This is a genomic window from Mesorhizobium sp. WSM4823, assembly GCF_055811195.1.
Window position 1 is genome coordinate 113,512 of record NZ_JBVVQL010000010.1, and the last position, 54,405, is coordinate 167,916.

General features: G+C 62.5%; 61 protein-coding genes (2 of these 61 cut by a window edge). 21 read left to right on the forward strand and 40 right to left on the reverse strand.

Annotated elements, in window-relative coordinates:
- The 4 genes from AC0L26_RS22855 to AC0L26_RS22870 form a co-directional block, all read left to right on the forward strand.
- Positions 1 to 1,232: the 3' portion of a nitrite/sulfite reductase gene (locus AC0L26_RS22855; protein ID WP_473634622.1), read on the forward strand. Its footprint begins 439 nt before the window's first position; the window shows 1,232 of its 1,671 coding nt (coding positions 440-1,671); the start codon falls outside the window, past its left edge; its stop codon occupies positions 1,230 to 1,232.
- A complete protein-coding gene (locus tag AC0L26_RS22860; protein WP_473634623.1) occupies positions 1,207 to 1,971 on the forward strand; it encodes a phosphoadenylyl-sulfate reductase in 765 nt (254 codons plus the stop codon). Before AC0L26_RS22855 ends, AC0L26_RS22860 begins: the two co-directional genes overlap by 26 nt.
- Positions 1,972 to 2,142: 171 nt before the next feature.
- Complete coding sequence (locus tag AC0L26_RS22865; RefSeq protein ID WP_473634624.1) at positions 2,143 to 2,673, forward strand: DUF934 domain-containing protein; 531 nt, start codon at positions 2,143 to 2,145, stop codon at positions 2,671 to 2,673.
- A 138-nt stretch (positions 2,674 to 2,811) separates the two neighbouring features.
- The gene (locus tag AC0L26_RS22870; protein ID WP_473634625.1) at positions 2,812 to 3,432 is read left to right on the forward strand and encodes a DJ-1/PfpI family protein; all 621 of its coding nucleotides are present in this window, start codon (positions 2,812 to 2,814) and stop codon (positions 3,430 to 3,432) included.
- Between the two features lie 42 nt (positions 3,433 to 3,474).
- Here AC0L26_RS22870 and AC0L26_RS22875 read toward each other — a convergent pair whose 3' ends face one another.
- Together AC0L26_RS22875 and AC0L26_RS22880 are read right to left on the reverse strand one after the other, a co-directional pair.
- Positions 3,475 to 4,497: a fatty acid desaturase gene (locus AC0L26_RS22875; protein ID WP_473634626.1), complete on the reverse strand. Its 1,023-nt coding sequence runs from the start codon at positions 4,495 to 4,497 to the stop codon at positions 3,475 to 3,477.
- Between the two features lie 146 nt (positions 4,498 to 4,643).
- On the reverse strand, positions 4,644 to 4,880 hold the full coding sequence (locus AC0L26_RS22880) for a hypothetical protein (RefSeq protein WP_473634627.1): 237 nt from the start codon (positions 4,878 to 4,880) through the stop codon (positions 4,644 to 4,646).
- A 239-nt stretch (positions 4,881 to 5,119) separates the two neighbouring features.
- On the opposite strand from AC0L26_RS22880, the gene grpE reads away from it, so the two are divergent.
- Positions 5,120 to 5,755: a nucleotide exchange factor GrpE gene (gene grpE / locus AC0L26_RS22885; protein WP_473634628.1), complete on the forward strand. Its 636-nt coding sequence runs from the start codon at positions 5,120 to 5,122 to the stop codon at positions 5,753 to 5,755.
- A gap of 96 nt (positions 5,756 to 5,851) precedes the next feature.
- Here the strand turns inward: grpE and olsB are convergent, their stop codons facing one another.
- The 11 genes from olsB to sppA form a co-directional block, all read right to left on the reverse strand.
- Entirely contained in the window at positions 5,852 to 6,727 is an 876-nt protein-coding gene (olsB, locus tag AC0L26_RS22890) for a l-ornithine N(alpha)-acyltransferase (RefSeq protein WP_473634696.1), read from the reverse strand.
- 178 nt (positions 6,728 to 6,905) lie between these two features.
- Positions 6,906 to 9,194, reverse strand: coding sequence for a hybrid sensor histidine kinase/response regulator (locus tag AC0L26_RS22895; protein WP_473634629.1), 2,289 nt, complete (start codon positions 9,192 to 9,194; stop codon positions 6,906 to 6,908).
- A 109-nt stretch (positions 9,195 to 9,303) separates the two neighbouring features.
- Positions 9,304 to 10,293: an acrylyl-CoA reductase (NADPH) gene (acuI, locus tag AC0L26_RS22900; protein WP_473634630.1), complete on the reverse strand. Its 990-nt coding sequence runs from the start codon at positions 10,291 to 10,293 to the stop codon at positions 9,304 to 9,306.
- Between the two features lie 52 nt (positions 10,294 to 10,345).
- A complete protein-coding gene (lspA, locus tag AC0L26_RS22905) occupies positions 10,346 to 10,846 on the reverse strand; it encodes a signal peptidase II (protein WP_352935724.1) in 501 nt (166 codons plus the stop codon).
- Positions 10,847 to 10,854: 8 nt separating this feature from the next.
- Positions 10,855 to 11,712 (reverse strand): TrmH family RNA methyltransferase, encoded by an 858-nt coding sequence (locus AC0L26_RS22910; RefSeq protein WP_473634631.1) that lies wholly within the window; start codon positions 11,710 to 11,712, stop codon positions 10,855 to 10,857.
- Entirely contained in the window at positions 11,713 to 12,741 is a 1,029-nt protein-coding gene (locus AC0L26_RS22915; protein WP_473634632.1) for an RsmD family RNA methyltransferase, read from the reverse strand.
- An 88-nt stretch (positions 12,742 to 12,829) separates the two neighbouring features.
- Positions 12,830 to 13,315 carry a DUF1772 domain-containing protein gene (locus tag AC0L26_RS22920; RefSeq protein ID WP_473634633.1) on the reverse strand — a complete coding sequence of 162 codons (486 nt, stop codon included), beginning with the start codon at positions 13,313 to 13,315 and terminating at the stop codon, positions 12,830 to 12,832.
- A 141-nt stretch (positions 13,316 to 13,456) separates the two neighbouring features.
- Positions 13,457 to 14,422: a bifunctional Delta(1)-pyrroline-2-carboxylate/Delta(1)-piperideine-2-carboxylate reductase gene (lhpI, locus tag AC0L26_RS22925; protein WP_473634634.1), complete on the reverse strand. Its 966-nt coding sequence runs from the start codon at positions 14,420 to 14,422 to the stop codon at positions 13,457 to 13,459.
- A gap of 34 nt (positions 14,423 to 14,456) precedes the next feature.
- Entirely contained in the window at positions 14,457 to 14,789 is a 333-nt protein-coding gene (locus AC0L26_RS22930; protein WP_126104883.1) for a lipopolysaccharide assembly protein LapA domain-containing protein, read from the reverse strand.
- 80 nt (positions 14,790 to 14,869) lie between these two features.
- The gene (locus AC0L26_RS22935; RefSeq protein ID WP_023797441.1) at positions 14,870 to 15,154 is read right to left on the reverse strand and encodes an integration host factor subunit beta; all 285 of its coding nucleotides are present in this window, start codon (positions 15,152 to 15,154) and stop codon (positions 14,870 to 14,872) included.
- A 68-nt stretch (positions 15,155 to 15,222) separates the two neighbouring features.
- Positions 15,223 to 16,176: a signal peptide peptidase SppA gene (gene sppA, locus AC0L26_RS22940; protein ID WP_473634635.1), complete on the reverse strand. Its 954-nt coding sequence runs from the start codon at positions 16,174 to 16,176 to the stop codon at positions 15,223 to 15,225.
- 319 nt (positions 16,177 to 16,495) lie between these two features.
- Between sppA and lptC the strand changes: the two genes are divergently transcribed.
- The 6 genes from lptC to ptsN all read left to right on the forward strand — a co-directional run bounded on the left by lptC (position 16,496) and on the right by ptsN (position 21,795).
- Entirely contained in the window at positions 16,496 to 17,209 is a 714-nt protein-coding gene (gene lptC, locus AC0L26_RS22945) for an LPS export ABC transporter periplasmic protein LptC (RefSeq protein WP_352935415.1), read from the forward strand.
- Positions 17,196 to 17,816 (forward strand): LptA/OstA family protein, encoded by a 621-nt coding sequence (locus tag AC0L26_RS22950; RefSeq protein ID WP_473634636.1) that lies wholly within the window; start codon positions 17,196 to 17,198, stop codon positions 17,814 to 17,816. The genes lptC and AC0L26_RS22950 overlap by 14 nt, the downstream gene beginning before the upstream one ends.
- Positions 17,816 to 18,631 (forward strand): LPS export ABC transporter ATP-binding protein, encoded by an 816-nt coding sequence (lptB, locus tag AC0L26_RS22955; protein ID WP_473634637.1) that lies wholly within the window; start codon positions 17,816 to 17,818, stop codon positions 18,629 to 18,631. Before AC0L26_RS22950 ends, lptB begins: the two co-directional genes overlap by 1 nt.
- A 189-nt stretch (positions 18,632 to 18,820) precedes the next feature.
- Complete coding sequence (rpoN, locus tag AC0L26_RS22960) at positions 18,821 to 20,347, forward strand: RNA polymerase factor sigma-54 (protein ID WP_473634638.1); 1,527 nt, start codon at positions 18,821 to 18,823, stop codon at positions 20,345 to 20,347.
- 267 nt (positions 20,348 to 20,614) lie between these two features.
- Complete coding sequence (gene hpf / locus AC0L26_RS22965; RefSeq protein ID WP_473634639.1) at positions 20,615 to 21,199, forward strand: ribosome hibernation-promoting factor, HPF/YfiA family; 585 nt, start codon at positions 20,615 to 20,617, stop codon at positions 21,197 to 21,199.
- A gap of 131 nt (positions 21,200 to 21,330) precedes the next feature.
- Positions 21,331 to 21,795 carry a PTS IIA-like nitrogen regulatory protein PtsN gene (gene ptsN / locus AC0L26_RS22970; RefSeq protein ID WP_095488401.1) on the forward strand — a complete coding sequence of 155 codons (465 nt, stop codon included), beginning with the start codon at positions 21,331 to 21,333 and terminating at the stop codon, positions 21,793 to 21,795.
- A 72-nt stretch (positions 21,796 to 21,867) separates the two neighbouring features.
- Here ptsN and AC0L26_RS22975 read toward each other — a convergent pair whose 3' ends face one another.
- Both AC0L26_RS22975 and AC0L26_RS22980 read right to left on the reverse strand, forming a co-directional pair.
- Entirely contained in the window at positions 21,868 to 22,125 is a 258-nt protein-coding gene (locus AC0L26_RS22975; protein WP_258122204.1) for a BQ00720 family protein, read from the reverse strand.
- Positions 22,126 to 22,289: 164 nt separating this feature from the next.
- Positions 22,290 to 22,715: an Hsp20 family protein gene (locus AC0L26_RS22980; RefSeq protein ID WP_352935401.1), complete on the reverse strand. Its 426-nt coding sequence runs from the start codon at positions 22,713 to 22,715 to the stop codon at positions 22,290 to 22,292.
- 143 nt (positions 22,716 to 22,858) lie between these two features.
- Between AC0L26_RS22980 and AC0L26_RS22985 the strand changes: the two genes are divergently transcribed.
- Positions 22,859 to 23,800: a nucleoside hydrolase gene (locus AC0L26_RS22985; protein WP_473634640.1), complete on the forward strand. Its 942-nt coding sequence runs from the start codon at positions 22,859 to 22,861 to the stop codon at positions 23,798 to 23,800.
- Between the two features lie 153 nt (positions 23,801 to 23,953).
- Here AC0L26_RS22985 and AC0L26_RS22990 read toward each other — a convergent pair whose 3' ends face one another.
- From AC0L26_RS22990 to AC0L26_RS23010, 5 genes are all read right to left on the reverse strand, one after another.
- Positions 23,954 to 24,568: a LysE family translocator gene (locus AC0L26_RS22990; RefSeq protein WP_473634641.1), complete on the reverse strand. Its 615-nt coding sequence runs from the start codon at positions 24,566 to 24,568 to the stop codon at positions 23,954 to 23,956.
- Positions 24,569 to 24,677: 109 nt separating this feature from the next.
- Positions 24,678 to 26,126, reverse strand: a complete 1,449-nt coding sequence (locus AC0L26_RS22995) for an amidase (protein WP_473634642.1) — start codon at positions 26,124 to 26,126, stop codon at positions 24,678 to 24,680.
- Positions 26,127 to 26,135: 9 nt separating this feature from the next.
- Positions 26,136 to 27,044 carry a ribokinase gene (locus AC0L26_RS23000; protein WP_473634643.1) on the reverse strand — a complete coding sequence of 303 codons (909 nt, stop codon included), beginning with the start codon at positions 27,042 to 27,044 and terminating at the stop codon, positions 26,136 to 26,138.
- Positions 27,045 to 27,196: 152 nt separating this feature from the next.
- The gene (locus tag AC0L26_RS23005; protein ID WP_126104891.1) at positions 27,197 to 28,075 is read right to left on the reverse strand and encodes a methylated-DNA--[protein]-cysteine S-methyltransferase; all 879 of its coding nucleotides are present in this window, start codon (positions 28,073 to 28,075) and stop codon (positions 27,197 to 27,199) included.
- Positions 28,076 to 28,313: 238 nt separating this feature from the next.
- A complete protein-coding gene (locus AC0L26_RS23010) occupies positions 28,314 to 28,808 on the reverse strand; it encodes a DUF2244 domain-containing protein (protein ID WP_473634644.1) in 495 nt (164 codons plus the stop codon).
- A gap of 22 nt (positions 28,809 to 28,830) precedes the next feature.
- On the opposite strand from AC0L26_RS23010, the gene nth reads away from it, so the two are divergent.
- Complete coding sequence (gene nth, locus AC0L26_RS23015; RefSeq protein ID WP_473634645.1) at positions 28,831 to 29,628, forward strand: endonuclease III; 798 nt, start codon at positions 28,831 to 28,833, stop codon at positions 29,626 to 29,628.
- On the opposite strand, the gene AC0L26_RS23020 is transcribed toward nth, so the two are convergent.
- Positions 29,622 to 30,077, reverse strand: a complete 456-nt coding sequence (locus AC0L26_RS23020) for a DUF2214 family protein (protein WP_473634646.1) — start codon at positions 30,075 to 30,077, stop codon at positions 29,622 to 29,624. The two genes, nth and AC0L26_RS23020, sit on opposite strands and share 7 nt — an antisense overlap.
- A 227-nt stretch (positions 30,078 to 30,304) precedes the next feature.
- On the opposite strand from AC0L26_RS23020, the gene AC0L26_RS23025 reads away from it, so the two are divergent.
- On the forward strand, positions 30,305 to 30,844 hold the full coding sequence (locus tag AC0L26_RS23025; RefSeq protein WP_473634647.1) for a GNAT family N-acetyltransferase: 540 nt from the start codon (positions 30,305 to 30,307) through the stop codon (positions 30,842 to 30,844).
- Positions 30,845 to 30,885: 41 nt separating this feature from the next.
- Here AC0L26_RS23025 and AC0L26_RS23030 read toward each other — a convergent pair whose 3' ends face one another.
- Positions 30,886 to 31,665 carry an IclR family transcriptional regulator gene (locus AC0L26_RS23030; protein ID WP_473634697.1) on the reverse strand — a complete coding sequence of 260 codons (780 nt, stop codon included), beginning with the start codon at positions 31,663 to 31,665 and terminating at the stop codon, positions 30,886 to 30,888.
- A gap of 204 nt (positions 31,666 to 31,869) precedes the next feature.
- Here AC0L26_RS23030 and AC0L26_RS23035 point away from each other — a divergent pair, with 204 nt between their 5' ends.
- The 5 genes from AC0L26_RS23035 to AC0L26_RS23055 all read left to right on the forward strand — a co-directional run bounded on the left by AC0L26_RS23035 (position 31,870) and on the right by AC0L26_RS23055 (position 37,103).
- On the forward strand, positions 31,870 to 32,847 hold the full coding sequence (locus AC0L26_RS23035; protein WP_473634648.1) for a Bug family tripartite tricarboxylate transporter substrate binding protein: 978 nt from the start codon (positions 31,870 to 31,872) through the stop codon (positions 32,845 to 32,847).
- Positions 32,848 to 32,973: 126 nt separating this feature from the next.
- Entirely contained in the window at positions 32,974 to 33,510 is a 537-nt protein-coding gene (locus AC0L26_RS23040; RefSeq protein WP_473634649.1) for a tripartite tricarboxylate transporter TctB family protein, read from the forward strand.
- A 4-nt stretch (positions 33,511 to 33,514) separates the two neighbouring features.
- Positions 33,515 to 35,038: a tripartite tricarboxylate transporter permease gene (locus tag AC0L26_RS23045; protein ID WP_352935364.1), complete on the forward strand. Its 1,524-nt coding sequence runs from the start codon at positions 33,515 to 33,517 to the stop codon at positions 35,036 to 35,038.
- 15 nt (positions 35,039 to 35,053) lie between these two features.
- Positions 35,054 to 36,238: a CaiB/BaiF CoA transferase family protein gene (locus AC0L26_RS23050; protein WP_473634650.1), complete on the forward strand. Its 1,185-nt coding sequence runs from the start codon at positions 35,054 to 35,056 to the stop codon at positions 36,236 to 36,238.
- Positions 36,239 to 36,251: 13 nt separating this feature from the next.
- On the forward strand, positions 36,252 to 37,103 hold the full coding sequence (locus AC0L26_RS23055; protein WP_473634651.1) for a citryl-CoA lyase: 852 nt from the start codon (positions 36,252 to 36,254) through the stop codon (positions 37,101 to 37,103).
- Here AC0L26_RS23055 and AC0L26_RS23060 read toward each other — a convergent pair.
- Positions 37,079 to 37,588 (reverse strand): NUDIX hydrolase, encoded by a 510-nt coding sequence (locus tag AC0L26_RS23060; RefSeq protein ID WP_473634652.1) that lies wholly within the window; start codon positions 37,586 to 37,588, stop codon positions 37,079 to 37,081. The genes AC0L26_RS23055 and AC0L26_RS23060 overlap by 25 nt on opposite strands.
- Positions 37,589 to 37,740: 152 nt before the next feature.
- Positions 37,741 to 38,037: a hypothetical protein gene (locus AC0L26_RS23065; protein WP_473634653.1), complete on the reverse strand. Its 297-nt coding sequence runs from the start codon at positions 38,035 to 38,037 to the stop codon at positions 37,741 to 37,743.
- 111 nt (positions 38,038 to 38,148) lie between these two features.
- On the opposite strand from AC0L26_RS23065, the gene AC0L26_RS23070 reads away from it, so the two are divergent.
- Complete coding sequence (locus AC0L26_RS23070) at positions 38,149 to 38,328, forward strand: invasion associated locus B family protein (protein ID WP_352935349.1); 180 nt, start codon at positions 38,149 to 38,151, stop codon at positions 38,326 to 38,328.
- 22 nt (positions 38,329 to 38,350) lie between these two features.
- Here the strand turns inward: AC0L26_RS23070 and AC0L26_RS23075 are convergent, their stop codons facing one another.
- The 16 genes from AC0L26_RS23075 to AC0L26_RS23150 all read right to left on the reverse strand — a co-directional run bounded on the left by AC0L26_RS23075 (position 38,351) and on the right by AC0L26_RS23150 (position 53,138).
- Positions 38,351 to 39,043, reverse strand: a complete 693-nt coding sequence (locus tag AC0L26_RS23075; protein WP_473634654.1) for a response regulator transcription factor — start codon at positions 39,041 to 39,043, stop codon at positions 38,351 to 38,353.
- Positions 39,040 to 41,790, reverse strand: a complete 2,751-nt coding sequence (locus AC0L26_RS23080; RefSeq protein WP_473634655.1) for a DUF4118 domain-containing protein — start codon at positions 41,788 to 41,790, stop codon at positions 39,040 to 39,042. The genes AC0L26_RS23075 and AC0L26_RS23080 overlap by 4 nt, the downstream gene beginning before the upstream one ends.
- 52 nt (positions 41,791 to 41,842) lie before the next feature.
- Complete coding sequence (kdpC, locus tag AC0L26_RS23085) at positions 41,843 to 42,412, reverse strand: potassium-transporting ATPase subunit KdpC (protein ID WP_473634656.1); 570 nt, start codon at positions 42,410 to 42,412, stop codon at positions 41,843 to 41,845.
- A gap of 12 nt (positions 42,413 to 42,424) precedes the next feature.
- Positions 42,425 to 44,518, reverse strand: a complete 2,094-nt coding sequence (gene kdpB, locus AC0L26_RS23090; RefSeq protein WP_473634657.1) for a potassium-transporting ATPase subunit KdpB — start codon at positions 44,516 to 44,518, stop codon at positions 42,425 to 42,427.
- Entirely contained in the window at positions 44,515 to 44,730 is a 216-nt protein-coding gene (locus tag AC0L26_RS23095) for a hypothetical protein (protein ID WP_473634658.1), read from the reverse strand. Before AC0L26_RS23095 ends, kdpB begins: the two co-directional genes overlap by 4 nt.
- A gap of 53 nt (positions 44,731 to 44,783) precedes the next feature.
- Positions 44,784 to 46,487, reverse strand: a complete 1,704-nt coding sequence (gene kdpA, locus AC0L26_RS23100) for a potassium-transporting ATPase subunit KdpA (protein ID WP_473634659.1) — start codon at positions 46,485 to 46,487, stop codon at positions 44,784 to 44,786.
- A 34-nt stretch (positions 46,488 to 46,521) separates the two neighbouring features.
- Complete coding sequence (gene kdpF, locus AC0L26_RS23105; RefSeq protein WP_081609884.1) at positions 46,522 to 46,611, reverse strand: K(+)-transporting ATPase subunit F; 90 nt, start codon at positions 46,609 to 46,611, stop codon at positions 46,522 to 46,524.
- Positions 46,612 to 46,964: 353 nt separating this feature from the next.
- The gene (locus tag AC0L26_RS23110) at positions 46,965 to 48,455 is read right to left on the reverse strand and encodes a hypothetical protein (protein ID WP_473634660.1); all 1,491 of its coding nucleotides are present in this window, start codon (positions 48,453 to 48,455) and stop codon (positions 46,965 to 46,967) included.
- A gap of 78 nt (positions 48,456 to 48,533) precedes the next feature.
- Positions 48,534 to 49,235, reverse strand: coding sequence for a class I SAM-dependent methyltransferase (locus tag AC0L26_RS23115; protein WP_473634661.1), 702 nt, complete (start codon positions 49,233 to 49,235; stop codon positions 48,534 to 48,536).
- Positions 49,216 to 50,265 (reverse strand): glycosyltransferase family 2 protein, encoded by a 1,050-nt coding sequence (locus AC0L26_RS23120; protein WP_473634662.1) that lies wholly within the window; start codon positions 50,263 to 50,265, stop codon positions 49,216 to 49,218. Before AC0L26_RS23120 ends, AC0L26_RS23115 begins: the two co-directional genes overlap by 20 nt.
- Before the next feature lie 142 nt (positions 50,266 to 50,407).
- Positions 50,408 to 50,590 (reverse strand): hypothetical protein, encoded by a 183-nt coding sequence (locus AC0L26_RS23125; RefSeq protein ID WP_473634663.1) that lies wholly within the window; start codon positions 50,588 to 50,590, stop codon positions 50,408 to 50,410.
- Entirely contained in the window at positions 50,590 to 50,778 is a 189-nt protein-coding gene (locus tag AC0L26_RS23130; RefSeq protein WP_352935315.1) for a DUF3606 domain-containing protein, read from the reverse strand. Before AC0L26_RS23130 ends, AC0L26_RS23125 begins: the two co-directional genes overlap by 1 nt.
- A gap of 56 nt (positions 50,779 to 50,834) precedes the next feature.
- A complete protein-coding gene (locus AC0L26_RS23135; RefSeq protein WP_352935722.1) occupies positions 50,835 to 51,095 on the reverse strand; it encodes a DUF982 domain-containing protein in 261 nt (86 codons plus the stop codon).
- 155 nt (positions 51,096 to 51,250) lie between these two features.
- On the reverse strand, positions 51,251 to 51,703 hold the full coding sequence (locus AC0L26_RS23140; protein ID WP_473634664.1) for a DUF3597 domain-containing protein: 453 nt from the start codon (positions 51,701 to 51,703) through the stop codon (positions 51,251 to 51,253).
- A 322-nt stretch (positions 51,704 to 52,025) separates the two neighbouring features.
- Positions 52,026 to 52,256 (reverse strand): hypothetical protein, encoded by a 231-nt coding sequence (locus AC0L26_RS23145; protein WP_354494122.1) that lies wholly within the window; start codon positions 52,254 to 52,256, stop codon positions 52,026 to 52,028.
- A 120-nt stretch (positions 52,257 to 52,376) separates the two neighbouring features.
- The gene (locus AC0L26_RS23150) at positions 52,377 to 53,138 is read right to left on the reverse strand and encodes an NYN domain-containing protein (RefSeq protein WP_352935309.1); all 762 of its coding nucleotides are present in this window, start codon (positions 53,136 to 53,138) and stop codon (positions 52,377 to 52,379) included.
- 314 nt (positions 53,139 to 53,452) lie between these two features.
- On the opposite strand from AC0L26_RS23150, the gene cml reads away from it, so the two are divergent.
- Positions 53,453 to 54,405 carry the 5' portion of a CmlA/FloR family chloramphenicol efflux MFS transporter gene (gene cml / locus AC0L26_RS23155; RefSeq protein ID WP_473634665.1) on the forward strand. Its footprint extends 253 nt past the window's final position, so the window shows 953 of its 1,206 coding nt (coding positions 1-953); the start codon lies at positions 53,453 to 53,455; its stop codon lies off the right edge, out of view.

Consider the following 54,405-nt stretch of genomic DNA (forward strand, 5'->3'; position numbering starts at 1 on the left):
AAATCCTGCGCCAGTGGTCGTCGGTTCATCCGGAATTTTCGTTCCTGCCGAGGAAATTCAAGATCGCGGTGACCGGCGCCGAGCGCGACCGTGCTGCCATCCAGACGCATGACATCGGCCTGCATTTGAAGAAGAACGCTGCCGGCGAACTCGGTTTCGCCGTCTATGTCGGCGGCGGTCAGGGCCGTACGCCGATGATCGCCAAGAAGATCCGCGACTTCCTGCCCGAGGCGGACCTTCTGTCCTACTGCACGGCGATCCTGCGCGTTTACAACCTCTACGGCCGCCGCGACAACAAATATAAGGCGCGCATCAAGATCCTCGTCCACGAGACCGGTGTCGAGGAGATCACCCGCCAGGTCGAGGCCGAATGGCAGGAGCTGAAGGATGCGGATCTGAAGCTGCCGGAAGCCGACATCCGCGCCATCGATGCCTATTTCGCGCCGCCGGCGCTGGCCGACCGGCCGGAAGGCGACGAGGCGGTCAAGCTCGCCCGGCTCGATTCCAAGAGCTTCTCGGAATGGCTCGACCAGAACGTGGTCACCCACCGCCATCCCGATTATGCCGCCGTGACGATTTCGCTCAAGGGCATCGGCGAAGCACCGGGCGATGCCTCCGACAGCCAGATGGAAGCGGTCGCCGACCTTGCCGAAAAATATGCCTTCGACGAGCTGCGTGTCAGCCACGAGCAGAACCTGATCCTGCCGCATGTCGCGCGCGCCGACCTCAAGGCGGTCTATGACGCTCTGGTCGGCATCGGGCTGGCGACGGCCAATTCCAACCTGATATCAGACATCATCTCCTGCCCAGGCCTTGATTATTGCGCGCTGGCCACGGCGCGCTCGATTCCGGTGGCACAGGAAATCTCGCTTCGTTTCGCTTCGCTTGAGCGGCAGCGCGAGATCGGCGAGTTGAAGCTGAAGATTTCCGGCTGCATCAACGCCTGCGGCCATCACCATGTCGGCCATATCGGCATTCTCGGGGTCGAGAAGAAGGGCGCCGAACTGTATCAGGTCACGCTCGGCGGCTCGGCCGACGAGAACACCTCGGTCGGCGAGATCATCGGCCGCGGCTTCTCGTCGGCAGAGATCACCGACGCCATCGAGCAGATCGTCGAGACCTATCTCGGCCTCCGGCTCGACAGAAACGAAAAATTCATCGACGCCTACCGCCGAGTCGGTCCCGCGCCGTTCAAGGAGGCGCTCTATGCTGGCGAAGCCAAGGCCGCTTGATCGTATCGTCGACGTCGAGGCCGGCATCGCCGCCGAAGCGGCGGGGCTCGATGCGCTCTATGGTCATCTGAAGCCGCTGGAGATCATCGAGCGGTCGGCCCGGGAATTCTTTCACGGTGAAATCGCCGCGGTTTCGTCCTTTGGCGCGGATTCTGCCGTGCTGCTGCACATGATCGCCAAGATCGACCGGACGCTGCCGGTCATCTTCCTCGACACCGGCAAGCACTTCGAGGAGACGCTCGGCTATCGCGATGCGCTCGTTGCCGACTTCGGGCTGACCGATATAAGGGTGATCACGCCCGAAGAAGCGGCGCTCGAACGGATCGATCCGACCGGCAACCTGAACGAGACCGATACCGACGCCTGCTGCGATGTCCGCAAGGTCGAGCCGCTGGCGCGCGGCGTCGAGCCGTTCCGCGCCTGGTTCACCGGCCGCAAGCGTTTTCAGGCGACGACGCGGGCAGCGCTTCCGGTGTTCGAGGCGGTCGGTTCGCGCATCCGCATCAATCCGCTGGCGCATTGGACGACCGCCGACCAGGCCAACTATATGCGCGCGCATGCGCTGCGCGAAAATCCGCTGGTCGCTTATGGCTATCTGTCGATAGGCTGCTTCCCGTGCACGCAGCCGGTGCAGCCGGGCGAGGACGCGCGCAGCGGCCGCTGGGCGGGGCACGCCAAGACCGAGTGCGGCATCCATCTGTCGGGGCTGGAAAAGTCGCTGACCGACGCATCACTGTAGGGTATGTTGATATTCAGGTGAGGCCGGCCTTCAAATGGCGGCTTCCCGCGCTTCCGGTGCTCACGTACAGAAAGTACGCTCCGCTCCGGTTCTCGGAAGCCACCATTTTCGGCTCGGCCTGACCTGAATCTCAACACACCCTCCGGTTCTCTGAGTTTTAGGATTTTTTTGATGACCGCACAGACACCGGAGACCCGCCTCTGGACCCCGCAAGGCTTCCGCGAAGACGAGTGGACCCATGCTGAGAGTGCCGATGCACTGTCCGGCAACGGCCGTTTCATCCTGCCGCTGCAGCCGTTTCTCGACCTCGACCCGGCGGTGCGCCGGTCGGCTAAGGAACGCCTCGGCGTGCTGCTGCAGCCCGGCGACCAGCTCGAAAAGATCGCGGACCTGCTCGACCAGACATCGCTGGTGGCGTTGGCTTTCCCGGCTTTCAGTGACGGCCGTTCCTTCTCCAAGGGAGAATTGCTGCGCAGCCGCTACCATTTCGAAGGCGCGGTCCGCGCCACCGGGCAGGTTCTCGTCGACCAGCTACCGCATATGCTGCGCCTCGGCTTCGATGAGTTCGAAGTGTCGCATCCGGTGCTTTTGAAGCGGCTCGAGGCAGGCCGTACCGGCGGTCTGCCGCTGTACTATCAGCCGACCGAGAAGCCGGAGGCCAAAGGTCCCAAATATTCCTGGCGGCGCGTGCGCGCCGACTGATCGCGATCGCCGAGCAGATCGCGGGACCTGGTCGGACCACCTTGCAAGTTCAGTCTTTTATTTTCGGTGTCCTGCTCTTAGGATAGGCTCATTATTTCGTGCTCCGAAATAAATATAGCACCAAGGGAGGAATCGGGAATGGCTGGTAAGAAGATATTGATGCTCGTTGGCGAGTTCAGCGAGGAATACGAGATTTTCGTCTTTGAACAGGCCATGCATGCGGTCGGCCACACGGTCCATGTCGTGTGTCCCGACAAGAAGGCGGGCGATATACTGAAGACGTCGCTGCACGATTTCGAAGGTCATCAGACCTATACGGAAAAGCTTGGCCACGATTACATTCTCAACAAGACCTTTGCCGAGGTGAACCCGGCTGAATACGACGCCGTCTATGCGGCGGGTGGGCGCGGACCGGAATATATCCGCATCGACAAGCGCGTGCAGGCGTTGGTGCGGCATTTCCATGAAACCGGCAAGCCGATCTTCACCATCTGCCATGGCGCACAGATCCTGATGGCGGTTGATGGCGTGCTACGTGGCAGGGAAGTCGCGGCGCTGCAGTATTGCGAGCCGGAAGTCACGCTCGCCGGCGGCACCTACATCGATGTCGCGCCGACCGGCGCCCACGTCGACGGCAATCTGGTGTCGGCCAAGGGCTGGCCAGGCCTCGCCGCGTTCATGCGCGAATGCCTGAAAGTGCTCGGCACCGAAATCCGCCACGGCGAGATCCTGATGCGCGACGAACGCAAGGCGGCTTAAGCAAGGCTTGGGAGCCGCCGCACCTGTGGTGCGGCGGTGCGTTTAGGCAGTCATCCGCGCTTCGCGAAACGAAACCAGCTTGCTGCGGCTCTCATCCCACAGCGCCAGCTTGACGCAGCGCAGGCTGTCGAGAAGCGTGACGCGACCGATTTCGCGCAGTTCCGGATAGTCCCTCAGGACCTCCTGCAGCCGGTAGCATGGCACCTTGGCGGAGAGGTGATGCACGTGATGGACGCCGATATTGCCGGTGAACCAGTTCAGCACCGGCGGCAGGTCATAATAGGACGAGCCGTGCAGGGCCGCGTGCTGGAATTCCCACTCGGAGTCCTTTGCCCACTCGGTCTCTTCGAACTGGTGCTGGACGTAGAACAGCCAGATGCCGGCGGAACCGGCGAGGATGACGATGGGCAAATGGACAACCAGGAACGCTTCGAGGCCGACGGACCAGATAAGGCCGGCGGCGGCGACCGCGATGGCCACGTTGGTGGCCATCGACGACACCCAGGGCGTGAGTCCACCTCGCATCATGCCGACCGGCAGTCTCTGCTCAAAGATGAAAAGCCAAATGGGGCCGAGGCCGAACATGACGAGCGGATGACGGTAGAGACGATAGGCAAGGCGGCCACGCCAGGACATTTGCCGATATTCGGCAACAGTCAACGTCCTGATGTCGCCCGTGCCGCGCTCATCGAGATTGCCGGCGCTGGCGTGATGGGTTGCGTGGGCACGCCGCCAGCAATCGTAGGGGGTCAAGGTCAGGATGCCCAGCCCGCGGCCTATCCAGTCGTCGGCCGTGCGGTTGGCGAAGAATGAGCCGTGGCCGCAATCATGCTGGATCATGAAGATCCGCACCAGAAAGCCGGCGGTTGGAAGGATGAGGATCAGCCCCCACCAATGGCCATGGGCATAGGCAGCCGAGGACAGCGCCCACAGCGTGGCAAAGGGGATGAGGGTGATGGCAAGTTCGACGGCGCTGCGCCGCCTGTCGGGTGTTTTGTAGCGCGCCAGGATCTTCAACCAGGCACGTTTGCTGTTCGCCACAGCTTCGGGGGAAATCATGTTCATCAGGAAGCATAGACGGACCATTCCGTCGCCGCAAGGCAACGATCACGCCAAGTTACTGCGCGTAATTGTCGCGCGACGCGCTAGCCGCAAAGTGGAAAGTCATGCTTGGGTTCCGGTGGCACGCAACGACAGGCGAGTGTGTTGGCCTACCGCCTGCGGCCACGGGCGGCTATGCTGCTTTCGATGCCTTCGAGGCGATCGAGCAATTCCTTGAAACGATCGGGAATGTCGTTCTGCGTCCGGAACGCCGGCAGCGCGCGCAGAAAGCGCTTCGTTGCCTCGGCGCCGAACTGGCGCCTGATGCCGGCCGCGAGCCTTTCACGTCTTTCGTCATTGTTGCGGGCGCCATTTTTGTTACGGTCGCCGTTGTTGCGGGTTGTCATTTCAAAATCCTGTGTCGGCTTCGAAACTCTTCCGGCAGACGAATGGTTCCCCCATCGCAGCATCTTGGCAAGCAAAGCCGGCGATTAAAGTAAAATTTGAATTAATATCGAAAGGTCTTCATGATGCGCCGTCGAAGCGCGAGTCCTCCTCCTCAGTATCGCTTGCCCCTTGATTTTTGGCCGCCAAACCTCGATATCGGGCACAAAATCCACACCATTCGAAATGACGGGAAATGGCGATGAGCGACCAGGCAAAAGACGAACGCGCGCCCGATGAAGCCGAAACGACCGAAGCTGCCACCGAACACACGCAAGGCAGCGTCGACGGCGACTATGAGGCGCTTGTGCGGCTGCTGAAGGAAAACGACGAGTTGAAGGACCGCGCGCTCCGCGTCGCAGCCGAAATGGAGAATCTGCGCCGTCGTACCGCCCGCGACGTGCACGATGCGCGTGCCTATGCGGTTGCCAATTTCGCCCGTGACATGCTGTCGGTATCGGACAATCTGCGCCGCGCGCTGGATGCGATCCCGGCCGAAGCCAAGGCGTCGGGCGATGCCGGTTTCAAGGCGCTGATCGAGGGCGTCGAACTCACCGAGCGCGCCATGCTATCGGCGCTGGAGCGGCACGGAGTGAAGAAGCTCGAACCGGAAGGCGAGAAATTCGACCCGAATTTCCACCAGGCGATGTTCGAGGTGCCCAATCCGGAAGTACCGGCCAACACGGTGGTCCAGGTCGTGCAGCCGGGCTATTCGATCGGCGAGCGGGTGCTACGGCCGGCTATGGTCGGCGTTGCCAAAGGCGGCCCCAAACATGCGGCGAGCGAAGCTCCGGTCGAGCCAGGGCCGGTGAATGAGCAAGCTGAGAAGGATGCGTAAATTGGTGAATGGTTAGTAGTGAGTAGTTGGCAAAAGTAGTGTCCAGCAGCCAAACGGCTTCGTGCTACCGGCCATTCACTATTCACCATTCACCATTCACGCGGCGAAACGCTGGGCTTCCCCGCCATAGTAGTTGACGTAGCGGGCACCGATCTCCTTGACCGGCATCACGACGAACACATCGACGGTGGAGAATTCGCGGTCGATGACGCAGCCGTCGCCGATGCGCGCTCCGACGCGCAGATAGCCTTTGACCAGCGGCGGCATCGCCGCGATCGCGGCCTTGGGATTGACCGCCTCGATCGGCATCAAATCCATGGAACAGTAGCGCCCGGCGACTGCGCGCACATCCCAGGCCGAGTTCGTCCGGCAGTGATGGGCGAGATAGGTCAGCGCCTCGGCGTGCGCCGCCGGCACGGTGCCCGGGAACGAGGCGCAGCCGGTCATCACGCCGATGCCGTAATGGTTGATATAGGCCCAAATGCCTTGCCAGAGCGCCTCGATGGTGCGCTTCGAGCGGTATTCCGGCAAGACGCAGGAGCGGCCGAGCTCGAGGAAACGCTGGCCGGGATGGCGGGCGATGAGCTTGGTCAACTCGAATTCGCCCTCGGAATAGAAGCCACCGGCGGCGGTTGCGATTTCCTGCCGGAGCAGGCGGTAAGTGCCGACAATGCGGCGGTGCTCGGGACCGGACAGAGAGGTGTCGAAGACCAGCAAATGATCACAAAGCGGATCAAAATGGTCGGCGTCGCGGCGGTCCTGCACCTGGAACAGGTTCTTCCTGGCGCCAAGCTCGTCATAGAAAACCCGGTAGCGCACTTCCTGCGCGGCGGCGACCTCGGCCTCGTTGCGGGCGAGCCGCACTTCAAGGTTGCCGATGCGGCCGAGCGCTTCGCCTTTTATGACGGCATCGACGTTCCGCCCAACGAGCAATGCGCTGCTGGCGTTCGGCCGAGTGTCACATTCCGGCATAACTGTATGCACGAGTGATTCTCCTTCGAGCCATCCCTCTTGGCACGGGGATACGGTGTAGGTGCAACAGGATTGTGACAGTACCGTGATACGGCGTTGCCGGCAATACTTCGTCGGCTGGGTAATCCCTCAACCGGCTATGTTACGCCGGGAAAGCTTAGAAGGGCAGCCCGGCGGATCACGCAGCAACCTGGCCTTCGACCGCATGGACAAGCGCGTCGGGATCGAGCGGCTTGGTGACGAAGCCGCTGGCGCCATGGGCAAGCACGGCATGGCGGGTCTTTTCCTGACTGTCCGCCGACAGCACCATGATGGGAACCGGCGGCACGGCGGTTTCCTCCTCGTGCCGGCGGATGGCGGCGATAGCGTCCAGCCCGTCCATCACAGGCATGTGCAGGTCCATCAGCACCACGTCGAAGCGGTGCTTGTGGCCGCTGCCGGTGACGGCCTCGACGGCGGCCTTGCCGTTGGCGACCACCTTCACGCGATGCCCGGCCTTCAGCAGCGTGGCACGGGCCAGCATGGCGTTGATGTCGTTGTCCTCGGCGATCAGCACGGACAGGCCCTGCTGGCGGCTGCCAATGGCACGGACGGATGGCGCGTCGCGCTTTTCCGGCTGTGGCTGGGCGAGGGTGGGTACGCTACTGCTCAAAAGCACGCGCAGCAACGTCTCGCCACGCACCGGCCTTGCCAGGAAGGTGGTATAGCCGCTGGCGCGGAATTCGCCCAGCATACCGCGGTCGGTCGGTGCGATCAGCGTGATCGCTTCGCAGTCGGCAAAGCCGCTCTGGCGAAGGCGCTTGAGCAGCCTGCCGTCGCTCTCTTCCATGGCCGCGTCGACCAGAAGCACGTCACAGCCTTGGGCGAAGGGTTCTGCCTGGGCGGCGGTCGCGGCCAGATCGACCATGCCGCCATTGGCGCGGATGGTGCGGGCGATGGCGTCGGCCTCGATGGCGTTTTTCGACAGGATCACGGCGCGCCGGCTCGACAGGGCATTCCGGCGGTTCTGCGATGCTTCGGTGGCCGATGTTGCAGGGATTTCGAAGACGAATTCGGAACCGTGACCGAGCCGGCTCGATACCGAAATCGTGCCGCCCATGGCGATCACCAGACGTTTGGAGATGGCAAGACCAAGACCAGCGCCGCCATGCGCGCGGGTCGACGAGCCATCGACCTGTTCGAATTCCTCGAAAATGCGTTCCAGGTCGTCCTCGCTCAGGCCGGGACCCGTATCGGTGACGCTGAAGCATATGCGGTCAGTGGTTTCGGTGCGGGCGCGAGCGACGTTCAGCAAAACGCCGCCGCTGTCGGTGAACTTGATGGCGTTGCCGATCAGGTTGAGCAGAACCTGCCGGACCCTTCCCGGATCGGCTGATATCATCTGCGGCACGTCGGGCTCGACATGGCAGCCAATGCCGATGTTTTTGGCGAAGGCGCGCGCCGCCAAGAGCTCGATGATGTTGTCGGCGATCTCGCGCACCGACATTGGCTGCGGTTCGGGATCGAAGCGGCCGGCCTCGATCTTGGAATAGTCGAGCAGATCCTCGATCAGCGCCAGCAGCGCGCTGGCCGATGTCGACACGGCGCCGACATAGGTCCGTTGTTCAGGCGAGAGGTTGGTGTCCGCCAGCAGTCTGGCCATGCCCATGATGCCGTTCATCGGCGTGCGGATCTCGTGACTGACGGTGGCGAGGAAGCGCGATTTGGCTTGGCTTGCGTATTCGGCTCGCTCACGGGCGGTGATCAGCGACGATTCGGCGTGCTTGCGGGCGGTGATGTCGCGGGCGATGGCGCGATGCGAGGCGGCGCCGCTCTCCTTGTCACGCACGGACAGTTCGATCCATGAGAACCAGCGCGGCCCGTTCGGCGTGCTAATGGCGACATCGGTTGAGCTCAGGCATTCATGGTCGGAGAAAGCGGCGTCCGGAACGATGCCAACGTCGATGCCGAGTTCGGCCAGGGTCCTGCCGGCAAGATCGCGCTGGTCGCTGCCGACAAGATCGGCAAAAACCTTGTTGGCATAGACGATGTGGCCGTCACGATCGCGGTGGACGATGAGATCGCCAAGGGCGTCGATCAGCCCGCGAAAGCGCTCCTCGCTCTCCTGCATCTCCCACATGCGGTCGGCCAGGGTCTCGACCTCGGCGTGGCTGCGAGCGGTGGTCTCGCCAAGGAGGGCAACCGCGCGGCGCTCCGTGCGCCTGGCATTCAAATGCACGACAAGGCCGGCCATGCCAGTCGCCAAAAGGCCGACGGTGATGAAGATCGGCGCTCCGGTCAGATGCGACAGGCCTGCCAGCACGACGATGGCGACGAGCGTCAGGAACGGCAGGCCATCACGATTGGCGGCGGGCAGTTCGGGCGCCAGTGGCGGCGCTGCGATATGCTGGCGCCTTGGCGCCTCGGGGCGAATCCCGTCAACGTTTTCAGCGCTCTCCGTTTGCCTGATGCCGGGTTCCGTGACCATGCGGATTCCTTGGCAGACAGAGATTATGGAAAATTGCGGCAGTTCGTTCGAATTTTAGCAGTCGCGCGGTTTTGACGTCCTTTCGTGCAAAAACTGCAGACAACAGAACTCACATGTCCACCACCACGCGGCCACGGATCTTGCCGTCGACGATGTCGTGCGCGGCGTCGATGATGCCGTCGAAGCCAATGGTCGTGGACAGGCTGGCGAGCTTCTGGAGGTCGAGGTCCGTGCCGATGCGGCGCCACGCCTCCATGCGGACCGCTTTTGGCGCCGTCACCGAATCGATGCCGAGCAGACAAACGCCGCGCAGGATGAACGGGGCGACGCTCGCCGGCAGATCCATGCCGCCGGCCAGGCCGCAGGCGGCGACGGCGCCGCCATAGGAGGTCATCGAAAGGACGTTGGCCAGCGTGTGACTGCCGACCGCGTCGACGCCGCCGGCCCAGCGTTCCTTGGCAAGCGGCTTTGCCGGCCGGGCAAGCTCGTCGCGCGAAATCACTTCCGCCGCACCGAGGTCGATTAGATAGGGGCTTTCAGAGCTGCGGCCGGTCGAGGCGATGACGTGATAGCCGAGGCTGGACAGGATCGAGACCGCGACCGAGCCGACGCCGCCGGCCGCGCCCGTCACCACCACCGGGCCGCGATCGGGCACGATGCCGTGCCGTTCCAGCGCGATGACGCAAAGCATGGCGGTGTAGCCGGCGGTGCCGATCGCCATGGCATCATGGGGGCTGATGCCCTGAGGCAGCGGCACCAGCCAGTCGCCCTTGATACGGGCGCGCTCGGCATAGGCGCCAAAATGCGTCTCGCCGACGCCCCAGCCGTTCAATATGACCTTGTCCCCCTTGCGCCAGTCGACATGGGAAGACGAGATGACGGTGCCGGCGAAATCGATGCCCGGCACCAGCGGCCAGCGGCGGATCACCGGGGCCTTGCCTGATATGGCGAGGCCGTCCTTGTAGTTCACCGTCGTTGCCTCGACGGCGACGGTGACATCGCCTTCCATCAGGTCGGCTTCGGTGAGGTCGGTCACTGCGACCGACTGTTTCTTCTCGGCGTCGCGCGAAACGAGGATGGCTTTGAAGGTTTCCGGCATGTCTTCTCCTCGGGCTTTTCGAATGGGCACTGTATGGCGGCGGAAGGCCAGGTCAATCGCCGGAGGGCTCGGGCTCCCGCCGCCAACCGATGAGTTCGTCGAAGACGACCAGCACCGCGCCGATCGCGATGAAGGCGTCGGCGAGGTTGAAGATGGCGAAGGACCATACCGGGGTGTGGAACAGGATGTAGTCGATCACGTGACCATAGGTAGCGCGATCGAACAGATTGCCGAGCGCGCCGCCGACGATCAGCGCAAAGCCGATGCGGGTCAGCACGTGGCCGGGCGGAGTGCGGGCCGCGAGATAGAGCACGAAAGCGACGACGAAAGTGGCGATGACCACCAGGCCGGTGTCGCCGAAGGACGAAAACATCGAGAAGGCAATGCCGGTATTGTAGGTGCGATACAATGCCAGGAACGGCACAAGATCGACCTTTTCCTGAAAGGCGAGGCCGGTCTCGACCAGGTATTTGACCCACTGGTCGAGCGCTACCGCGGCGGCGACCAGCAGGACGTAGGGGAACCATGATTTTGCCGTTTGGGATTTCACCATTTGGGATGTCACGGTTTGGCGTCCTCCGGGGCAAGTTTCAGCGCGCTACGCCGGATCTCGAACAGCATAATGCCGGTGGCCACCGCGAGATTAAGCGAATCGGCCCGCCCGGCTTGTGGAATCCGCAGTAACCTGTCGCAGCTTTCGGCAAGGCTGTCTGGCAGGCCCTGCTGTTCGTTGCCCATCATCAGCAGCACCGGGCCTTTGGAAAAGTCGACCGAACGGTAGTCGACCGCGCCCTTCAGGTGCGTGCCGGCGACGAGACCGGGAAAGCTTTTTCGCCAGGCAAGAAAGGTTTCCGGCGTCGCCTTGGCGACCGGCACGGCGAAGATCGAGCCCATGGTGGCGCGCACGGTCTCGACGGAAAAAGGATCGGTGGTGTCGCCGACCAGGATGACGCCCTTGGCGCCGACGGCATCGACGGTGCGGATGACGGTTCCGAGATTGCCGGGGTCGCGCACACGATCGAGCGCCACCCAGACGTCGCCGTCGTGAGCGCGGATGTCTTTCAGCGGCAGGATCTTCTGTGAGAAGACGCCGACCACCATTTGCGGGTTGTCGCGGCGGGTGATGGCGACGAGCACTTTCTCCGAAACTTCGAGCACGGTGCCGCCGGCGGCGACGGTGCGCGCCGCGACTTTTTCGACCGCCGCATTGCCGCGCCCAGCCTTGGCGAAGACCAGCGTCCGGATCGACCAGCCGAGGTCGAGTGCGTCGATGACCAGCTTCAGCCCCTCGGCCAAGAAGGCGTTCTGCTGGTCGCGGAATTTCTTCAGCGCCAGTGCCTTGATGTCCTTGATCAACGGATTGGCGAGGCTAGTGACTTCCTTCACTTGCCCTGGGGCGCCCGCCTGCCGCTCACTCATTCAGGCCACCCAGCGCGAGAACAGCGACGTGGACAACGCCCGGCCGGCGGATTTCTCGCGGATGATCAGTTCGCCGGATTCGACCGTGCCGCCCATGCCTGCGAAGGTGTCGCGCATCAAGGCATGGATGGCGAAGAAGGAAGCGCGGATCGAATAGGCCGTCAGCACAACAGCAAGCGGCTTCGGCGTCAGGATCGAGCGGCAGAGGTCGGTCAGATCAGGCAGGTCCTCGAACAATTGCCAGACCTCGCCCTTTGGGCCGCGGCCATAGGCCGGCGGATCGAACAGGATAATGTCGTAGCGGTTGCCGCGGCGCTCCTCGCGCTCGGCGAATTTCATGGCGTCGTCGACGATCCAGCGGATCGGCTTGCTGCCGAGCCCTGCCAGCTCCTGGTTCTCCCTGGCCCAGCCGATCGCCTTCTTGGACGCATCGACATGGGTTACCTCGGCGCCGGCACGGGCCGCCACCAGCGATGCAAGGCCGGTATAGCCGAACAGATTCAGCACCTTGACCGGCCGCTTCGCTGCCGAGATCAGCCCGGCCATGTGGTCCCAGTGCGAGGCCTGCTCGGGGAAGACGCCGACATGGCGAAACGAGGTGAAGCGGCCGAGATAATCGATGCCCTCATGCTTCATCGGCCAGGTCTCGCCGAGCGGCGTCCTCGGGAAACGCCAGCGGCCGATGCCTTCCTCGTCGGTATCGCCGGTGAAAATGGCGTCGGCGCGATCCCAATCTTTGGCCGGCAACGCCTTTTGCCAGATCGCCTGGCCTTCGGGCCGAACGATGCGATAGGGCCCGTACTGCTCGAGCTTTTGCCCGGCGCCGCTGTCGAGCAGCGCGTAGTCGGCGTTGGGCGACACTTCGAGAATTACCGGAAGATGTTCGGCGGGCAGGGCGCCGTCGCGGCGGGAAAGAACGCGCGGCACGGCCTTAGGCTCCGATGCTGTGCCGGTTGCGCGCGGTTCCGCTCCGCCCTTTGCGAACTGATGCGGGCGGCTGTCGCGGCGTTTGTCGCGAAAAGGTTTCAAAGAGGAGCGTCTCCGGGGCGACTTGGCCCGCTTCTGCCACAGCACATTCACCGGCGCAACAAACGCGGTCGCTGGCGATTCCGAACGGTCAGCCGCGCTTGATGCAAAGCAGGGCGACAACCAGCAATACAAAACCAACGGCCTTGAAGCCGGCGACGATCATATGGCCGGTTTCCCAGCGCAGCCGGATCGCCTCGAAATTTTCCGGGATCGGTCCCGGCACCCAGGTGGCCAAAACATCGTTCGCAGGCTTGACCAGAGCTGACCACATCGCAAGAGCCGCCGCAAAGAGCACGGCAGCGGCCAATGCGAACCAGAACGCCGGGCGGTCATTGCGCAGCATCCATGCAAGGACCCCCGGACAACCGATCGCTGCCACATCAAGCGGCGCGCCAATCACGGCAAACAACTGGAACTGGGCGTTGAACACGGTCGCCTCACGCCAGAGAGAAGGCGGCCATTTCGTTAGCCGGGGAACCGATTCCAGGACATGGGCGAAGGATGGTCCAAGGCTGAGCGCGGCGACGACGGCGGCCAGGATCGACCAGAACAGCAGGAACCCGCGTATCTCCATAACGTCCGAACAACGGCGTGATGCGGGAGATGTTCCCGTCCGGATGGCAGTAGGGGAGTAGGGGAGTAGGGCAGTAGTAAGTGAATAGTGAAACCATGACTAGCACGAAGCCGTACAGGGTTGGTATGGCTCCCTACTGCCCTACTGCTGAAGCGCCTTGTACACTGCAATGCCGGCGGCGAGGTCTTCGAGGGCCGCACCGACCGACTTGAATAGGGTAATCTCACTAGGAGTTTGCCGGCCTTTCTTCTCACCGCGCGCCAATTCATGCAGGTCGGCGACGATGGCTTGCGCCTTCAGCACGCCCGAGGCCAGCGGCTGGACGATGTCGCCCGCCTCCTTGGTGGCGCCTGCCCGGGTATCGACATAGACGCGGGCGCGCGCAATCGCATCGTCGTCGCTTTCGCGCATATCAGGCGTGAAGCCGCCGACCAGATCGACATGGGTTCCCGGCTTCAACAGCGCGCCCTTGATCAGCGGCGTGGTCGTGATTGTCGCCGACGAAACGATGTCGGCCAAGCCGAGTTCGGCGTCGAGATCGCTCGCGGCGGTGGCGGCAAAACCCTCGGCGCGCAATTTCGCCGCAACCTTTTCGGCATTGGCCGGCGTGCGGTTCCAGATGCGGATCGTGGTGATCGGCCGCACCGCCGAATGCGCCTTGGCGAGGAACGGCGACAGCGTGCCGGCGCCGACCACCAGCAGCCGTGAAGCGTCCTCGCGGGCCAGATAGGAGGTGGCCAGCGCAGAGGCGCAGGCCGTACGCCACTGCGTCAGCCGCTGGCCGTCGATCATGGCCTCGGGCTCGCCGGTGGCGCCATCGAGCAGGAGGTAGAGCCCCATCACCGCGGGTTTGCCTGCGGCGTTGTTGTCGGGCGACACCGTGACGACCTTGACGCCGATATGGCCGCCCGCCGACGTGCCGGCCGCATTGAAGTCGGTCCAGGCCGGCATCAACAGCAGGGTCGACGCCGCGCCATCGGGCCGTTCGACCGTGTGGTGATGTCTGACCGGTTGTACCGCACCATCGCGAAAGGCCGCGCGCAGCGTCTCGACCAGTCCGGGAAAGGTCAGCGCGTGATCAACCTCGGCGGCCGAAATGGTCAGCATGAGAAGCTCCGCGGCGGGAAAGCGCTGTCAGCGTTCAGCTCGTCGGCTTCGGCAAGGCCGGGCCTTGTGGCGCAGCCGGTGCGCGGCTGACCGCCTGGCGCAGGTTCTCGGCCTCGACGCCGCGCTGGCGCGCCAGCTTGCGATAGCGGCCCTGCTTGACCCAGGTCGCCAGGCTGCCGACGACCATGCCGATGGCGAGAGCCAGGAACAGGAAGATGAAAAGCGGCAGCGTCATCGTCAGTGCCGGATTGCCGGGATTGAACGGGTCCAGGGTGAAGGCGACCGGATCGCGGTTGGCGACGGCCAACGCAATCAGGATGACAGCCAGCGGCACGAAGACCACGATGAGCATGAAGCGATTGAACATGGAATTTCCTGTCGAAGGCGGCTCTACAGAGGGCCGGGCTCTGCTGAAAGGCCGGCACGGCGGATGAGCCCGCGCGGCGTTTATTTGCCGCTGTTCAGCCTTTCACGCAATTCCTTGCCGGTCTTGAAGAACGGCACCCATTTCTCCTCGACCTCGACGGATTCGCCGGTGCGCGGATTGCGACCGGTGCGGGCGGGGCGGTTTTTCACCGAGAAAGCACCGAAACCGCGCAGCTCGACCCGGTTGCCTTCGGCAAGCGCGTCGGTGATCTCGTCAAAAATCGCGCCGACAATGTTTTCGACGTCGCGCAGGAAAAGGTGCGGGTTGCGTGTGGCGATGATCTGCACAAGTTCGGATTTGATCATGAGAAGGCTCCCCGTGAAAACAGTGCGGTCAAATTATGAGGATGATTTTATTTGCTTTTTCACTCGTCTCAAGGGTGCCAGACGGAAACGAGACCGTCAAGAAACAAGCGGTTGGCGCCAAGTTCGTGAATAATGTCGCCGCCATAGTCGGGAAGGCCGAGCGCACTGCCGATGGTTCGCGCCATCGCCTTCGAGAACAGGAAGCCGCCGCCTTCCGTATCCTTCCACTCCACCACCTTGAGCTTGGCGTCCACGCCCTTGGTTGCAAGCCAGTCGATCGCTTCGGTTTCGCCACCGACCGCGTCGATCAATTTGTTGGCAACAGCCTGCCGGCCGGTGAAGATCGATCCGTCGGCCAGCGCCAGCGCCTCCGGCTTGGTCATGTTGCGGCGTTCGGCGACGATGCCGACGAACCAGTCGTAGCTGTCCAGGATGAGCTTGCGGACCATGGTGCGTTCGTCGTCATTGGTCGGCTTGAAAGGCGATGGCGAGGCTTTCAACGGCGAGGATTTCACTTCCTCGAGCTTGATGCCGAGCTTGTCCATAAGGCCGCTGACGTCAGGATACTGGATCAGCACGCCGATCGAGCCGACGATCGAGGATTGGCGCGCGACGATATGATCGGCCGCGGTGGCGATCATATAGCCCGCCGATGCGGCCAGTGTGCCGACTTGGGCCACCACCGGCTTTTCGGCGGCTAGCTTGCGCACCTCCTCATAGATCGATTCGCCACCGACGGTGGTGCCGCCCGGCGAATCGATCGACAGGATCACGGCTTTCACCCTTGACGATTGACGGATGGCATTCAGCCGTTTGATCAGGTCCTCGTCTTCGGTGATGGTGCCTTCGATCTTGACCTTGGCGATATGGTCGACCGCCGCGCCGGTGAATTCGCCACCGTAAAACCAGGTCGAAAGGGCGATCAGCCCAGCCGCTGCGACAACAAGCGCTGCGACGCGCCAGAATGTCAGCTTGCGGCGCAAGCGGCGGCGGTCGATCAGGTCGTCGGCTCTCAGTGCCATGGTCAGCCTCATAGTCGGTGGGAGCAGATGCTTTTAAAGCAACCATCCGCGTCCGGCTACCGATTCCTGACGAGCATGCGACCGAGACAGAGTTTCCCGAGTCCCGAGCCGGCCTTTCAAGGAGGCATCAAGACCAGTCCACAGGCTCTAACGCTGTCCGCTTGTATCTGATATGACATGCAAGTTGTGCCGGGCTCATTCGTTTTGTGCAACAGCAACCGTCACACTTTTGCGGTTTTCCTCCGCTTGTGCTTGCTTGAGGGTGCCGGCATCCCACCTATAGGGTGCTTGGCGGCAGGGGTTTAAAAAGAAAGCAGTTATGTTAGCGCGACCGATCGAACCGACCAACACCGAGACGGAGTTGGCCCCCCCAGACGTAGGCCCGGCGCGGGTCGACGCCTTCGGCATTGCCCAGCGCCATTCGCGCCGCGTGCGTATCTTGAAGCTGGCGGTGCCGCTGGTCGCTGCCGCGATCGCGGTCGCCTTCCCGGTTTATTCGTATCTCGCGGCGCCTGTCTCGATCCAAATCCAGGCCGACGGCAGCGCCTTCTCTGATGGCAAGCTGGTGATGGCCAACCCCAAGCTCAACGGGTTCACCAAGCAGAAACTGCCCTATTCCATGACCGCCTTGCGCGCCATACAGGACGTGAGCAAGCAAGGCATCATCGACCTGGAGGGCATCGACGCCAAGCTGCCGCTCTCGGCCGACAATGTGGCGGCCGTCAATGCCTCGCACGGCACCTACAATCGCGATGGCAACACGATGAGCCTGACCAGCGATGTCACCATAACCACCACCGATGGCTTGGAGGCAAAATTCAAATCGGTCTTTCTCGACATGGGCGAAGGCACTATGAAGACGAATGACCCGGTCGACGTCAGCCGCGCCGGGTCGCGGATCACCGCGGATTCGATGTCGATCCAGGACAACGGCAAGATCGTGGTTTTCGAGAACAAAGTGCGTGTCAACATCGATCCCGCCAGTTTGAAGGCGGCAGAGGCAATAGGCGGAGCATCCAATGCGGTTCAGTAGTTCGACACGGCTCGTGACCGCGGCTTCGGCATTGCCGGCCCTTGGACTGGCCTTGGGGATGGCTCTGGGGCTGGGCTTGGGAATGCCGCCGGCTCTGGCGCAGTCCAAGGCCACCAGCCAGCTGTCGGGCCTCAAACTGTCCGGCGACAAGCCCATCCAGATCGAAAGCGACAAGCTCGAGGTCCGCCAGGCGGACAGCGTCGCGGTGTTCACAGGCAATGTAAGCGTCGTCCAGGGCCCGACCGTGCTCAAGGCCGGCAAGATGACCGTTTATTACGCCAAGGATGCCGGCGCTGCCGCCAAGGGCGTGGAGGCCGCCGGTGCCGCGATGACGGGCTCGGCCAATATCGACCGCCTGGAAGTCGACAACAAGGTCTACATCAAATCGGACGACCAGGTCGCCACGGGCGACCGCGGCACTTTCGATATGAAGACGGAGGTGCTGGTGCTTTCGGGCGGGAAGGTCGTGCTTTCGCAAGGCGACAATGTGCTGGTCGGCTGCAAGCTGACCGTGCAGATGAAGAGCGGCCTGGCCCAGGTCGATGCCTGCGGGGGCCGCGTCATGATGTCGATCACGCCGCCGAAGTCGGGAGCAGCGAAGCCCTGATGGTCGAAGTAGCATCGCTGATGGCGCGTCTTTCAGGACGCGCCGACAGCAAACTTGCGGCACCGGCCACGGTCGCCGATGCGGCGAAGTTCAAAGGGACCTTGATCGCGAAGGGCCTGACCAAGAGCTACAAGGGCCGCAAAGTCGTCAGCGGCGTGACGATCGGCGTGCGCGCTGGCGAGGCGGTCGGGCTGCTCGGTCCCAACGGCGCCGGCAAGACGACCTGCTTCTACATGGTTACCGGCCTGGTGCCGGTCGACGAAGGCACAATCGAAATCGACGGCTTCGATGTCACTTCGATGCCGATGTATCGCCGCGCCCGCCTCGGCATCGGCTACCTTCCGCAAGAAGCATCGATCTTTCGCGGCCTAACCGTCGAGCAAAACATCCGGGCCGTGCTCGAAGTGGTCGAAAAGAGCCGCAAGGAGCGCGAACGCAGTCTCGACGAACTGCTCGAGGAGTTTCACATCAGCCATCTGCGCAAGGCTCCATCTATGTCGCTTTCCGGCGGTGAGCGGCGGCGTCTGGAAATCGCGCGCGCATTGGCGACTCGCCCCGCATACATGCTGCTCGACGAACCTTTCGCCGGCATCGATCCGATCGCCGTCGCCGATATCCAGCAACTCGTGCGCCATCTGACGGCGCGGGGCATCGGCGTGCTCATCACCGATCACAATGTGCGTGAGACGCTTGGCCTAATCGACCGCGCCTACATCATCCATGCCGGCCAGGTGCTGACCCATGGCCGGGCCGACGAAGTGGTCGCAAACCCGGATGTGCGGCGGCTTTATCTCGGTGAGGGATTTACGCTTTGAGCGTGAATGTTTCTGTCTAAACGGGTTTTTGACGCGAGACAGGCCCTTTTCTCCGATTTCTCGTCCGAATAACGCGCCGACAGGCGAGTTTTGATCGCCATCGCCTTGACAAGCAAAAGCCGGGCCAGTTTCTATGCCCAACTCCTTCCGGGAAATCCGGATGCGTAGACAGGGCGTTTAAACCGAACCATGGCGTTGGCGGCAAAACTACAGCTACGACAGTCCCAGTCGCTGGTGATGACGCCGCAGCTGATGCAGTCGATCCGGCTGCTGCAGTTCACCCACATCGAGCTGGAACGTTTCATCGACGACGAGATCGAGCGCAATCCTCTGCTGGAGCGCGCCGAGCCGCAGGACGATGCCGTCAGCGACCAGACGCAGAAGATCGACGCTGCGCCGGAAATAGCTCCCGGCGGCGATTGGTTCGAGACGGAAACGGCGTGGAGCGCCGAGGCGATCTCGGAAAAGCTCGATACTTCGCTGGAAAACCTGTTTCCCGACGACCCGGGTACCAGCGAGCGGCTCGGTCCCGACCTGACGGCCCAATGGAAGTCGGCCTCCGGCAATGGTTCGGCGTCCTCCTCCGACGGCTTCGACGTTGCAGATATGGCGGCCGCCGCCATCACGCTGCGCGAGCATGTCGGCGAACAGGTCGCGCTTGCCTTCGCCGACCCGGCAGCACGCTTGATCGCCAGCGAACTGGCCGATGGCCTCGACGAGGCCGGCTATATGCGCGCCGACATGGCGGAGATCGCTGCCCGTCTCGGCACCGACAGGATGGCGGTGACGAATGCGCTCGCGGTCTGCCAGACATTCGAGCCCGCCGGCATCTTTGCGCGCGATCTCGCCGAATGCCTGTCGCTGCAGCTTGCCGTCCGCGACCGGCTCGATCCGGCGATGAAGGCCTTGATCGCCAACCTCGAACTCCTGGCGCGGCGCGATTTCCAGGCCCTGAAACGGATTTGTGGGGTCGACGAGGAGGATCTGCTCGACATGCTGGCCGAGATCCGTGCGCTCGATCCGCGCCCGGGAATGGCGTTTTCGGGCGGCGCCAGCGACGCGATCGTCGCCGATGTCGAAGTGCGGGCGGCCAATGACGGGAGCTGGGTGGTCGAACTCAACTCCGAAACGCTGCCGCGCGTGCTGGTCGACCATATCTATTTTGCCCAGGTTTCACCGCATGCGAAGAACCAGACGGAAAAGGATTTCCTGGCGGAATGCCTGCAGAACGCCAACTGGCTGACGCGCAGCCTCGACCAGCGGGCGAAGACCATACTCAAGGTCGCCTCGGAAATCGTGCGCCAGCAGGATGCTTTCCTCGTCCACGGCGTGCGTCAGCTGAAGCCGCTCAATCTGCGCACGGTGGCCGATGCGATCGGCATGCACGAATCGACCGTCAGCCGGGTCACCGCCAACAAATACATGCTGACGCCGCGCGGCGTGTTCGAACTGCGCTATTTCTTCACAGCTTCGATCGCGTCGTCGGGTGGCGGCGACGCGCATTCGTCGGAGGCGGTGCGCGACCGCATCAAGCAGTTGATCGACGAGGAGAAACCTGTCGACGTGCTTTCCGACGACGCTATTGTGGATATGTTGCGGGAAAGTGGCGTCGATATCGCCAGGCGCACGGTCGCCAAGTATCGGGAGGGCATGAATATTCCCTCGTCGGTGCAGCGCCGGCGTGAAAAACGCGCTTTGGCCAGCGCCGGGCGTTGATCTCAGGCGGAATTTCCATAGCTTTCGCGCTTCATTGACAAGCCGCAACGAAGTGGCTAGAAGCCCGCCCGCATGAGACGGGCTACTGCCCGCATGCGGATGGTCCGTCACGACGTTGGCCACGGGACGGTCAAGAAGGCGGCTTGTGATCAACCGGAAAGTTCGGATTTAAAATCGGCGCAAGTGACGCCGCAAAGCTTGTGCGCACAGACCACGGGTATAAACTCGGGACAGTTTGAAGCCTGAGCAAGGAAGGTCAGTTTTCAGATGACACTGCGCATATCAGGAAAACACATGGATATCGGCGATGCGTTCCGTACGCGCATCAACGACCGTGTCGGAGAAGTGATCGGCAAATATTTCGATCGGGGCTTTTCAGGGCAAATCGTCGTCGTCAAATCGGGATCGCGCTACACGGCCGATTGCATGATCCGGCTGGATTCCGGCGCTTCACTGCAGGCGACCGGCGAAGCCCAGGATCCGACGCTTGCTTTCGAGGCCGCGGCGGATCGCCTTGAAACCCGCCTTCGACGCTACAAACGTCGGCTGAGGTCGCACAATTCAGGCAGCGCCAATGGCGAACCCACCGACATCGCCTATACGGTGATGGCGCCGCTTGCCGACGACGATGAGGACATACCGGAGAATTTCGCGCCGGCCATCGTCGCCGAATCAACCATGACGCTGCGGACTATGTCGGTGGCATCAGCCGTGATCGAACTCGATGCCAAGGACAGCCCGGTCCTCGTCTTCCGCAATGCCGGAAACGAGCATCTCAACATCGTCTATCGCCGGCCGGACGGAAATATCGGCTGGATCGATCCGTCTACGACCAAGGTCGCGCAAGGATGACGACCCAGGGTCGCACAGGGATGACGACCTGGGGTCGCACAGAGATGACGGCCAAGGCCGCACTGGGATAAGGAACCAGCCGCACGCGTGAGTGAGGGCTGGCGACGGCAGGCGAACAAGGGATTTCAAGTATGGATCTGAGCGATCTTATCAACGTTCCGGCGATCTTGCCGGCGTTGAAGGCGAACTCCAAGAAGCAACTGCTGCAAATGCTGTCCGAAAGGGCGGCGGCGATTTCCGGCATTCCGGAACGGGAGGTGTTCGACACCATTTTGCAGCGTGAACGGCTGGGCTCGACCGGTGTCGGTAACGGCATCGCCATTCCGCATGGCAAGCTGGCGGGGGTGAAGCGGATCGCCGGCGTTTTCGCCCGGCTGGAGACGCCGGTCGATTTCGAGGCGCTGGACGATCAGCCGGTCGACCTTGTGTTCCTGCTTTTGGCGCCCGAAGGCGCCGGCGCCGACCACCTCAAGGCACTGTCGCGCATCGCGCGGGTGCTGCGCGACGCCGACACGGTGGCCAAGATCAGGGGCACCCGCGACGCCGCAGCGATCCACGCGCTTTTATCGGATACACAGGCCTCGCACGCGGCCTGAGCTGTTTTGATCAGATCCGTTCAAGGGCCGCCGCGAGCGGCCCTGTCCGTTTCTAACCAGATCGTGCCGTAATTAGTGGATGGCGACCGGCGTAAGGTCGTTTTCCAGGGCACCTGCCAGCGCCCGGTCACGGGCGTCAGAAAGCAGGATCGGCTGGCCATTGGCCGCAAAGAGCGCCCAAAGTTCCAGGCCGGGCGCGATTTCGCCGAGGCCCGGGAAACGGCCGCGCAGATCGTCGCTCGACACTTTCCTGAGATAGGCGACCGAACCTTCGCCGAGATGGGCGAATTCGCCGCTGGTCATGATGAGATTTTCGTCAGTTCTGGTCATTTCAAGCCTCCTTGGCGCGAGGACGCCGCTCAAGGCCGCCCCGCATGAGAGCCATTAGAGCGCCGTCCAATTGGACGCACAAAGGACGCTCTAACTCTTTAAGTCTGCTGCATCGTGCTTTCGGAAAATCGGCTCCGATTTTCCGGCCGATGCAGTGGTGAAGATCAGTCTTTCACCGATATGTTTATTTTCCGTACCAGCCGTTCGGACTCGGGCCGATCGAGATCGATCGACAAAAGGCCGTTCTTCAGCTCCGCTGCGATCACCCGCATGCCGTCGGCCAGCACGAAACAGCGCTGGAACTGGCGCGCGGCGATGCCGCGATGAAGAAATTCGCGCTCGGTGTCGTCGTTCTGACGGCCGCGCACGACCAACTGGTTTTCTTCCGTGGTGACATCGAGATCGCTTTCGGCGAAACCGGCGACGGCTAGCGTGATGCGCAGCCTTTCGGCCTTGCCATCGGCGCCGCTGAGGCGCTCGATGTTGTAGGGAGGGTAACTGTCACCCGACTTCGCCAGACGCTCCAGGGTCTTTTCCATCGCGTCGAAGCCCAGGAGAAGCGGGCTGGAAAAGGGCGTCATTCGGCTCATGTTACACTGTCCTCTCAAGAGCGACATAAAGTGGAAAAACCCGGATGGCATTTTTCCCGATGGTCTTGATATGGTCCGCCCCGCGGTCAAGTTCAAGCCGTCAAAAGCCCCGCCCAAAAAGACTACCCAAACAAGGAATTGAAATGCCCCAATCCCGCAAGATCATCATCGACACGGATCCCGGCCAGGATGATGCCGTCGCCATATTGCTGGCGCTTGGCAGCGCCGAGTTGGAAATCGTCGGCATGACCGCCGTCGCCGGCAACGTGCCGCTGAGGCTGACCGAAAAGAATGCACGCAAGATCTGCGAACTGGCCGGCAGGCCAGACATCAAGGTCTATGCCGGCGCCATCCGGCCGCTGGCGCGTGAACTGGTTACTGCCGAAGAAGTGCATGGCGAGAGCGGGCTCAACGGACCGCAATTGCCCGAACCAACAATGAAACTGCAGGACCAGTACGCGGTCGATTTCATCGTCGAGACGCTGATGAAGGAAGAGCGCGGCACGATCACGCTCTGCGCGCTCGGACCGCTCACCAATATCGCGCTGGCGCTGATCCGCGAGCCGAAGATCGCGCCGCGCATCAAGGAAATCGTGCTGATGGGCGGCGGCTTCTTCGAAGGCGGCAATGTCACACCGACCGCCGAATTCAACATCTATGTCGACCCGCATGCCGCCAATGTCGTGTTCAAATCCGGCATTCCGATCGTAATGATGCCGCTCGACGTCACCCACAAGGCGCTGACCACGGCCAAGCGCACGCAAGCCTTCCGCAAGCTCGGCACCAGGGTCGCCACGGCCACGGCGGAGATGCTGGAGTTCTTCGAGCGCTTCGACGAGGAGAAATACGGCACCGATGGCGGACCGCTGCACGACCCCTGCGTCATCGCTTATCTGTTGAAGCCGGAGCTGTTCAGCGGCCGCAACTGCAACGTCACCGTGGAAACCGCCTCGGAGCTCACCATGGGCATGACCGTGATCGACTGGTGGGGCGTGACCAAGCGGCCGAAGAACGCCATGGTGATGCGCGACATCGACCATGATGCGTTTTTCGCGCTCTTGCTGGAACGGCTGGGGCGGCTGTGAAAGCTCCCTTCTACCCTGTTCACGGGGAGAATGTCCCGGCAGGGGGATGAGGGCAGCGCACCCGTCGGTATTTTTGCTTGCAACCTTGGAGCGGCCCTCACCCGGTCGCTGCGTGACCACCCTCTCCCCCGTAAACGGGGGCGAGGGAAGGGCTCACTTCGCCTTTGAAAACGCCAGCCATAAGCCGCCGCCGACCAGAAAGCTGCCGCTGATCCGCGACAGCAGCTTGACTCGGCTGGCCGAGAGCAGGCGCCCGGCGCGGCCGGCGGCGAGCGCGTAGATCGAATCCGACACTGCGGCGAAGATCATGGCGGTGAGACCCATGACGCCGATCTGCAGCGCGTAGTTGTCTTCAGGGGCGATGAATTGGGGAAAGAAGGCGCCGAAAAACACCAGCGTCTTGGGATTGCTGACCGCTACTAGCAGCCCCTGCAGAAAAAAGCCGCCGCGCGGTGTCTTCGCCGATCCGTCGGCGTTCAGCTTGCCCTTGGAGCGGAACATCTGCACGCCCATCCAGATCAGATAGGCGGCGCCGATCAGCCTGACCCATTCGAACCAATGGCCCATTCCCGCGATCAGCGAGGTCAATCCGATGCCGACAATAGCGATCATGATGGCCAGCCCGGCCTGCGTGCCGGCGACATTGGCGAGGCCGGCGCGGGAGCCATGGCGGATGCTATTGGCGATGATCAGCGTGACCGTCGGTCCAGGCACCAGGATAATGACGATGCAGGCAACGACATAGGTAGCGTAGAGTTCCAGCGACATGGTTTTCCTCGACAATATGCGGCTTGCGATGCGGTCGACGGTGATCAATGCATGACAGCAGCGCCGGTGCAAGCCGGCAGCCTATGTCGCTGGCAGCCTTGATCTGGATTTAGGCTCCAGCCTGCCACGGCAGTGTTGTCTCATAGGCCGCCGCCGCTTTCAGCACGGCCATGTCGCCGCGCGGCCGCCCGATCAATTGCATGCCCATCGGCCTGCCTCTGGTATCGAAGCCCGCCGGGACGTTGATCGCCGGGCAGCCGCCCAGCGTGGCGAACGCTGAAACCTGCATCCAGCGGTGATAGCTGTCCATGGCACGCCCGGCCACTTTTGTCGGCCAGTGGGTGGAGACATCGAAGGGAAAGACCTGCGCGGCCGGTAGCGCGACGAGATCGAAACGCTCGAAGGCCGACAGCAGGGTTTTGTGCCACGACGAGCGCCTCACCGTGGCGGCGTGGATCTGCGGCGCCGTGAGGCGCAGTGCATGTTCCACCTCCCACACGGCTTCCGGCTTTAGAAGACTGCGTTTCAAGGGGTCGTCGTAATGCGCCTTGAGCGCACAACCGCTGCTCGCCTGGCGCAGCGTCACAAAGGCCTGCCACAGCGCTTCGAAGTCGAAATCCGGCACCAGCGCTTCGGTCTGAAAGGATATGTCGGCGAATCGGCCGAGGGCGGCCTCGCAAAGATCAAGAATGCCTGTTTCAACCGGCAGATGGCCGCCGAGATCACCGAGCCAGGCAATGCGCCCGCCAGTCGGCGGCGTTTCCAGCCCTTGCAGGAACGAGCCATGCTTGTGATGTGAGAGCGGCGCGCGGGGGTCGTAGCCGGCCTGCTCGTCGAGCAGCAACGCCATGTCGCGCACGCTGCGGCCCATCGGCCCTTCGACGCCCATTTGTGCGTGAAAGACGTCAAGCTCGGGGCCGGCGGGGACAAGTCCCTGCGACGGACGGAAGCCATAGACATTGTTGTAGGCGGCCGGGTTGCGCAGCGAACCGCCAAAGTCGCTGCCGTCGGCGACGGGCACCATGTCGAGCGCCAGCGCGACCGCCGCGCCGCCGCTCGATCCGCCGGCGGTCAAGGCTGGGTCGAACGCGTTGAGCGTCGGGCCGAACACGGCGTTGTAGGTGTTGGAGCCAAGCCCGAATTCGGGAACGTTGGTCTTGCCGATGATGATGGCGCCGGCATTGCGGACGCGTTCGACGAAAAAATCATCCTCTTGCGGCACGAAATCGGCGAAGATTGGCGAGCCGAAGCTGGTCCTGAGCCCCTTGGTCTGCGCGAGATCCTTGATGGCGATCGGCAGGCCGAACAGGGGGCCGGCGTCTCCCGAATGCGCCAGATGCGCGTCTGCTTTGTCAGCTTCTTGCAGGATGCCGGCACGGTCGCGCAACGAGACGATGGCATTGACCAGCGGGTTTAGGGCGTCGATCCGGTCGAGGAATGCCGTCACCACCTCGCGGACGGAAAGCTGCCGACGTCGGATCGCGCCGGCAAGGTCCACGGCGGACAGGCGACAGATGTCACCGGCAGGCGGCACGGCGTGTTTCGTGGCAGGACGCATGGCTCTCACCTAGCTGGCGGATTTTTGTAGCGCCGCGTCGACTTCCCTGGCCAGCGGGATCGCCGGCTGGGCGCCGGGTTTCAAACAGGCGAGCGAGCCGGCAGCGGCGGCGCGGGCGAGCGCCTGATCGAGCGGCAGGCCGGATGAGAGTCCGGCGGCGAAATAGCCGCAAAACGTGTCGCCGGCGCCGACTGTGTCGACCGGAATGATCTTCAGCGCCGGAACCATCAGAAGATCGGTTGGCGTGGCAGCCAGGACACCGTCACCGCCGAGCGTGACGACGATTGTGCGGCCGGTCTTGCCGGCGTAGTCGCGCATCCGCGCCGGGCGGTCGCGGCCGCTCAGCGACAATGCCTCGCCATAGAGGTCGAATTCGGTTTCATTGGCGACGACATAGTCGGCCTTGCCAAGGAAGGTGGCCGCCTCGCCCCGGAACGGTGCCGTGTTGAGCACGGTGACCGCGCCTGCCGCCCGTGCCGCGTCCAGTGCTGCATCGACGGTCTGCAGCGGGATCTCCTGCTGCAAGAGCACGACATCGCCGCTTTTCATGAAGGTCTTGGAAAGGTCGCCCGTCACGACCGAATCATTGGCGCCCGGCACCACGGCAATGACGTTCTCGCCGTCGTCGGCGACCATGATCAATGCCGTTCCGGTCGAGGCGAAGGTTTCACCGACACCGGACAGGTCGATCTTGCCGTCCCGCAGCAGCGCCAACGCTTCAGCGGCGAAGTTGTCCTTGCCGACCGCGCCGACCATGCGCACCTTGGCGCCGGCGCGCGCGGCAGCCAGCGCCTGGTTGGCGCCCTTGCCGCCGGGAGCGGTGGTAAAGCCGGAGCCGCGCACCGTCTCGCCCGGTGCGGGCAAGCGGTCGACATTGGCGATAAGGTCGAGATTGATCGAGCCGACAACGATAATCAAGGAGGCCTCCTGCTGATGGGCGGGAAGCTAGCCCGGAAGGCGGTTGCTTGCCAGAGCGAACGGTCATTTCGCGGATTAACGAAAAACACCGGCGAAAGCGTCTCGCCGGTGTCGCAAGGTCTGTTGGGTATCAGCGCACGCTGTGAACTATTTCAAGGCGCGACCTGCCCCGCTTCCCAGCCAAGGATGGCGCGTTTGCGGGTCAGGCCCCAGTGGTAGCCGGTGAGCGCGCCGGACTTGCCGAGAGCCCGGTGGCACGGCACCACAAAGGACATCGGATTGGCGCCGACCGCAGCACCCACCGCCCGGCTGGCGCTCGGTGCGCCGATGCGGGCGGCGATCGAGGAATAGGTGCAGGCTTTACCCATCGGGATGCGCAGCAGGGCTTCCCAGACGCGGACCTGGAAATCGGTGCCGATCATGACGACGCGCAACGGCTGGTCGGCGCGCCACAGCGCCGGATCGAAGATGCGGGCGGCATAGGGCGCCGTCGCAGCCATGTCCTCGACATAGTTTGCGTTCGGCCAGCGGCTGGACATGTCGGCGAAGGCCGCTCGCTCGCCGCCGGCATCGTTGAAGGCGAGGCCGGCAAGCCCGCGGTCGGTGACCATGATCAGGGCGATGCCGAATGGCGAGATATGGTAGCCGTAGCGGATCGTCAGCCCGGCGCCGCGCGTCTTGTAGTCGCCCGGCGACATCGCCTCGTGGGTGACGAAAAGGTCGTGCAACCGTCCGGGACCTGACATGCCGACCTCGAAAGAAGCTTCGAGCAGCGGCATGCCGGAATCGAGCAGTTTGCGCGCATGGTCGAGCGTGACGGCCTGGAGGAAGGCCTTGGGCGACAGGCCGGCCCAGCGGGTGAACAGCTTCTGCAGGCCGGTCGGCGTCTCGCCAACTTCCTCGGCCAGTATTTCGAGCGATGGCTGGTCACGGTAGTCAAGGCTGATCTTCTCGATCGCGCGCCGAACAACTTCGTAGTCACCGCCTTCGGGCGTGATGTCTTTCTTCAGAATAGCGGTCTGTGCGTTCATGGGACTGTCTCCTTGACCTGGAATATCGTCCTTCGCGGCGCCGATCACCACCCGAAACTTGCCTTCTCCAGGCATATATCCAGATAGAATTAGCTTCGACGAAGGAGTGTGGCGAAAGGTGCATCCCACCAAGGAGGAGGCGGCGCCGCTGATCACCGTCTATGGCAAGGCACCGGAGCGTCGGTTGCCTCAATCGCTGCCGAAAGATCAATTCGGGGACGAGGCGGTTGGCTCACATTTAGCGCGCCTTGGCGGTCGCCAGGGCACGCGAAAAGGCTGACGCAAAGCTCTCGCGGTCGTCTGGATTGAGGAAGCCGCCGATCGGCACATTCTGGCCTTGCGCTTCCACCGCCATCCTGGTGATGCCGATCTCGGCGTGGCGGGCGACCGAAAAACGCGCCCAGAACGGGTTGAAGCGATGCGCTTCCAATTTACCTGACGGCGCCGTCTTGCGGATGTCGAGACTGGTGCGCGAGACCGACACCTCCTCGCGGGCGCGGGCGGCACGATAGTTGGCGCGAAAGGCGATGTAGACGGCGATGACGTCGAGACCGAGGAAGCCGAACACCGGCCAGGCGCCACGCGACAGGAAAAACGCTCCGGTCACCAACGAGCCGAACAGCAGAGCGCCCATCAGGATGGCAAAGCCGGTCTTGCCCAGCGACCGATGTGGCGTCAGCAACGCCTCGAAGAATGGCTCGTCAGCCTGAAATGAGGCGTTTGTATCGCTCATGGCGGGATATTATAGGAAGGGGATGGCGAACCCCAAGTCCAAAAATTCCTCCACACCCAAAAACGACCTGCCCCGCGGCCGACGCGACGGCTCAACTGCCAAGCCGCGTGCCCGGCCGGTGCGGTCGCTCTACAGCCCGGCCGAGGTGCACGAGATTTTCCGACGCTTTTCCGTTCAGCGGCCCGAGCCAAAGGGCGAGCTCGAACATATCAACGCCTTCACGCTGCTGGTGGCAGTGGTGCTTTCGGCACAGGCGACCGACGTCGGCGTCAACAAGGCGACGCGGGCGCTGTTCAAGGTCGCCGACACGCCGCAAAAGATGCTGGCGCTCGGCGAGGCCAAGGTCGGGGATTATATCCGCACCATCGGGCTTTGGCGCAATAAGGCCAAAAATGTCATCGCGCTGTCGGAAGCGCTGATCCGCGACCATCGCGGCGAGGTGCCTGAGGACCGCGACCAACTGGTCAAGCTGCCGGGCGTCGGCCGTAAGACCGCCAATGTCGTGCTCAACATGGCCTTCGGCCAGCATACGATGGCGGTCGACACACACATTTTCCGCATCGGCAACCGGCTCGGGCTGGCGCCCGGCAAGACGCCGGAACAGGTCGAGCAGGGGCTGTTGAGGATCATTCCGGACGAATATATGCGCCACGCCCATCACTGGCTGATCCTGCATGGGCGCTATGTCTGCAAGGCGCGCAAGCCGGATTGTCCGGTCTGCGTCATCGCCGATATCTGCAAGGCTGACGAAAAGACGAATGATGTGCCGGCGCCGCTGGTCGAGATTGCGCCGCTCGAACCGGTAGGCGAAATTCAGTAGCCGTAACCGCGTGCCATCGCCGCCGCGAAGACCGGGATCAGCAGGAAGGTCAACGCCTCGGCGCGAACATAAGTTCGAACCGACGCGAGTTGCGCGGCCGGCACCTGAAAACCGGGGCTGGCCGAGGTCTGCCTGCTCCAGGAGCCGATGCGGACGGTCGGGATGATCGACAGCAGGCCGACGATGACGAAGGCTGCCATCTTTGCCCAGAACACCCAGTTGTAGACGTAGAATTCCCAGCCCTTCAGGCCGTAGATGACGCGGGCGATGCCGACGATGATGATCAACATGGCGATGATGCCGTAATGGCGGTCGATGCCGACAAGCCGCCGGAGCGTCGCGGCGGGCAGATCGCCGCGGATCAGGACAAATTCGGCGCCGATGATGCCTGCCAGTGAAAACACCAGCAGATGATGAAAGATGGCAAGCAGAGGGTCGGTGGTATCCATGCCCTTTTCCCTCCGTTGGACGGCACAGCGGACGCTGAATCAGCTGCTGGTGAAAAGTAGCATCGCTGGACAGGATTCACATTGGGCTGGAAGATGATCTGCACAGGCTTTGGCTCTTGTCTGGTGCAGACAATTTGGATCTCTGTCGCATATCGCTGTCCCCAAAACCACCGAGCACTGGGCAACACGCATTAAGCACACAGGCAACCGCAACCGAGGCATGACACATGGGTACTCCGCAGGCGCTCGTCGCTCCCGTCATCGAAACGCCGCGCACCGTGCTGCGGCCGCACCGGCTCGATGATTTCGACGCCTATGTCGCCATGTGGGCCGATCCGGCCGTCACCCGCTTCATCGGCGGCAAGCCGCGGACGCGAGAGGAAAGCTGGATGCGCTTCCTGCGCCATTCGGGCCTGTGGTCGCTGCTGGGCTACGGCTTCTGGGCGATCGAGGATAGGGCATCCGGCCGCTTCATCGGTGAGGCTGGCTTTCACGACCTGAAGCGCGATATGGTGCCGTCAATCGAAGGCGTTCCGGAAGCTGGTTGGGCACTCATCCCGGCTGCCCACGGAATGGGTTTCGCCAGCGAGGTCGTCGGAAGGGTTCTCGCCTGGGGCGACGAAGCATTCGGGCGCGCAAGGACCGTCTGCATCATCGATCCGGAAAACACCGGTTCGCGGAACGTCGCGGCAAAATGTGGTTACAAGGAAGTGCTGCGAACCACTTATCACGACACCGCGACGATCCTGCTGGAACGGCTGCCTTGAGGGTGTTTCCTGTCATCCCGTCGTTCTGGCTGCCGTTCTGGTCAGGCCGAATCGAGGTTTTCTGAACCTTCCGTTTCGGTACCGGCTTTACGAGCCGTCTGTTCGAGCATCGAGGCGTCTTGGCCGAAAGCGCGGGTGGCACGCGCGGCCGCCTCGATCAGCGGATTTTTCATGCGCTGGAGAAAGGCCGCGTCGACGCGTGTGCTCGGGCCGGACAGCGTCAATGCACCGAGCAGGGTCTGCCCCGGCCCGAACACCGGTGCCGAGACGCCCGCCGTCTCGGGGTCGCGATCGCCGACCGACAAACAGTGATAGGTTTCGCGGATCGTCTCGTAAGGCTCTCCCTGCTGACCTGAAAACGCCGCAAGCACGCGGCCGCCCGAACCGGCCAGCAAGGGCAGCACGTCGCCTTCCCGTATGGTGTAGCGGATGGCATGCTTGGACTCTACGCGGTAGAGACAGGTACGCACGTCGCCCGAGCGGACATAGAAAGCGACGCTTTCCCAGCTTCGGTCGGCCAGGTCGCGCATGATCGGCAGCAGGATATCGATCGCCACGACCGAACGCTGGTACAGGGCGCCCAATCGGAAGGCGGCAGGGCCGACACGGTAGCGGCCGTCATCGAGGCGCTCCAGCAGCTGCCCGCGCAATAATGAGTTCGCCAGCCTCAGGATGGTGCTCTTGTAGAGGCCGGTCCGTGCCGCGATTTCGGCCAGGCTGAGCGATCGGTCAGCGGCGGCGAAAGCATCGAGGATGGCGATCGCACGATCCAGCGCCGCAACACCGTCGGTCGAGGCAGGCTTGGGTTGTGTCACGGCCATCTGCTTGACCACGTCGTTCCGTTCTCCGTTGGACAGAAAGCGCCGATCGAAACAATGTGGCGCATCCGAGTAGTTCTGTCTAGTAGAATGGCGTTCCTGTTGACAGAACGATGCAAAGACTGCATGAATTTTTGTCGAGCGGGTCTGAATTCAGGCTACGTTGCTGGCAGGCACCAGAGGAGGTGTCGTGATTGGAGGAATCCCATGCTGAACAGACGCAGATTTCTAATGAGCACCGCTGCTGCCGGCGCAGCCAGTTTCGCAGCGTTGCATCTCTCGCCCGCATTCGCGCAGGATGCGCCGCAGATCCAGATCTTCGTGCCTGCAGCGCCCGGCGGCGGCTGGGACCAGACGGCGCGCACGATGGACCAGGTGCTGCGCAGCGAGAAACTGATCTCCGGTTCTCAGATCACCAATGTCGGCGGGGCCGGCGGCACAGTCGGCCTGCCGCAGTTCATCAGCCAGTGGAACGGCAAGGGCAATTCGCTGATGGTGGCCGGCATGGTCATGGTTGGCGCCATCATCGCCAACAAATCGGCCAACAATCTCACTGAAGTCACGCCGATCGCCCGCCTCACCGGCGAGTTCGAGGCGCTTGTGGTGCCGGCGGCCTCGCCGTTCAAGACAGCGGCGGATTTCGTCGCCGCCCTCAAAGCCGATCCGACCAAGGTCCCGGTGGCCGGCGGTTCGGCCGGCGGTTCGGACCACATATTGTTCGGTCTTATCGCGAAGACGGCCGGTGTTCCGGCAGCCAACCTCTCCTACGTGCCGTTCGCCGGCGGCGGCGAGGCGCTGTCGGCGCTGCTCGGCAACCAGGTCGCGGCCGGCATCTCCGGCTTTGGCGAGTTCTCAGAACAGGTCAAGGCAGGGGCGCTTCGGCTGCTCGCCATTTCCGCGGACAAGCGCCAGGAAGGCATCGACGCGCCGACGCTGAAGGAAGCCGGCATTGATGTCGAACTGTTCAACTGGCGCGGCGTCTTTGCACCGCCCGGCGTTTCGGACGCCGACAAGGCGGCGATGGTCACGCTGGTCGAGACCATGGCCAAAAGCGATGCCTGGGCCACCGAATGCAAAAACCGCAACTGGACCCAAATCCTGCTCACCGGCGATGACTATGCAAAATTTCTCGCCGAAGACACGACCCGGATCGAGGCCATCCTCAAGGATCTCGGCCTTGCCTGATACCCTCGGAAGGGGTGGCCTGCGCCACCCCTTTCCGATGTTCGCCAGCCGCATGGACATACGATCCAGCGCGGGTGAAACTGCGATGAGGCCGGCTGTGGGAACCGGCTTTGAGGGAGGACGATCATGAGCACCAGCGACCAGCAGGCGGAGCGGCCGCGCCTTGCCGTGCCCGAATTGCTGATCGGCGTCGGGCTTCTCGCCTGCGCCGGCGCCGTGGCGTGGCAGACGCTGGCGATTCCGGTGTCGCCTCTCTACTCCAAGGTCGGCCCGACCGTCTTCCCCTACATCACCATGGTCGGCATGATAGTCCTTTCCCTCCTGCTGATCGTCGCCGCCCTGCGAGGCGGCTGGCAGCCGGAGGAAGAAAAGGAAACGCCGACCGACTGGAAGGCGATGGGTATTGTCGCCACCGGATTGGTCGCGAACCTTGTGCTGATCCAACCGCTTGGCTTCACCGCGGCTTCGGTGATCATGTTCGTTCTCATCTGCCGTGGTTTTGGCAGCAGACATCCGCTGCGTGACGTGCTGCTCGGGCTGATCCTGGCGCTTGCCGCCTATTTCGGCTTCGCCAGGGCGCTCGGCGTCAATATCGGCGCCGGCTTCATCGAGAACCAGCTGAACACGGTCCTCGATTCGATTATCCGTATGTTGAGGGCGTGACGCCATGGAAACGCTTGGCCATCTCGCGCACGGATTTTCGGTCGCTTTTACGCCGGTCAATCTCATGTGGTGCCTGCTCGGCACCACCCTGGGAACAGCGATCGGCGTGCTGCCCGGCCTCGGGCCTGCGCTGACCATCGCTCTGCTTTTGCCGATCACCTACCAAGTGGCGCCGGAAGCGTCCTTCATTCTGTTCGCCGGCATCTATTACGGCGCCATGTATGGCGGTTCGACGACATCGATCCTGCTCAATACGCCGGGCGAAAGTGCTACCATCGTCACGGCGCTGGAAGGCAACAGGATGGCCCGTTCCGGACGTGGCGGCGCTGCACTTGCCACCTCGGCGATCGGTTCCTTCGTCGCCGGCACGCTCGGCACATTGGGGGTCGCCTTCCTGGCACCGGTCGTGGTCAAATTCGCGCTGTCTTTCGGCCCGGCCGAATATTTTTCGCTGATGGTGCTGGCCTTCATCACGGTTTCGGCGGTGCTCGGCTCGTCGTCGGTGCGCGGCCTGACCAGCCTGTTCGTCGGCTTCGTCATCGGCCTGATCGGCGTTGACCTGCAGACCGGCCAGCCGCGCTTCACCTTCGGCATGAGCCAGTTGCTCGACGGCGTCGACGTGATCGTGGTTGCCGTCGGCCTCTTTGCGGTCGGCGAGACGCTCTACATGGCCTCGCGCCGCTATGCCGGCAAGGACGAGATCGTGCCGCTGAGGGGATCGCTCTACATGACGGCGGCCGAATGGGCACGCTCGTGGAAGGCTTGGCTGCGCGGTGCTCTGCTCGGCTTTCCGATCGGCGCCTTGCCGGCCGGCGGCGCCGAAATCCCGACCTTCCTCTCCTATGCGATCGAGAAGAAGCTGTCCAAACACAAGGAGGAGTTCGGCACGGTCGGCGCGATCGAAGGCGTTGCCGGTCCCGAGGCCGCCAACAACGCGTCGGCCGCCGGCGTGCTGGTGCCGATGCTGACGCTCGGCCTGCCGACCTCGGCGACGGCCGCGATCATGCTGTCGGCCTTCCAGAGCTATGGCATCAATCCCGGGCCGATGCTGTTCATGACGCAGGCCAATCTGGTCTGGGGGCTGATCGCCAGCCTGTTCATCGCCAATATCATCCTCGTCATCCTCAACCTGCCGCTGATCGGTCTATGGGTGCGGCTGCTGAAGATACCGGCGCCGCAGCTCTATGCCGGCATCCTGGTGTTTGCCACGGTCGGCACCTACGGCATTTCGCAGTCGCCGACCGACCTCGTCATCCTTTATCTGCTCGGCGGGGCCGGATTCCTGATGCGGCGCTTCGATTTCCCGACGGCGCCGGTCATCATCGGCATGATTCTCTGGCCGCTTGCAGAAACCCAGTTTCGCCGGGCGATGACCATCTCGAACGGCGACTGGTCGGTGTTCTACAAGCATCCGCTGTCGCTGACGCTGCTGACGCTGGCGTTCATCGGGCTGATTGGGCCGCATATCTGGACCTACATCGAGCGCAGGCGCACGCGTGGGCCGGAGCATGTGCCGGGCGATGCCTGACCTGTTTGTGACATCATGACCGATCTGCTGTCCGGTATCCGCGTCCTCGACCTGACCAATGTCCTGGCTGGCCCTTATTGCGCCTATCAGTTGGGGTTGCTCGGGGCCGACGTGATCAAGGTCGAAGCGCCGCAGGGTGGTGATCTGGCGCGCCAGCTCGGCGGCTCGCCGGAACTCAACAGTGCCGGAATGGGCGCTTCGTTCCTGGCGCAGAACGCCGGCAAACGATCGGTGGTGCTCGATCTCAAGAAGGAGGCCGATCGCGAACGCTTCCTCGATCTGGTCGCCTCCGCCGACGCGCTGGTCGAGAATTTCCGCCCCGGCGTGATGGACCGGCTGGGGCTTGGCTATAAGAGGCTGAAAGAGGTCCGCCCCAGCCTTGTCTATTGCGCGATTTCAGGCTTCGGCCAAACCGGGCCGATGCGCGACAATCCGGCCTACGACCAGATCATCCAGGGGCTGTCCGGTATCATGAGCATCACCGGCACGCCGGAGACCGCGCCGCTGCGTGTCGGCTATCCCGTCGCCGACACGCTGGGTGGGCTGGTCGGGGCGTTTGCCATCACTGCGGCACTTGTGAAGCAGAAGACGACAGGCGAGGGCGCTTTCCTCGACGTGTCTATGCTCGAATGCACGCTCTCTGCGCTGGGTTGGCCGGTTTCCAACTATCTGACTGCTGATGTCGAGCCGCAGCCGATGGGCAATGAGAACATGACGGCCGCACCTTCCGGAACGTTTCGCACCGGCGACGGTCTGCTCAACATCGCCGCCAACAAGCAGGAGCAGTTCGTCACGCTTTGCCGGCTGATCGGGCTGCCCGGCCTGGCGTCGGACCCGCGCTTTGCAGAGCGCGAAACGCGCAAGCGCAATCGCATCGCCTTGAAGGCGCTGATCGAGGACGCCCTGGCGAGTGGCTCGGCCGCGACCTGGGAGGAGACGCTCAATCGGGCAGGCGTGCCGGCGGGCAGGGTGCTGACGATCCCGCAGGTGCTGGCCGAGCAGCAAGTGATCGGGCGCGACATGACCACCCGTTTCGATGGCATGCCGAACATCGACCGGCCGCTGACCGTCGTGCGCGGCGGGTTCATGGTCGATGGCGCAGCAGCCTTGCCGACCAAGCCGCCGCCAAGATTGGGCGAACATATGGACGAGGTATTCGCCAACCTGCCGCCCCGGGCAAAAAAGAGAGCGCAGGCATGAGCGACACGAGACCATGAGCAACGTTGGGAAAAAAACCGGCCGCGAGCGTGGCGAGGAATGGTGGCAGACCGATATCATCGAAATGCGCCCCGGCGTGATCCGGCTGCGCGGCTATGAGATCCAGGACCTGATCGGCCGCGTCAGCTTTCCGGCGATGATCTGGCTGATGTTGCGCGGCGAAGTGCCTGGCGAGGAGCAGGCGGCGCTGTTCGGCATCGCGCTCGGTGCGGCCGTCGACCACGGCCCGCAGGCGCCGTCGATCGCCATCGCCCGCATGGCCGCCACCTGCGGCGTCGGCATCAACAGCGCCATGGCCTCGGCCATCAACGTGCTCGGCGATGTGCATGGCGGCGCCGGCGAGCAGGCGCTTACCTTCTACGGTGAGATCGCCGCGGCATTGGACGCAGGGGCGGCGCTCGCCGATGCCGTAGCGACGCGGCTCGATCGTTTCTTCGCCGAGGAAAAATCCTATGTGCCGGGGTTCGGGCACCGCTTCCACCCGGTCGACCCGCGGGCGCCGCGCCTCATCGAGCTAACCCGCGATTTTGCCGCGCGCGGCGTCGTCAGCGGACGTTTCGCCGACATCGCCGAGGCTGTCGAGGACGAGGTGGCTCGGCGCAAGGGCAAGAAGATCCCGCTCAACATCGACGGCGCCACCGCCGTCATCTATGGCGAGCTCGGCTTTCCGCCGCCGCTGACACGCGGCCTCTTCGTGTTGTCGCGATCGGTCGGCATATTGGCGCATGCGTGGGAACAGTCGCAGCAGAGCGACCGCAACAAGGGACCGCTGCCGCGCGAATGGTTGTGGGCCTATACCGGCACACCGGTGCGGCCTTTTCCTCAGGGAGACGACGGTTCCAAATGAGGCCCTGGTTCAAGCTCGCTAGCGAGCGCAGGTTGGGAAACCTTCAAGTTCTTCAGCAGCGTTGAAAGCTCGGGCTCGTCGATAAGCACTGCTGCGTCTTCCGGCGTCAGCCATGCCCGCTGCCGTCTTTTGGCTTCCTGCCAGTTGGCCAGATCCTCCGTCACCGCCAGCAGATAGACGGTGACGTCGACGCGGACGAAGCGGTTGGTCAGCCGTTTCCAGTAGGAATAGGTGCCGGCCGGCTGCTTCAGCGTCTTTCCGAGGACGCCGGCTTCCTCCTGCGCTTCGATGGTGGCAGCCTTGCGCCCACTCTTGCCCTTCATCGGCCAGCCCTTGGGTACGATAAAGCGCCTTGTCGATATCGAGGTGACCAGCATCACCTCAACGTCCCCATGCTCGCTCAGCCGAAAAGGAATAGCCGCGACCTGACGGACCCGCTCCCCCTTCCTTGCCTTGCGTACGACCTTCTTCTTGGTGGCTGCCATTCCCGATGTTCCAATCAGGCCCGATGATCCAATCAGGGCAGTGCCCAAGCACAAAGGCACGTTGCGAAAATCAAGACCGCCTTCGATGCTACTTCAAGTAGAGCGGTGCTCAAGGCTATAAGTCGGCTAAATAAATGAAAAGTACCGGCTCATCAGCGGCAGGTGCTGACAAAGCGGCTGCCCGAGCGCCGCAACTGGCACGTAGGCCGCATCTGCTGCACATCTGGCCGTTGCGGCGCAACCTCGCGATCCTGGGCACGGAACTGCTGTTGCTGCTGCTGATATTGCTGCCGCCGCAGTCTGTTCTCCAGCATCTGCAATTCGCCTTGCAGGACCAGCGCGTTGCGGTTGGCGGGAGTGACGTTCTGCGCGGAGACAGCAGCGCCCGACAGCATTGCTGTTGCCAGCATTGCCGACATGAAGATCGTCGATAGGCGAAGCGTCGACATCTATCCATTCCCGCGCGAAACTGAGCCTCCAACCATATAGGGCGTTTGTCTGGTGATGCCATGGTTAAAGCCTCGCCGAAGCGGAATTGGCGGGTTGAGCTGCCGAACTGGATGCCCGTCGACGCCGGGCTGTGGACATTCGACGCGAAAATCACGCCGCTGCTCAAGGTCGCCACCATTTTGAAGATCAACGCGGTCGCGGTCGATACGGGCCAGCCGATCAGCTTTCCCATCTCGTTGACCGGCTTCAGCGGCGCGCTTGCCCGAACCGCGGAACTCTCGGCAGACTGACTCCAGTTCCTCCGGATTACATTCAATCCACTTCGCGTAGACGGTATCCAACGCCGGTTTCGGTCGTGATATAACGCGGCTGGTCGGGCGTCTTCTCGATCTTTTGCCTGAGCTGCCGCACATAGACCCTGAGATACTGCACATCGGTCGAATCGCCCCAGACCTGCTTCAGCAGAAAGTGGTGGGTGAGAACCTTGCCCGCATGCTGCACGAGGGTGCGGAGGATGTCATATTCCTTCGGCGAGAGCTTTATCTCCCTGCCTTCCACGGTGACGATGCGCTTTACCAGATCGACCGCGAGATCGCCGGTGTGGAAAACAGGCTTCTCGCCCTGCTGCTGTAACTTGTGGCGAAGCGCCACGCGGATGCGCGCGACAAGCTCGTTCATGCCGAACGGCTTGGTGACATAGTCGTCGGCGCCGAGTTCAAGTGCCGAGACGATGCCGGCCTCATCGGTGCGGCTGGAAAGGATGACCACGGGAATGTCGAAGCCATCATCCCGCCACTTGCGCAGCAATTCGTGACCGCCCATGCCGGGCAGGCCGAGATCGAGCAGGACCAGGTCCGGCTTTTCAGTCTCGATGAGTTCGATCGCGGTCTTGGCGTTGGGCGCCTCACTGATCGAATAGCCCTGGCTGCCAAGGCCGACGCGAAGCAGCTTGCGGATCGGCGGCTCGTCATCGACGACCAATATCCTGACGTCCAGATTGGTCATGGCAAGCTATCCATGTCGGGAGCGCCCACATCTTGGTCATCGCCGTTGGGGTCGTCCACAGTCGGCAATTCCGTCGGCACCGGCATTCTGATGGTAAAAACCGCACCAGAACGGTCGGTCCTGTTGGCCGCCGAAATCGTCCCGCCCATCGCCTCGATGAAGCCGCGGCAGATCGAAAGTCCAAGCCCGGTGCCGGCACGGACCTGATCGCCTTTGCGCACCCGGTAGAACGTGTCGAAAACGCGCTCCAGATCGGCCGGCGGAATGCCCGGACCCTCGTCCATGATCTGCAGGGTGACGAAGCCGTTGTCGAGCCAGCCCTGCAGGCGGATCGTCGAACCGGACGGCGCATACTTCGCGGCGTTGTCGAGGAGGTTGAACAGCACCTGCTCAAACAGAACGGGGTCAAGCCTCAGCATTGGCAGGTCGGCCGGAATATCTATGTCGGTCTTATGTTCGCCGATGATTTTCCTGGCTCGGTGCAGCGCGGAACCGACAATATCGCCGACATAGTGGAAGGCGTAGTTCGGCTCCATCGCACCGGACTCTATCTTGGTCATGTCGAGCAGATTGGCGATGAAGCGGTTCAGCCGTTCCGATTCGTCGAGCACGGTCGACAGCAGGTCCGCACGATCCGGTTCGTGAAGTGCCGGCGCGAATTCCCTCAGCGTGCCGGCAGCGCCCATGATCGCGGCAAGCGGCGTTTTCAGGTCATGGGAAATCGAGGTCAGCAGCGCCGAGCGCAGCCGGTCCGCCTCCGCAGCAAGCTTGGCCCGGTCGACGTCGGCGACAAGCTGGATGCGTTCGATGGCCACCGCCGCCTGGTCGGTGAGGGCATCGAGCAGCCGCTGCTGTTCGGGCGTCAGCAGCGGTCCTTGCTTGTCGTTGTCGAGGCCGACGACGCCGACGGCGGTGCGCCCGGTCCGCAACGGCAGATACAGGCGTCTTGCTCCGGGCAGCGTGTCGGCGCCGCGTCCCGCAGCGCGGTTGTGTTCCCAGGCCCAACGGGCAGCGGCGATGTCGGCTTCGGCCAGCGTGTCGTCGGGCGGGTAGCCGGCCTTGACCGTAATCGTGCCGTTTTCGGGCAGAAGCAGCACCACACGAAGCTTCAGCATCGAGGCGATCTGGAAGGCGGTCGCCCAGAGAACGTCATCGAGCGTGCCAGCGCCGGCGAGCTTCTTTGAGAAGAGATAGATATCTTCCGTGGCGCGTGCCCGCGAGCGGGCAGCGACCGCCTGACGCTGCACGCGCGCTGTCAAATTGCTGGCAATGACTGCAATAACCAGGAAGACAGCCAGCGCAACGATGCCCTCCGGATCCTGGATCGTCAGCGTGTAGCGTGGTTCCAGGAAAAAATAGTTGAAGGCAATGGCGCTGATAAGGCAGGCATACAAAGCCGGCCAGAGACCGCCGGTCACCGCCGACGTCAGGACCCCGATGAGAAAGATGATCGCCAGATTGCGGACGTCGAGAAACTGGTGGAGAAGGACGGCGAAGGCGAGCGAGCCAACAACATAGGCCGTGGCCTTGAGATAGGGCCAGATCTCGAACTGCCACTGCTCGTCCGCCGCCTTGACGGTCCTCGACGTCGCTTCGGCGTCGCGTTCGTTTCCCGAAATGACATGGACGCTGATGTCGCCGGCATTGCGGATGAGATCATAAGTGAGCGAGCCTTCGATCAATTCCCTCCAGCGCGATCGGGTCGGCCTGCCGATCACGATATGGGTGAAGTTGTTCGCGGTCGCATGGCGAACGATGTCCTGCGCGACGTTCTGACCTGGAATGGTCGTTACCTCGGCGCCGAGCTGCTCGGCAAGGCGCAGCAGCGTCGCCAGCCGATCCTTGTCCTCCTCGGACATGCCGGCTGAACGTGGGGTATCGACATGAAGTGCCGTCCAGGGGGCGCGGAGCCGGTCGGCCAACCTTCGCGCATAGCGGACACGGGCCGCCCCGCCCGGACGCGCATCGACGCAGACGAGAACCCTTTCCCCAGCCGCCCAGGGCCCGGGTATCGCGTGGGCCTGCATGTGGGTCAGCAATTGCTCGTCGACGCGCTGGGCAGTGCGGCGGAGCGCCAGCTCCCTGAGCGCCGTCAGGTTGCCCGGCGAGAAATAGTTCTCGATGGCGCGCTGGGCGGTATGCGGGAAATAGACCTTGCCTTCCTCGAGCCGCTTGATCAGATCGTCGGGCGTGAGATCGATGATCTCGATGTCGTCGGCATGGTCGATGATGGAGTCTGGAACCGTCTCACGCACCCTGACGCGCGTGATCTGGGCGACGACGTCGTTCAGGCTTTCGACATGCTGGATGTTCAGCGTCGTATAGACGTCGATGCCGTGCGTCAGGATTTCCTGGACGTCGAGATAACGCTTGGGATGGCGGCTGCCCGGCGCGTTGGTATGGGCGAGCTCGTCGACGAGGACCAGCGCCGGGCGCCGGGCCAGAATGGCATCGATATCCATCTCTTCGAGGATGCGCCCTTTATAGTCGACCTGGCGACGCGGAATCACCTCATAGCCGTCGACCAGCGCTTGGGTTTCCTTGCGGCCGTGCGTTTCGACGACGCCGATCACAACGTCCACCCCGTCGGCCAATCTTGCACGGCCCGACATCAGCATCTCGTAGGTCTTGCCGACACCGGGCGCTGCTCCCAGAAATATCCGCAGGCGACCGCGCGCCTCCCGTTCCGCATGATCAAGCAGTGCGTCGGGTGATGGTCTGGTTTCGTTGCGGCTGTCGTCCGGCATCAGAATCGATCATGAATGGCGCCGGAGGTGGTGTCGATCCCCGGCCTGCCATTCATTGCTTTGCCGCCTCGTCAAGCGCCAGGTTGAGCGCCAGCACATTGACCACCGGCTCTCCCATGAAACCGAGCTCGCGGTTCTCGACATGGCTGTCGACCAGGGATTTGATTCCGGCTTCATCCACCCCCCTGGCCTTGGCCACCCTGGCGACCTGGAAATAGGCGGCTTCGGGGCTGATATGCGGATCGAGGCCGCTGCCTGAAGTCGTGACCAGATCCATCGGCACCGGCTGGTCCGGATTTTCCGCCTTCAGTCTGTCGGCATCGGCCTTGATGCGGTCGATCAGCTTGGGATTGGTCGGACCGAGATTCGAGCCGCTCGATGCGCTGGCATTGTAGCCGTCGCCGGCGGCCGATGGGCGGCCATGGAAATAGCTGTCGCCGGCGAAGAGCTGGCCGATCAGTTCGGAGCCGATGACCTTGCCGTCTTTCTCGATCAGGCTGCCATTGGCCTGGCGCGGGAACACAGCCTGAGCAATGCCGGTCATGCCGATCGGGTAGATCAGGCCGGTTAGCACGGTGAAGAAAACGATCATGGTGATCGCGGGTCTGATTTGCTTGAGCATGGACGTGATTCCTTATGCGAGGCCAAGCGCGGTGATGGCCATGTCGATCGCCTTGATGCCGACGAAGGGGACGATGATACCGCCGAGGCCATAGACAAGAAGATTGCGGCTGAGCAGCGCCCCGGCGCCGATCGCGCGATACTTGACGCCTCTCAGCGACAGCGGGATCAGCGCGATGATGATCAGCGCGTTGAAGATGATGGCCGAGAGAATGGCGCTCTGCGGCGTTGCCAGATGCATGATGTTGAGCGCCTGCAGCGGGCCTGATGTCTGCCCCGGCGCGATGTAGAAGACGGCGAAGATGGCCGGGATGATGGCGAAGTACTTGGCCACGTCGTTGGCGATCGAGAAGGTCGTCAGCGAACCGCGCGTCATCAGCAGCGCCTTGCCGATTTCAACGATCTCGATCAGCTTGGTCGGATCGCTATCGAGGTCGACCATGTTGCCGGCTTCGCGCGCAGCGACCGTGCCGGTGTTCATGGCAACGCCGACATCGGCCTGGGCAAGGGCGGGCGCATCATTGGTGCCGTCGCCGCACATGGCGACGAGCTTGCCCTTGGCCTGTTCGTCGCGGATCAGCTTCAGCTTGTCCTCGGGGGTCGCCTGGGCAAGGAAGTCGTCGACGCCGGCTTCCGCCGCGATCGCCGCCGCCGTCATCGGATTGTCGCCGGTGATCATCACCGTTCGGATGCCCATCTTGCGCAGTTCGGCGAACCGTTCCCTGATGCCCCCCTTGACGATGTCCTTGAGATGGACGACGCCGAGCAGGCGTCCGTCGCGCTCGACCGCCAGCGGCGTGCCGCCGGATTTGGCGATGTCGTCGGCGATTGCCTGCAGGTCGCGGACGGTGTCGCTGCTGGGGCGCGTAGCATGGGTGGCGACAGTCGACTGATTGACGTGGGCGAGCACCGAATCGACGGCGCCCTTGCGGACCGACGAGCCATCGATGTCGACGCCGCTCATGCGGGTTTGCGCGGTGAAGGGCACGAAAGTGGCATGCAGAGTTGCCATGTCGCGGGCGCGGATGGCGTATTTCTCCTTGGCCAGAACGACGATCGAGCGGCCTTCCGGCGTTTCATCGGCAAGCGAGGCAAGCTGCGCCGCATCGGCCAGCTCCTGCTCGGTGACGCCCTTGACCGGGCGGAATGCCGTCGCCTGGCGATTGCCGAGCGTGATCGTGCCGGTCTTGTCGAGCAGCAGCGTGTCGACGTCGCCCGCCGCCTCGACGGCGCGGCCCGACATGGCCAGCACGTTGAAGCGCACCAGGCGATCCATGCCGGCGATGCCGATGGCCGAAAGCAGCGCGCCGATCGTCGTCGGGATCAAGGTCACGAACAGGGCGACCAGGACGGTCACCGAGATGTAGCCACCCGAATAGGAGGCGAAGCTCGGGATCGTCGCCGTTGCCAGCACGAAGATCAGCGTCATGCCGACGAGCAGGATGTTGAGCGCGATCTCGTTGGGCGTCTTCTGGCGCTCGGCGCCTTCGACAAGCGAGATCATGCGGTCGAGAAACGTATGGCCGGAGGCGGCGGTGATGCGTACGCGGATCCAGTCGGACAGCACCTGCGTGCCGCCGGTCACCGCGGAGCGGTCGCCGCCGGATTCGCGAATGACCGGAGCGGATTCGCCTGTTATCGCCGCCTCGTTGACCGAGGCGACGCCCTCGATCACCTCGCCGTCCGACGGGATGATGTCGCCGGCCTCGACGAGCACCACGTCGCCGACCTTCAGGCCTGTACCCGGCACCAGCTTGAACTTGCTGCGGTCGTCGCCGGTCAATAGCTTGGCCTGGGTTTCGGTGCGCGCCTTGCGCAGCGAATCGGCCTGCGCCTTGCCTCGGCCTTCGGCGACCGCTTCGGCGAAGTTGGCGAAAAGCACGGTGAACCACAGCCAGATGATGATCTGCAGCGAGAAGCCGAGATCGCCGCCGCCAGTGACAAGATCCTTGGCAAACAGGACAGTGGTGAGTGCCGAGACGACGGCGACGACGAACATCACCGGATTCCGCATCAAGGTGCGCGGGTTCAGTTTCCTGAAGGCGCCGCCGACGGCAGGCAGCAGGATGCGGGCATCCATGATTACGGCCGATTTGGACTGGCTCATTTAGTGGCTCCAGTGTCGATGTTGTTGGATGGCACCGATCGATCGTATGCCGAAAGCAGATGCGGAAGCCCGGAGGCCAGCAACCAGATCACGAACATGACTGCCGCAATGCCGAAGAAGGTGGACAGGGTCGGGAAAGGCGGAGGGTTTGCCTCGCCCTTCTGATCTGGCCGATGGCGAAACTTCCGACGTATGGTTTCGAACCAGGACATGACATTGATCCAAGGTGGGGGATCCAAGGTGGGCGATCCAAGGCGGGGCGGTTTCAGAATGTCTGCCCGTGGATGCCAGCCAGGTGCTCGACGATCGGCCCAACCGCCAGAGCCGGGAAGAATGTGAGGCCGCCAACGATCAGGATGACACCGACCAGCAGCCCGACGAACAACGTCCCGTCGGTCGGGAAGGTGCCGGCAGAGGCGGGCACCGTCTTCTTGGCGACCAGCGAACCGGCAATCGCCAAAGCCGGGATGATGACCAGGAAGCGGCCCATCAGCATGCCGATGCCGAGCGTGATGTTGTACCAGGGCGTGTTGCCGGTCAGGCCGCCAAAGGCCGAGCCGTTGTTGGCGGCAGCCGAGGTGTAGGCATAGAGAACCTCGGAGAAGCCGTGCGGGCCGGCATTGGCCATGGAGGCGACGCCGGTCGGCAGCACCACCGCGATGGCGGTGAAGACCAGCATCGCCAGCGGCAGGCAGAGAATGGCCAGCATTGCCATCTTGATCTCTTTGGCCTCGATCTTCTTGCCGAGATATTCGGGCGTGCGTCCGACCATCAGTCCGGCGACGAAGACGGCGATCACGATGTACATCAGGATGCCGTAGAGACCGGCGCCGACGCCGCCGACGATGACTTCGCCGAGTTGCATGTTGATGATTGGGATCATGCCGCCAAGCGCGGTGAAGCTGTCATGCATGGCATTGACGGCGCCACAGGACGCGGCCGTGGTGACGACCGCAAACAGCGCCGACAAAGTGATGCCGAAACGCGTCTCCTTGCCTTCCATATTGCCGCCGTCGATGCCCAGCGCGTGAACCGGCGGATTGCCCGATGCTTCCGCCCAGTAGCAGACGGCGACGCCAGCGATGAACAGGACGCCCATCGCAGTTAGGATCGCCCAACCCTGGCGCTGGTTGCCGTTCATGCGGCCGAAGACGTTGGTTAGCGCCGCACCGATGGCGAAGATCGAAACCATTTGGATCAGGTTCGAGATCGCGTCGGGATTTTCAAACGGATGCGCGGCATTGGCGTTGAAGAAGCCGCCGCCATTGGTGCCGAGCATCTTGATCGCGATCTGTGAGGCGGCCGGCCCGACTGCGATCGTCTGCTGCGCGCCTTCGAGCGTCGTTGCGCTGATGTAGGCGCCGAGCGTCTGCGGCACGCCGAGATAGACGTAGACCAGCGTCAGCACGATGCAGAGCGGCAACAGCAGGTAAAGTGTGGACCGGGTCATATCGACCCAGAAATTGCCGATCGATTTGCCGGAAGCCTTGGTGAAGCCGCGGATCAGCGCGATCGCGATGGCGATACCGGTTGCCGCCGACAGGAAGTTCTGCACGGTGAGGCCGGCCATCTGCACGAGATAGGACATCGTGCTTTCGCCGCCATAGTTCTGCCAGTTGGTGTTGGTCATGAAGCTGGCGGCGGTGTTGAAGGCGAGCCCGGGTTCGACGGCGGTCATGCCGGCGGGATTGTAAGGCAGGCTGCCTTGCAGCCGTTGCAGGAAGTAAAGCACCAGGAAGCCGGCCAGGTTGAAGAACAGCAAGGCCGCCGCATAAGTGGTCCAGTGCTGCTCCTCGCGCTCGCTGGTTCCCGAGATGCGATAAAGGCTCCGCTCGACGGGGCCCAGAATCGGCGAGAGGAATGTGCGGTCGTCGCTGAAAACGCGATACATGTAGCAGCCGAGCGGCTTCACAAGCAAAACGACGATGCCGCAGTAAACGAGGATCTGTAGCCATCCGTAGAGAGTCATTGACATAGCTTTCCGTGCCTGGCGCCAGTTGCTGTCAGAAGCGTTCTGGGCGAACGAGGGCGTAAGTCAGGTAGGCGAGAAGAAACAAGGTCACGCCGCCACCAAGGATATAGTCGACAAGCATTTTTGCGATCCTTCCGCCTAGAGACTGTCGCAAATTTTGATGTAGGCGAAGAACAGGGCAAAAAACAAAACCCCCATTCCAAGAACGATGACGTCCATCGAGGATGTTCCTTATCTTCGTTTTATTCGCTTCGCCTGCGAATGGCTGGGCGGAAATCACGTGAAAACACGCGGTCACCGCAGCAAGCAGTAACCGCGACGTGTGTCTCGCGGTAAAATATGGATCAAAAAGCCATAAAGGTTCGAGACGTCGTGGACAGGAAAGAAATAAAATTCCTATAAGGATTTTACTGTCGCGATCTCAACGCCGGCACGGCGTTTCAAGGTCGTGTGCCAGCAACAAAGCTGCCGAAATCAGGCGCCAGGCACGTAGATCACGGCGTATTTGTCGGAATATGCCCGTTTCCATCCCAACTCGTCGAAGAAGGGAATGCGGCTGTCGTCCGCGCTCAGCAGCGCCCAATCGATCGCATATTTGTTGAGCTGTGCCGCGAGGATCGGCTTGCCGCCGCTGCGGCCCATTTCGGTGTCGGTCTTCGTGAAGCCGTTGAGAAAGAGCTGATCCGTCCGACCGTCGATGAACGTCTTGAAGCCGTGGAAGATCAGGGTGCCGCCGAAATTGTAAGAATTCAGGACATTGCCTGACATATGATGACTTTCGGCGAATGCAAGCGCGTCCCGAGCGGAAGTCTTCTGGCTCGGCTCGACCTGATAGGCGCTCGTGAGTACTGCGACCGCAGCCACAGCCAAAACGCCGGCCGCGCCGTTGATCTGGTAAAACCATTTGGCGAAAAACCGTTCCAGCCCGTCGCGTTTGTCCGCCATCCATTTCGCCAGGGAAAGTGGCGGATATTGCTCCGCCATCTCGGCCGCAATCACGATCGGCACCAGCAGGAAGAACAGATACATGAAGCGCAAATGGGTGAGGTAGACATGCAAGGCAAAGATGATGAACAGAGCCTTGGCCCAGCCGATGCGAAGTCTCGACACAAGCAGCGCGAAAACGAACAGCAGGATACCCACTTCCTGGAGCGGTTGATCCGAGGCATCGAAGGGTCGCCACTCGGTGATCAGGGGAACCGCTTCATTGCCGTAGGCTACTGTGAATGTGGCGAGGATGGCCTTGACGCCATAGGGATTGATCAGGCTGACCAGCGGGCAAAGCAGACCGAAAGCAACCCATTTGGCGAGGAGCACGGGGTTGGACAGGCGGGTTCGCGCAAGAAGATCGAGGCCGGCGAAGGCCGCAACGACGAAGCCCACAGTAAAGGTCGCGTGGAGATTGGCCCATAGCACGAGCAGGCCAAGCAGCCAGAGAGGCGGTGCTTGCTCATTGCGCGCCGCGCGGAAAAGCGTTGCCGCCCAGATCACGATAATGGGCAAGGTGAAGATGTGGGGACGTGCGGTGTAGATGGGGGAGATCATGGCCGCCGCGAACAGGGCCAGTCCGACCGCTGCTATCGGTCTCAGCCAGGTGCTGAGATGCCATGACAGCAGCGACATCGTCAGCGCGATGGTGGCGATGATCAGCGTTGCCACGCCGTTCCAGCCGCCTACTGTGTAGGCGGATGCGAGGAGAATCTGCCCAAGCCATTCCTTGGCGATCCATGGCTGGCCGGCGAAGGTATGAGAATAGCTGTCGACAAGCGGGAATGTACGATTTGCCAGCAGGTCGAGCCCCACCTTGACCTGCCACCAGCTGTCGGGATCCTGCAGGATTTTGGCAGCGTAGGCGCAAAGCGCGAACGCAACGAGAGGCACGACGAGCAGGCAGAACATCAACCGCGACCGCTGGCCGTCATTGACCGGCGACGCCGTCACCAAGGTCGCCTGAACCACGTTCATATCACGTCTCCGGGCCGCTTTGCGGCAGGTTGATCGGAGGTTTCGGCGTGTCGCTCATCCGAGGGGCAAGGCGGTCGGTCAGAGGGCAGGCTTGAGCGCATGCACGAAATACTGAGCCCCCACAGGAATCCCGCTCAAGTAGCGTTCCAGGGGCCGCAACCCCGCGAACAGGCGCGGGAAAAAGATCCGGTAGACGATATCGGGACTGGAAAAGCCCGCCGCTTCCATTCGCCTGCGCATGTCGCGGCCATTGATCAGCACCGCATTCTCGTCGAAGGCACAGTTTCGCACCGCGTGCGTCGTCAACGGATTCCAGGGATTGTGCTCGAACAGAAAGAAGCTGCCGCCGTCGGCCAGCACGCGCTCGATTTCCTTGATCAGGCCGACATGGAGGTTTTCAGGGATGTGATGGAACACACAGGCGGCGAAGACGAGATCGAAACTGCCGTCTGCATAAGGGATCGTTTCGCCGTCGAAGTGCCTGAAATGAGCCTGGCCGGGAAAGCGCTTGTGGGCGATGTCGAGCGACTGCGAGGACGGGTCGAGCAAGGTGATTTCGCTGTCGGGAAACGCAGCGCGCATGGGTCCCAGCGAATTGCCGACGCCGGCGCCAAAGTCGAGTATCCGCCGCGGTTTCACACCGGAGCGAGCAAGTCGTGCCGCGACGTCGTCGATCTTGTACTGCGCAAAGAAATCCGGCGTTTCGCCGCTCAGCCGGATGCTTGCGGCGTGCTGCTGCTGATATTCCCGCGCGAACTGGTCAAACTCGGCCTGAAGCACGCGCGGCTCCCTTCGTCATTTCCCGAGCCAGTTCCTGCAGTTGGTGGACGGGCAGCTTGGCGGCGGCGGGATCGTGGGCAGCGATCTCGTTGACGAGATAGAGAGGGCGCCGCTTGGTTTCCATATACATGCGCCCGAGATACTCGCCGAAAATCCCGAGGACCAGAAGCTGGACACTGCCAAGGATCAGGACGATCGCTGCCAGGCTGGTCCAGCCGGGCAAGACGCTGCCGGCAAACCATGAGAACAGCGTGTGGCCGAGCGCAGCAAGTCCGAGCAAACCGAAGATCATGCCGAGATGCGAGGCGAACCGCAGTGGCACGATCGAGAAGCTGGTCATCGCGTCCATTGCCAGAAGCACCATCTTCTTCAGGGGATAGTGCGTGGCGCCGGCGAAGCGCTCGTGCCGTTCATAGGGAAAGGCCACCTGTTTCAAGCCGATCCAGCTCACCATGCCGCGAATGAAGCGGTAGCGCTCGGGCATCGCATTGAGATGATCGAGCGCGCGGCGGCTCATCAGGCGAAAGTCCCCGGAATCGAGCGCCATGTCGACATCGACCATCCTGCGCAGCAGACGGTAGAACACGGCCGCCGTTGCGCGCTTGAACCAGCCTTCGCCCTGCCGCTTCAGCCGCTGGCCATAGACGACGTCGAAACCCTCATCCATCTTTGCCATCATGGCTTCGAGCAATTCCGGCGGGTCCTGAAGGTCGGCATCGAGAATAAGAATGCGCTGGCCGCGGCAAAATTCCAGGCCGGCACTGAGCGCGATCTGATGGCCGTAGTTGCGGGCAAGATCCAATCCGACGACGTGGCTGTCCTGTCTGGCGAGCTCGAAAATGGCCTCTCGCGTACCGTCGGTTGCTCCATCGACGACCAGGACGATCTCGTAGGAATGCCCCGCTTGTTCACGGCAAGCGGCTGTGACGCGCCGGTAAAGCTCGGCGATCCCCCCGATTTCGTTGTAGCACGGCACGACGATAGACAGCGCAATGGCTCGTCGCGTGTCGATTTTCCCTGTTTGCGCCAAAAGCCCGGCTCCCGTTATTAGAACGGGAATAGGCCGAATTTGTTAGAAAACCGATAAACCGCTCAGGTCGGCCGGCAACGTCAGACAAACCAAGCGTGGCGGCGCACGACGTCGTGGGCGGCCGCTCCGCCAAATCGGTGGCTCAGCCTTCGGCCTTAAAGTTCTTCGCTTCCTTCTCGACCTTGGCGCTGTCCTTGCCATGCTTGCGCATCAGATCCTTCGCTTGGTTGGGCGAAACATCGGTGGTTTCGGCGAGACGCAGGGCTTCCTTGTCGTCCGGTTCGCGTTTCTTCTGATCGGCCATGGCGGCCTTTTTGCCAGTCATCACAACGCCTTTATGCTCTGTGCGATTTCGTTCAGCACCTTGCGATCGGTGCCGTGGCGCTTGATCAGCGTGCGAGCCTGATCGGGAGTGATGCCGGCTTCCTCGGCGAAATGCCTCACCTCATAGTCTTCATCGCCCGCCACTTGCGAGCGATCGCGGTTGTCGGTCTTGGTCTTGTCGTCGGCCATGGCAGTTCTCCTCGTTTCGAGCCTGGAGCATAACGACGGAAATTTCGTGAGGTTCCTTAGCGCCGGCCTTCGCGCACAAACAGATGGGCTTCCTTGGCCGCAGCCGTGAATGCCCGCCGCGCACTGCCAACTGCCCGACGCTGCTCCATCGCATCCATCATGGCTTTTAAGGCTGCGCGATATTTCGGCCCGCGATTTTCGTCTGGCCATTTGTCGACCAGAAGCGTGGCCGCCTGGACTGTCCTCGTAACAGAGAGGGGCCGTCCGGTCCGTGCGCTCTCGATGGTCACGGGAACGTCGAATTGTTCATCGCGCATTGACGCCACTCCTAGGCTCCAGCGGGAAAAACGGCGCAGCGGGGTATTCGTTCCAGAGACGTTGAGCGAGGCCCTCTCGATGACATCGGGTGGCGCTCGCACTTTTTGGTCTGGCCCATTCCGAAGGTCGGGGATCCAGGCAGAATTGGGCAGAACTAGGCAGCCAGATCGCTTGGGATCTTGCCGCCATTTTCGGCAAGCTTTTTCATCAATGCACCGTGCAGCCACACATTCATGGTTGCAGAGTCGCTCATGTCGCCGGTGTAGTTCAGATCGCGAGCAAGCTCCTTGCGGGCGGCGAGGCTGCTGTCGATGTCGAGGGCCTTCATCAGGTCGACGATCGAGCTCTTCCAGTTGAGTTTTTGCCCCTTGGCGGCAACCGCCTTGTTGAGAATGGCGGCGACATCGGGGGCTGTGGAACTTGCGCCCGGCGCGGATGGTGCCGCGGCAGCGGTGCTGTCAACCACAGGCCCGGATCCGGTAATCACCGTCGGGGTCACTTCGGGGGCGGTGCTCGAAGCAGACGGCGACGCCGGTGCGGCAGCGGGCAGCTCGGCTGCAACCGCACTGCCAAAAATCGCCCCCTTGATCTTGTCGAAAATGCCCATTGTTGTCTCCTGCTGTGTTCCCGCGTCCAAATTGAACGCGCGGTGCTGTAGCGCCGGTAGGGGCGACCGTTGCTCATGCTGCAATGAACGCCCTGGTTGTACCGGAACACGAAGATTACGTAGGGCAACGTCAAACTGGCTAGAAGGTAAAGGCTTGGTTGCGTTTTGAAATCGGCCGGACGGCGGCGAAAGTGTATGAGTGTCATTGCAACCCGACGGGCCGTCACGTGTAACAGGCGAGGGGCGCTGTTTCGAAGCCTGCCCGCGTAACCACACCAGTCCGGGCAATTAAGCCGAAGGCCGGGGCTTTGGGTGACATGCATTAGCGGGACCGGTGGTCGAACACGACCCCCATGGTCCTACCAATTGCGGTCATGACGATAAGCTCGACGAGTTGGTCGTCGCTGTCGTCACAAGCTGGGCCTGCCCGGCGGATGGCTTCTATTGCGGCTCTGGTCGATATGGTATCGCCGGCGCGGAATTTTGAAAGTGCAGATGAAACAAGTTCCTCGGCCGTCAAGTCAACGACAGGCACTCTCGAAACGATGTTCATTGGCCTCCTCCGCCATGAACCCTCTCCCACGAAAATGATACGCCAATCGGCAGTTTGCGCCAGCGAAATAGTGGTCCGACCAGAGGCCAATCGGACCGGGACAGTTGCCCCTCGTGGAGCTCAACGCGACGCGGCCGATTTTGCTTTTTCTCGGCTCCTCGCAGCCGGCTTGATCCTGATGCGCACCGCTCCACCCTCGGGACGATCGATCTCAAAGGCATTGGTCTTGCGCACGAGATCGCTCAGCTTGCGGAAACCGAAGGTTCTCGGATCGAAGTCCGATGCGAGATTGGCGAGCTGATTGCCTACGATGCCGAGCGGTACCCAGCCATCCTCGGTTTCCATCTGTGAAATGACCTTGGTGATAATCGGCGTCGCGGCGCTGGGTGGCTGCAAAGATTTCGTCGGCGCCGCGTCCTGAGCGTTGGCTGGCGCAGTCGAAAGCAGGTTCTCGGTGTATACGAACCGGCGGCATGCCTGCCGAAAACTCTCCGGTGTCTTGTGCTCGCCAAATCCATAAACGTCGACCCCGTGCTCCCTGATGCGAGCGGCAAGTCGGGTGAAATCGCTGTCGGACGACACCAGGCAGAAGCCTTCGAACCGCCCGCTGTGGAGAAGGTCCATCGCGTCGATGACGAGCGTGATGTCGGATGCGTTCTTGCCGGTGGTGTAGGCGAACTGCTGCTGCGGGATGATCGCGTGCTTCGACAGTACATCGGCCCATGCCTTCGAACGGGTGCTGGAGAAATCACCATAGATGCGACGAACGCTTGCCTCGCCGATCTTTGCGATTTCCTCGAACAACCCGTCGGCGATCTTGGCCGAGGCATTGTCTGCGTCGATCAGCACTGCAAGCCGTGGAGAGCGTGGTTCGGTTGGCAAGGTGAGCCCCTTTTTTTGCTTCGCATCAATGACATATGGTGCAGTGGCAGTATCCGACAGGTCTTTATCAGGATTCCCCCGGGGCAGGGCTTCGTCGAGGTCCCTGCAACGTCGTTGTCAAGCCGGGGGTAGTCGGGTAAGGGGCTCACTCAATCATTTTATCGCATGGAGCATCGGCATGGGAGCCGCAAAGTCGTCGGACAGGTAAGCCGCAACAACTCGCTTTGTTGTTGCGGCGCTCTGTCGAACTTACCCCAGCCGATCGCTGATAAGCAGACGCCGCCGGATTTCTCTTATTCGAGCGGATAATTGTCATGACCATCACACGCCCCGCATGGGGCCATTCGCTGTCGGCAGCCTTGCTGCTGATGGCACCTTTTGACGTTCTCGCCTCTCTGGCGATGGATATCTATCTTCCCGTTGTTCCGGCGATGCCCGCAATGCTCAGCACGAGCCCATTCGTGATCCAGCTGACGCTGAGCCTCTACATGGTGATGCTTGGCGTGGGGCAGGTCGTGTTCGGGCCGATCTCGGACCGTATCGGGCGGCGCCCGGTGTTGCTCGCCGGCGCCGTGCTTTTTGCTGCCGCTTCGCTGGGTGTGGCCTCATCGTCGACTGCCACGCATTTCGTCATTTTTCGTTTGCTGCAGGCCGTCGGCGCCGCGGCGGCGCTGGTCGCAACTTTCGCCACGGTTCGGGACGTCTATGCCGATCGCCCGGAAGGCGTCGTCATCTATGGCCTGTTCAGTTCGATGCTGGCCTTCGTGCCGGCGCTCGGCCCTGTCGCGGGAGCGCTGATTGCAGACAATTTCGGGTGGCGGGCGATTTTCATTGTTCTGGCGGTGCTGTCTTTAACGGCAATACTGAACGCTGCGTTCAGATGGCATGAAACCCGGCCCGAAGGCCAAGCCGCCGTCCGCCGGTCGGTGCTGCCGATCTTCGCCAGCCTGTCGTTCTGGACCTACACATTGGCGTTCAGCGCGGCTATGGGCACCTTCTTCGTGTTTTTCTCGACGGCGCCGCGTGTCCTCATCGATCGGGCCGGTTATTCGGAGCTCCGGTTCAGCCTCGCCTTTGCGACCGTTGCGGTTGTTATGATCGTGGCAGCTCGCTTCGCAAAAGCCTTTGTCACCCGCTGGAGCGTTGCCGGCAGCATGGCTCGGGGCATGGCCTTGCTGCTGTGCGGCGCGGTTCTTCTCTGCCTCGGCCAGATCCTCGGCCCACCCTCCTTCGGCAGCTTCATCGTACCGATGTGGGTGATGGCGGC

Bases quoted from the DNA above. Each gene is read 5' to 3' on its own strand.
- AC0L26_RS22860 (WP_473634623.1), top strand. From the start codon at position 1,207: ATGCTGGCGAAGCCAAGGCCGCTTGATCGTATCGTCGACGTCGAGGCC.
- AC0L26_RS22865 (WP_473634624.1), top strand. From the start codon at position 2,143: ATGACCGCACAGACACCGGAGACCCGCCTCTGGACCCCGCAAGGCTTC.
- AC0L26_RS22870 (WP_473634625.1), top strand. From the start codon at position 2,812: ATGGCTGGTAAGAAGATATTGATGCTCGTTGGCGAGTTCAGCGAGGAA.
- AC0L26_RS22875 (WP_473634626.1), bottom strand. From the start codon at position 4,497: ATGAACATGATTTCCCCCGAAGCTGTGGCGAACAGCAAACGTGCCTGG.
- AC0L26_RS22880 (WP_473634627.1), bottom strand. From the start codon at position 4,880: ATGACAACCCGCAACAACGGCGACCGTAACAAAAATGGCGCCCGCAAC.
- grpE (WP_473634628.1), top strand. From the start codon at position 5,120: ATGAGCGACCAGGCAAAAGACGAACGCGCGCCCGATGAAGCCGAAACG.
- olsB (WP_473634696.1), bottom strand. From the start codon at position 6,727: ATGCCGGAATGTGACACTCGGCCGAACGCCAGCAGCGCATTGCTCGTT.
- AC0L26_RS22895 (WP_473634629.1), bottom strand. From the start codon at position 9,194: ATGGTCACGGAACCCGGCATCAGGCAAACGGAGAGCGCTGAAAACGTT.
- acuI (WP_473634630.1), bottom strand. From the start codon at position 10,293: ATGCCGGAAACCTTCAAAGCCATCCTCGTTTCGCGCGACGCCGAGAAG.
- lspA (WP_352935724.1), bottom strand. From the start codon at position 10,846: ATGGTGAAATCCCAAACGGCAAAATCATGGTTCCCCTACGTCCTGCTG.
- AC0L26_RS22910 (WP_473634631.1), bottom strand. From the start codon at position 11,712: ATGAGTGAGCGGCAGGCGGGCGCCCCAGGGCAAGTGAAGGAAGTCACT.
- AC0L26_RS22920 (WP_473634633.1), bottom strand. From the start codon at position 13,315: ATGGAGATACGCGGGTTCCTGCTGTTCTGGTCGATCCTGGCCGCCGTC.
- lhpI (WP_473634634.1), bottom strand. From the start codon at position 14,422: ATGCTGACCATTTCGGCCGCCGAGGTTGATCACGCGCTGACCTTTCCC.
- AC0L26_RS22930 (WP_126104883.1), bottom strand. From the start codon at position 14,789: ATGTTCAATCGCTTCATGCTCATCGTGGTCTTCGTGCCGCTGGCTGTC.
- AC0L26_RS22935 (WP_023797441.1), bottom strand. From the start codon at position 15,154: ATGATCAAATCCGAACTTGTGCAGATCATCGCCACACGCAACCCGCAC.
- sppA (WP_473634635.1), bottom strand. From the start codon at position 16,176: ATGGCACTGAGAGCCGACGACCTGATCGACCGCCGCCGCTTGCGCCGC.
- lptC (WP_352935415.1), top strand. From the start codon at position 16,496: ATGTTAGCGCGACCGATCGAACCGACCAACACCGAGACGGAGTTGGCC.
- AC0L26_RS22950 (WP_473634636.1), top strand. From the start codon at position 17,196: ATGCGGTTCAGTAGTTCGACACGGCTCGTGACCGCGGCTTCGGCATTG.
- lptB (WP_473634637.1), top strand. From the start codon at position 17,816: ATGGTCGAAGTAGCATCGCTGATGGCGCGTCTTTCAGGACGCGCCGAC.
- rpoN (WP_473634638.1), top strand. From the start codon at position 18,821: ATGGCGTTGGCGGCAAAACTACAGCTACGACAGTCCCAGTCGCTGGTG.
- hpf (WP_473634639.1), top strand. From the start codon at position 20,615: ATGACACTGCGCATATCAGGAAAACACATGGATATCGGCGATGCGTTC.
- ptsN (WP_095488401.1), top strand. From the start codon at position 21,331: ATGGATCTGAGCGATCTTATCAACGTTCCGGCGATCTTGCCGGCGTTG.
- AC0L26_RS22975 (WP_258122204.1), bottom strand. From the start codon at position 22,125: ATGACCAGAACTGACGAAAATCTCATCATGACCAGCGGCGAATTCGCC.
- AC0L26_RS22980 (WP_352935401.1), bottom strand. From the start codon at position 22,715: ATGAGCCGAATGACGCCCTTTTCCAGCCCGCTTCTCCTGGGCTTCGAC.
- AC0L26_RS22985 (WP_473634640.1), top strand. From the start codon at position 22,859: ATGCCCCAATCCCGCAAGATCATCATCGACACGGATCCCGGCCAGGAT.
- AC0L26_RS22990 (WP_473634641.1), bottom strand. From the start codon at position 24,568: ATGTCGCTGGAACTCTACGCTACCTATGTCGTTGCCTGCATCGTCATT.
- AC0L26_RS22995 (WP_473634642.1), bottom strand. From the start codon at position 26,126: ATGCGTCCTGCCACGAAACACGCCGTGCCGCCTGCCGGTGACATCTGT.
- AC0L26_RS23005 (WP_126104891.1), bottom strand. From the start codon at position 28,075: ATGAACGCACAGACCGCTATTCTGAAGAAAGACATCACGCCCGAAGGC.
- AC0L26_RS23010 (WP_473634644.1), bottom strand. From the start codon at position 28,808: ATGAGCGATACAAACGCCTCATTTCAGGCTGACGAGCCATTCTTCGAG.
- nth (WP_473634645.1), top strand. From the start codon at position 28,831: ATGGCGAACCCCAAGTCCAAAAATTCCTCCACACCCAAAAACGACCTG.
- AC0L26_RS23020 (WP_473634646.1), bottom strand. From the start codon at position 30,077: ATGGATACCACCGACCCTCTGCTTGCCATCTTTCATCATCTGCTGGTG.
- AC0L26_RS23025 (WP_473634647.1), top strand. From the start codon at position 30,305: ATGGGTACTCCGCAGGCGCTCGTCGCTCCCGTCATCGAAACGCCGCGC.
- AC0L26_RS23030 (WP_473634697.1), bottom strand. From the start codon at position 31,665: ATGGCCGTGACACAACCCAAGCCTGCCTCGACCGACGGTGTTGCGGCG.
- AC0L26_RS23035 (WP_473634648.1), top strand. From the start codon at position 31,870: ATGCTGAACAGACGCAGATTTCTAATGAGCACCGCTGCTGCCGGCGCA.
- AC0L26_RS23040 (WP_473634649.1), top strand. From the start codon at position 32,974: ATGAGCACCAGCGACCAGCAGGCGGAGCGGCCGCGCCTTGCCGTGCCC.
- AC0L26_RS23045 (WP_352935364.1), top strand. From the start codon at position 33,515: ATGGAAACGCTTGGCCATCTCGCGCACGGATTTTCGGTCGCTTTTACG.
- AC0L26_RS23050 (WP_473634650.1), top strand. From the start codon at position 35,054: ATGACCGATCTGCTGTCCGGTATCCGCGTCCTCGACCTGACCAATGTC.
- AC0L26_RS23055 (WP_473634651.1), top strand. From the start codon at position 36,252: ATGAGCAACGTTGGGAAAAAAACCGGCCGCGAGCGTGGCGAGGAATGG.
- AC0L26_RS23060 (WP_473634652.1), bottom strand. From the start codon at position 37,588: ATGGCAGCCACCAAGAAGAAGGTCGTACGCAAGGCAAGGAAGGGGGAG.
- AC0L26_RS23065 (WP_473634653.1), bottom strand. From the start codon at position 38,037: ATGTCGACGCTTCGCCTATCGACGATCTTCATGTCGGCAATGCTGGCA.
- AC0L26_RS23070 (WP_352935349.1), top strand. From the start codon at position 38,149: ATGCCCGTCGACGCCGGGCTGTGGACATTCGACGCGAAAATCACGCCG.
- AC0L26_RS23075 (WP_473634654.1), bottom strand. From the start codon at position 39,043: ATGACCAATCTGGACGTCAGGATATTGGTCGTCGATGACGAGCCGCCG.
- AC0L26_RS23080 (WP_473634655.1), bottom strand. From the start codon at position 41,790: ATGCCGGACGACAGCCGCAACGAAACCAGACCATCACCCGACGCACTG.
- kdpC (WP_473634656.1), bottom strand. From the start codon at position 42,412: ATGCTCAAGCAAATCAGACCCGCGATCACCATGATCGTTTTCTTCACC.
- kdpB (WP_473634657.1), bottom strand. From the start codon at position 44,518: ATGAGCCAGTCCAAATCGGCCGTAATCATGGATGCCCGCATCCTGCTG.
- AC0L26_RS23095 (WP_473634658.1), bottom strand. From the start codon at position 44,730: ATGTCCTGGTTCGAAACCATACGTCGGAAGTTTCGCCATCGGCCAGAT.
- kdpA (WP_473634659.1), bottom strand. From the start codon at position 46,487: ATGACTCTCTACGGATGGCTACAGATCCTCGTTTACTGCGGCATCGTC.
- kdpF (WP_081609884.1), bottom strand. From the start codon at position 46,611: ATGCTTGTCGACTATATCCTTGGTGGCGGCGTGACCTTGTTTCTTCTC.
- AC0L26_RS23110 (WP_473634660.1), bottom strand. From the start codon at position 48,455: ATGAACGTGGTTCAGGCGACCTTGGTGACGGCGTCGCCGGTCAATGAC.
- AC0L26_RS23125 (WP_473634663.1), bottom strand. From the start codon at position 50,590: ATGACTGGCAAAAAGGCCGCCATGGCCGATCAGAAGAAACGCGAACCG.
- AC0L26_RS23130 (WP_352935315.1), bottom strand. From the start codon at position 50,778: ATGGCCGACGACAAGACCAAGACCGACAACCGCGATCGCTCGCAAGTG.
- AC0L26_RS23135 (WP_352935722.1), bottom strand. From the start codon at position 51,095: ATGCGCGATGAACAATTCGACGTTCCCGTGACCATCGAGAGCGCACGG.
- AC0L26_RS23140 (WP_473634664.1), bottom strand. From the start codon at position 51,703: ATGGGCATTTTCGACAAGATCAAGGGGGCGATTTTTGGCAGTGCGGTT.
- AC0L26_RS23145 (WP_354494122.1), bottom strand. From the start codon at position 52,256: ATGAACATCGTTTCGAGAGTGCCTGTCGTTGACTTGACGGCCGAGGAA.